This is a genomic window from Caballeronia sp. AZ10_KS36 (genome assembly GCF_023631105.1).
Lineage (GTDB): Bacteria > Pseudomonadota > Gammaproteobacteria > Burkholderiales > Burkholderiaceae > Caballeronia.
Map to the genome: position 1 here is coordinate 1 of NZ_JALQDQ010000035.1, position 57,671 is coordinate 57,671.

Genomic DNA, 57,671 nt, shown 5'->3' on the forward strand with positions numbered 1-57,671 from the left:
GCCGCGCCACGCGCCGCGCCGCCAACGCGCTCGCCGCCGCCGACCGCCGGGCCCGATTGCGGCGGCGGCGCAGTCGATGCCGTCGCGGGATCGATACCCGTGTTGCTCTTCGCCCAGCTGTAGCACGCGCCGTCATCTTTCTGTTGCTGCTGCGCGCTTTGTCCTTTCGACGGATACGCGATCGGCTTGCTTTGCGCAAGGGCATCCATGGCGATCGTTGCGATCATCATCGCAACGATCGCGCGCCAACACATTGCGTTCATATGGACTCCTTCCATCAACGTCTTTCGTCAACCTCAGCGATCCCTCCGTCACGGCTCGTTCACGCGCGTCCACGTCGGGTCCGGATCGAATTCCGTCAGCGGTGGCGCGGACGGGCCGCGGTTCTTCTGATACACCACTCCGTTGTTATTGACAATGAACGTCATGACGCCGCTCTCGCCGTATTGCGCCGGGTACGCCACCATCGCGAAGCCGGCCAGCATGCGCCCATTGATGATGTAGCTGAAAGCCCCGCCCGGCGCGTTCTTGCCTTGGCGCGTGAGAATGCGAAAGTGATAGCCGTGATACGCGTCGCCCGCGTGACGGTCCTTGAAATATGTCGAGCTCGCGGCGATCAGCGGACCGAAGGGACTCTGTTCTTCGCCCCGACTCTCATCCGCTGGCCAGTACAGTCCGTCGCGCTTGCCCGGCGAACTGCCGAGCTTGCGTGCATACTGCAACACGCCGTCCCCCATGCGGTCCTGCGAGGCGTACTCGCGCTGCGCATCGATATAAGCGCGCAGCACCTTGATCGCCTCGCGCTCGTTTGCGCCGATACGGCGGTCCAGCACTTCCTGCTCGCCCTCTTCCGTCGCGAAGCGCCAGACGCCGTTCTCTCTAACGAGCGGAATGGGCATGGGCCACGCATCGTCGCCGATCACGAGAATGCGGCGATCGGGCGACGCCTCTTCGAGCCGGTGAAACGCCTCGAATTCGGCAAGCGCATTGGCGCGCAACTGACGATTCTCGGCCTCGTCGGGCGTGACGACGAGCCGCTTGTGCGCGCTGCCGAAGATACCGATGAGCGCGGCGTCATCGTCCGACTTCAGCGCCTGCGCGAGTGCGCTCACGGCTTCCTCGGGTGTCGCGAAGGTCTGCTGGTCGCTCGCGGCGAGGAGCGTCGCAGGCGCGAGCAACATCGCGACTATCGCAAACGCCATGACGAGACGAGTCAAGCGGCCATCGGTTCGATGAATGTTCATAGGCATCCCCTAGCGACGACCTCCACGGCCGCCGCCGAAGCTGCGGCCCCCGCCTCCTGAGAAGCCGCCGCCTCCGCCGCCACTGAAGCCGCCACCGCCTTGAAAGCTGCGACCGCCCTGGCCGCCTGCCATCGACTGCCGGCTCGCGGCCCCGCGCGCGCTGTTAGCGCGGGCGCTTTGACCCGAACCATAGCCGCTCAATGCATCGCCGCCGCGCGCCTGAAAGTTCGATGCGCCCTGCGCGCGAGGCGTGTTCTGCATGGCGGGTTGCGTGCGTGCAGAAGCGCGCTCCGTGCCGCCGGCCCCGCCGAAACCCGCGCCTGCACCGCTCGCACGCGAAGGCGCGTCGCCCACACGCTGCATCGAGGAACGCCCGCCGCTGCCGGAGACCTGTCCGGGCTTCTTCTCGGAGCGCCATGTGCTCGACTGTTGTGTCGCGCCCGAGCCGGACCGGTTTGCCGCGCGATTGCTCAGGTTGTTCTGCACATCGGCTCGATTAGCGTTTTGTTCGCGGTTGATGTTGATGGTGTTATTGCCGCCGTTATAGTTGGCCTCGTACCGTCCGCCGTTCCACGCCGCGGTGATGGCCGCGCCCCAGATCATGCCCGTGGCGAAGGCCGCGCCGGGCGCATACGGATAGTAGTAAACGGGATAAGGCGCCGGGGCGTACGTATAAACCGGCGTCGGACTGCTCACGACCACCGTGGACGGGTTGTACTGCGGTACATAGATGACCTCGGGATTCGACGGCACGATCTTGATCACCTCCTTTTCGACCACGACCGTCTGCTTGTCGTCGCTCTTCAGGTTGCCGACAGACTGAGTTTGCCGGCGAAAACGCTGCACGGCCTGCAAGACGGCATTCTGATCCGCCACGACCGCTTCGCCGAGCGCGACCGTCCAGTCGAGATCGGTGCTCATCTTATTCACGATCTCGGGGTAGTTGAGCAGCGCCTTCACCGAGTCTTGCCAGCGTTCGTCGACCGGAAGATTGTTGTCCGCCTTTCTGCGTTCGAGAAACCGGTCTGCCTGTACTACCTCGACCGGATACGTCGAAGCCGGAAGAATGATTGCAACAAGGTCGTCGGGATAAAGCGCAATGGGACCGACGAGCTTGTCCAGATCCGCGGGACTCATTGCCGCCGGGGGCGGGACGCTTGCCGCCGGCGCCTGAGCGAGCGTATGCGCGCCACATGCGAGCGCCGACACGACCAGAAGCACGTTGATGAACTTGGGCATTGTTCTCTTACCACCGAAGTGGCCGTCTCTCGCCATCATTCAAAACAGTGAGACAAACTCATTCACCCATGCTTAAGAGACGCTGTCCGTATGAGAATCGCCGGCGGTCGACCGCATACGCTGTTGCATCAACCGCCGGTGTTGAATCGCGTGGCGTCGGACATTCTGAAAAACGAGGTGATCTGCAAGGACATACACGGGCCAAGCAGCGTCGTCATTCGTTCTTTTCGCCGCTTATGGCGCAACGCGCTAGAAGACGCAGCCATGAGCAATAGATGTTAATTGAAAGATATGCGAAGCCTTTAGCGAATTCAAGAACTCGGGCGCGGCCATTCGACGGCATGGATGTCCTGACCAATCGATCTGACTTACCCGCCCAACGCGATGATCGCCATCGTCAGAAGCACGCCCAACGTCACCATAGCGAACCCCGCTTTCAGCGCGCCCCATCCCGCATAGGAGCCCAAAGCAACGCCGCATCCGAAGAGCATCACGAGCGTCAGCGCGCGTGACACGAGCAAGGCAGTGGGAACGTGCCGGATGATGACGAACGGAGCGGCGACCGGGAACGTAGAGAGCACGATGATGATGAAGATGCCCAGCGCGGCAAGAAAATCGTCACGCTCCAGCGCGGGGCGCTCCGGCAGCGCATCGTATCGAGCGATGCGACTGCGAATCGATTCCAGCTCGGCGTCCGAGAAGAATGGCGCGAGAAACGGCGGCAGTCTTGCGCGCAGTTCTCGCACGCCTTCTGCCGCGTCGAGTTCGCGCTTGATCGCAAACGCGAGCGTGCGCCGCCGCCCCCGGTTCACGAGCGTGCGCATCAGATACATGACGGCATCCGCGAGCCCCCACGCGAGATTGCAGCCGAGGGCCGTGTACAGCATCTTGCGGCCCGCATCTTCTCCGCTCGTCGCTGCGGACACCGTCCCGACGAACGTCAGCGCCATGAAGAGCCCGAAGCACAGTTCGGACACGCGGTCGACCGTATCCAGCACGGGCGCTCGTGTGTTGCCACTCGGTTCGACTAGCGGAGCATCGGCGGTGGTGTCCGGCAGCATGAGATGTCACCCCGCCTTGACTTCGTTCACGAGCGGCTCGTTATGCTCGAACGCGGTAATGCTCGCGAGCGTGGTCTCACAGATAGTCGTCAACGCCTCGCGCGTCAAGTACGCCTGATGCCCGGTCACGATCACATTAGGGAACGAGATGAGCCGCTGAATGATGTCGTCCGGAATGATTTCATTGGACAGATCGCGGAAGAACAAGTCCGCCTCCTGCTCATACACGTCGATTGCGAGCCCGCCCAGTTGCCCGCTTTTCAGGGCTTCGATCACGGCCTCGGTGTCGATCAGCGCGCCCCGGCTCGTATTGATGAGCAAGGCGCCACGCTTCGCACGCTTGAGCGTCTCCGCATTGACGATGTGATGCGTTGCGGGAGTCAGCGGACAGTGCAGTGAAATGACATCGGCTTTCTCGCCGATCTCGCCCGGCTGCGCATAGCGCAGGCCCATCGCCTCAAATTCTTTCGACGGATAGGGATCGTAGCCGATCACATTACAGCCGAAGCCGAGCATGATCTTCGCAAAGACGCAGCCTATCTTCCCGGTGCCTACTACGGCCACCGTCTTGCCGCACAGATCGAAGCCGATGAGTCCGTCGAGAGAGAAGTTGGAATCGCGTGTACGGTTATAGGCGCGATGCACTTTTCGATTGATGGCGAGCAACAGCGCGACGGCATGTTCGGCGACTGAGTTGGGCGAGTACGTCACGACGCGAACGACCTTGAGCCCCAGGCGCGCGGCGGCTTCGAGGTCGACGTTATTGAAGCCCGTGCAGCGCAGCGCGAGCAATCCAGTGCCGCCGCTTTTCAGCGCCTCCAGAACGGCGGTGTCCGCTTTGTCATTAACGAAGATGCACACCGCGCCGGATCCCGCAGCCTCTCCGACCGTATCTCGATTCAGCGAGACGTCGAGGTATTTGAGCCTGTGGTGCGCGGATTCGTTCGCCTGATCCAGAAACTCGCGCTCGTAACGCGTCGAACTAAATATCGCCACGTCCATGATTTCATCTCCGATACGATAGCTAGCCGCTGGCCAGCGAGATTGCGATCTGCACGAACAGCACTTTGACGATGGTCATCGACGGGAAGATCATGGCGTACATGACGTCGGGCTGATCCGTGGGCGCGATGCGATTGGCGAACGCGAGAATGGCGGGATTGCCGGTCGCGCCGCACACGACGCCGGCCGAGGTATCGAAGGGCAGCTTGAATAGCCATAAGCACGACGCGGCCGTAACGCCCACGAGCACGAGCAACGTGATCACGCCGTAAAGAAGGAGCAACGGCCCCGCTGTGCCGACGGTCGCCACGAACTTCGGCCCGCACGAAATGCCGACCTGCGCAAGAAAGATCGTGAGCCCGAGGTTGCGCAGAACGAGATTCGCCGATAGCGGCATGACCCACACGAACGGTCCGTTGCGCCTCGCTTTTCCGAGGCACAGCGCGAGCAGCAGCAGCGCAGCGAGACCGAGGCTGAAGCTGCCGAGGCCGGGCACCCGCAACGGAACGGCGCCCAGCAGCAATCCCGCCGCTGCGCCGATTCCGAGGCAGATGAAACTGAGATCCGCCGTGCCCTTGATGGAATCGCCGAAGAATGCACGAATCGTCGCGCGATGCGCGCGATTCACGAGCACGCCTACGCGGTCGCCTGCTTCGAGAATGAGATCGGGCGTCGAGAGTAAATCGGCGTCGCCCCGGCGCACATGCGCAATCGAACAGTTCACGCCGCCGGGAAACCGCAGCTTGCCGAGCGGCATGCCGACCACCGCCGAATTCGATGCGAACACGCGCATATAGTCGATGTCTTCGCGATCGCTCGCGATGCGTCCCGGCTGCGACTCGCCGCATAACGCGGTGGCCTCGTCGAGCAGGCGCCGGTCCGTGGCGGTGACAAGCAGTACGTCGTCGGACTGCACGATGAAATCGTCGGCGGGCAACTGATTATGATGCGCGCGCCGCACTGCGGCAATGGACACGCCGAGCGGCAAGCGGCTGAGGAGTTCCGATAGTCGCAGGCCGAAGAAACTTGCGTTCTTGAGTGCGATCTCCGCTGTTTCGAGTACCTTCGCTGGCGGCTTCGGAATCGATACTTTCAGCAACACGTTAAGCGCATAGAGAAACAGAATGGGGCCGGCCACGCCGAACGGATAGGCGACGCTATAGCCCACTGCGGCATCATTGCTCTTTAGTGATGCAATGGCGACCTGGAGGCTGGCCGTGCTGGTCCCGCTGCCCGCGAACATCCCGAGCGCGTCCGAGAGCGTGATGCCGAACCGAATGAAAGCGCATGAGACGAGGCCCGCCGCGATGACGCCGAGGCAAGCAGCGGCGTTCGCCTTCGCCCCTTCACGGCTAGTCAGCCCTCTGAAGAACTGCGCGCCGTACTGAATGCCGATGCCGTACAGGAACAGCAGCAAGCCGAGCGTGCCCAGCAAGGCCGGCGGTGCCGACTTCGGCGCAAAAGCGCCAACGGCGAGTCCGACGAATAGCACGGCCCCCGAGCCGAGCGCGACGCCCTTGATCGTGATCTCGCCGATAAGATAGCCCAATGCGATCGTGAGAAACAATGCGAAGAGCGACTGGCTTTCGAGAAACGTTCTGACTGCGTCCATGTGGCCTCCTGTGTTTGAATCAGGCAACGCAGCGATACAGAAACATTAAAGGCGGTTTGTTTGAAGCAGTCCAGCGGCGTTTGATAAGCGCCGTCGCGCCGCGCTTCAGTGCGATTCGCGGCCACGACACTCCGTTCCTCAAAGCAGACTATTGATCCACTTACAACAACTCTCTCGCAGATGTCGGAGAGGAAAGCCACACTGTCGGGAAAAGGCGCCTTGAAACGAGCAGTGATTCGCCTACAACTTATTCACGCCTAACAACAAGTCTGCGACGCATAGTTCCGTGCGCCGTGCCGAATGCACTCGCCATGCATTCGGTTCTCTAACCGGGAAGGGAATGAAAGAAGCTGTCGAGAGCATCCGCTCGGTTGTCCTGGCAGGAGTGCTCATCTTCGCATCGCCGGCCGCATCGCTGGCCGCCGGTTCAGAGACGCTTGCTCAGGTCGAAGCGAGAGGCGTTCTCCGATGCGGCGTGAGCGAAGGCATAGCCGGCTTCTCGGTTCAGAATGCGTCCGGGCGATGGACGGGAATGGATGCCGACTTCTGCCGAGCCGTCGCTGCCGCAGTCCTCGGCGATCCTGACAAGGTCGCATTCGTTCCTCTCAGGACGTCCGCGCGCTTTCCCGCACTTCGGACGCGTCGCATCGACCTGCTCGCGCGCAATACGACCTGGACCTTGCTCCGCGAAGGGACGCTCGGCGTACAGTTCGCGGGCGTTCTCTTCTACGATGCTCAAGCGTTCATGGTGTGGACGAAGAGTCCCATACGCGCGGCCTCGTCCCTCAATGGCGCGACGGTATGCGTGCAGCGCGACACCTCGAGCGAGGGCAATCTTTCCACGTATGCTCACGCGAATGCACTGGATCTCAAGCCGCTCGTCGTCACATCGGTGGATGCGCTCGAGCGCGCGTTCCTCGACGGCCAATGCAGCGCCGTCACGGGGGACGCGTCGCTGCTCGGCGCGATACAAGCTCGCGCGCCGGGCGGGGCATCGTCGGTCTTCATTCTTCCCGAACGCATATCGAGGGAGCCGCTCGGCCCCGTCGTGCGAGACGACGATATCGCGTGGCTGACCGTCGTGCGTTGGGTCCTGTTCACGTTGATCATTGCGGAAGAGTTCGGCGTGACCCGCGCCAATTACGAGGAACGAATGCGCGACCCACGCGTGGCGCGCGCTCTGGTTCCCGACCCAGCAGTGACGAATATGCTCGGCATCAAGCCTGGCTGGACAGCGAGAGCGTTAAGCAGTGTCGGGAATTACGGAGAAATGTTCGATCGCAATCTCGGCACCGCAAGCCCTCTGCAGATGAAACGAGGACTCAATGAATCGTGGATGCGCGGCGGCCTGATGTACGCGCCGCCGATGCAATGACGGAAGAATGCACCGTGAGCGACTGGCAGATCTACCTCGTAGTCGGCGTTTTCTCGACGGTCATACTGGTGATCGCCTTCAATATCATCGACATGACAGTTGCTGCGCTTGTTGGCGCGAGCCTACTCATCGCGTTGCGCATTCTCGACGAACAGGACCTGCTCGACACCGCGCGAACCTCGGCCGGCCCTATCAGCTTGCTTTTCGGCGGCATGGTCGTGGCGCGAATACTGGCCACGACCGGGCTCTTCGACGTGATCGGCGACATATACCTGCGGGCGACGGCGGGAAGCGGCAAGCGCTTCCTGTTGCTGCTGATCGTAGTGGTCGCGCCGTTGTGCGCGCTGTTGCCGAACGCGACGACAGTGATCCTTCTCGCACCGATCATCGTTCGCGTGGCCCGCGCATTGGACGTCGACATTGCTTCACCGCTCATTCTCACCGCTATTCTCAGCAATGCGGCCGGACTGCTGACGCTCGTCGGCGACCCGGCCACGTTTCTCGTCGGCAGTTCCATCGGCATGACGTTCGGCGAGTATCTCAGGTACGCGAGTCTCGGCGGCCTGCTGTCCATCCTCACGGTCGTTCCGTTGCTGCCGTTTATCATGCGCGACATATGGGGCGTCGTCAGGCCCGTGCCCAAGCGCGACCGACGTGCAAGACTGCAAAGGCCGGTTTATGCGGCGCTGTCTCTTGTGGTGCTCGCGCTGATGATGCTGCTCTTCATCCTCGGCGAAGAACTGCCGACGCGCATCGTTCCGCCAGCCGTCGCGGTGATCGCGAGCGCGCTTGCGCTTCTCGTGGCCTTTGCGTTCAAGATCGAGCCGACCGATCGCGTGCTGCGTGACGTCGACTGGAAAACGCTCGTGTTTCTCGCGTGCATCTTTTGTCTCGTGCAGGCTATGGTCAAAACGGGCTTGCTACAGGTGATGGCGCTGAAGCTCCATGAGTGGTTCGGGACCAATCTGATGCTCGTTACGCTCGCGATGATTTGCGGCATCGGCCTGCTCTCGTCCTTATTGGCCAACGTGCCGGTTGCCGCAGCTTCTATCGTGATGTTGAAGGCTTATCTCGTGACTGCCGAATTCGTCCCTGAAGCGGCGATGGCGGATCAATTCACACACTGGCCTCAAACAGTGATACCCGTATTCGTCGGCATGATGTATGGGGCGACGCTCGGAGGTAACGCGACGCTGATCGGATCGGCTGCGAATATCGTCGCAGCGGGCGTCTGTGCGAACGAAGGACGTCCGGTCACGTTCGCCCGCTTTCTGCGCTATGGCTTACCGGTTACGCTGCTCCAGCTCGCGGTAACGGCGGCTTACGTCATGATCCTGTCGAAGATATTGCGTTGACTTCGTATAAACGATTCCTGAGTTCACGCTGCCACGCTTAGATTTCTCTCACCATCAATCTTTCGGGCGTTTCAACCACTGCACGGTGTCGGCGTCAGCGAGCATTTCTCTGACGCACTCGACGAGATAGGCCGGCTCGACGGGCTTGCCTATCACGCGCACGCCGGCCGGACGCTCGCCAATCTCGCCACTGAAACCGGACACGATGATCGCCGGCAGATGCGGGGCCGTCTGCCTGAGACGCTCGATGAGCTCTTGTCCGTTCATTCCGGGCATGCGAAAGTCAGTGACCAATGCATCGATCGATTCGCTCTGACTGATGGCGAGCGCAGCGTTGCCATCGTAGGCTGCGGAAACGCGGAACCCGCGCAGCTCGAAGTAGCGCTGAAAGACATACGCGATCGCGACCTCATCATCGACAATCAGTACGTGCCTTGTCCGGTTCTCATCCTTCATGGCGAAAATCATCGGCTGCCTGAGACGGGAGCTTCTTCTCGAGCGAAGCGCGCACGTGCTCGGCCAGATCGCTCACCCGATAGGGCTTCGTGAGCGTTGTGATGGACGCTGCGGACACGTTCGCGGCGGGGAGTTGATCCATATAGCCCGTCGCGAGCAATACGGCGATATCCGGTTGTCGTGCCCTAACTTGCTCTACGAGCTGCAAGCCATTCATTCCTCCGGGCATGATGATGTCAGTGAAAAGCAAGTCGACATCGCCATATCGCTCGATGACTTTCAATGCTTCCTCACCGCTCTGCGCGGACAGCACGCGATAGCCGAGATTCTTCAGATGGCCAAAAGCGAGCTCGCGGACGTCGCGGTTGTCGTCCACGACCAGCACTGTATGTTTGCCGAGAATCGCTTCGGTGCTCCAGTTGAGAGACTTGTCGCCTTTCTGGCTTACATCGCTCTCGGCATGACTGACCACCGGGAAAATCATGCGTATCGTCGTTCCCTCTCCGGGCGTGCTCTCAATCTCGAGCCGGCCGTGCGACTGTTGTACGAATCCATGAACCATTGCGAGGCCGAGACCGGTGCCCGGCCCCTTGGTCGTAAAGAACGGTTCGGTGGCCCGTCTCAGGACGTCCGGCGTCATTCCTTCTCCGTGATCGATCACGCAGATCACGACATAGATTCCGGGTGTCAGGTTATGCGCCTCGATTCGCTCAGCATCATTGATGACCGAGGTGGCAACCGTGACCCTTCCGCCTTTCGGCATGGCGTCCCGAGCATTGATAAGCACATTCAGCAATGCCATTTCCATGTGCGTTGCATCGATGGTGCACGCCGGCAAGCCGGGCTTCAGGTCGAGGTGCAGGTCGATCTTGTCGCCGAGCGTTCGGACCAACATCTCACTGAATTCGACCACCAGCGTATTCAGATTGAGTTGCTTGGGCTCCAGGCGTTGCTTTCGAGCGAAAGTGAGCAGTTGCTGAGTGAGTTTGCCCGCTTTCTCTCCCGCCGACATGGCGCGTGCAATTGCTTCGCGAGTCGCCTGCCTGTCGTCGAGGGACGCTGCAGCCAGTTCCAGATTCCCCGTGATGATCTGCAGAAGGTTATTGAAGTCATGCGCGAGCCCGGCGGTCAACTGCCCGATGGCCTCCATCTTCTGCGCCTGCAGGAAGGACTGCTCCGAGATCCGGCGGCGAGTAATGTCCATCTGGGACGAGAAATAGTAGAGTAACTTCCCCTCCTTATCGAACACGGGTCCGATGAACAACGCGTTCCAGAACGGCTTGCCGCTCGCCTTGTAGTTCAGGACGTCCACTGCGACCGCCCGCTGCTCACGCAGGGCATTACGAATTTCATCCACAGCGCGCGCATCCGTTTCCGCGCCCTGCAGGAACCGACAGTTGCGTCCGAGAACCTGCTCCTCGGTGTACTCGGTCAAGTCGAGAAACGCGCGGTTGGCAAAAACGACAGGGTTGTCCGGTTGATTCGGGTCGGTTACGACCATCGGCATTCGCGTCATTTCGACTGCAGCGAAGAAGATGTTGCTTCGGTCATCCAGTCCAGGCCGGGAGATCTGGCTTGCTTGCCAGTGCTTGAGTCCGGGATTGCCCAAGGGCGAATAAGCGCTGCCTTCGAGTTCGCCGTCTGCGGGCCGGCCGATGCTCTGGCCATTTCCTTGTTCATCGCCGTGCTTGTTCAAGACTTCGTCTTTGTCGCTGCCCTTTGCCATATCTTCTTCGCCAGTGTGTGTGATTTAGGCCCCATCGCAAAGAAGCATCGAGGGGATGCCGGCAACCTTTGCATGGTACCAATTGCTCGATGCAGCTTCGTCCGTTGCTATGACTGCGCCTTCTCGACGCGGTGCAGCCACGCGAGCGAAATAAGCACGATAACGACCGTGATCGCGGCGAACGTGATCGTCGCGGGTGTGATGCCGATGCGTTGCACTGCGACTCCGATGGCTATCACGGGCAGCGATATCGCAACATACAGCACCACGAAAAACGCCGCTGTCACTTCCGCCTTGCGCTCGGCCGGGCTGCGATTCGATAGCTCGCCGAGTGCCGCCCGAAAGCTGATGCCCTGCCCGAGTCCGCAGAGCATCGTCCCGATGACGAATGCGGTGGACGAATGCAGCGATGCGCATAGGCCGAGCAGCGCGAGACCGATCACAAGCGCGACTGAACCTGTACGCTGCCGCCATTTTTGCGGGATGCGCTTCTCGACCGCCTGACCGATGGCCGAGCAGAGAAAGATGAAGAAGACTGCGAGGCCAATCAGCAAGCCGCTGCGGTAACCGAGCACGTTACGCATGAGTTGCGGCGACACGGCGGTAAAGAATCCGACAACGACGAAGCCCGCGAATCCAGACAACGCCGCCGGTACGAATGCAGCACGCACCTCTCGCGGGAGCGCGATGCGCTGCATGTGCAATTTGGGGTGGTCGGCCACGCGCGCGGTTTCGGGCGCGCGGCGTAGCAAGAGCCACGCGGGCACCAGCAAGGCGATATGCGCGAGGTACGAAAAACGCATGGGCCAGGGCGCGAACTCGACGAGCGCCCCGCTGAGGACAGGTCCGAAGCCGAGCCCAAGCATATTGGATGACGTTGCAGCGAGCATGGCCTTCGCACGCGAGTCGGCCGGACTCGCTTCGATCACCGCGACGGTCGCCGTCGACGTGAAGATGCCCGCCGAGATGCCGGAAACGAGACGTCCGAGCAAGAGCATGAGGAGGCCGTCGGCGAAGAGAAAAATCAACGCCGAGACGGCGGACGCCACGAGGCCGGCCATCAGCATGCGCTTGCGGCCGAGTTGATCGGACCAGCTGCCCATCGCCAACAGCGCGCCGAGGACCCCGACCGCATAGGCGGCGAAGATCACCGTAATGGTCGCGGGACTGAAGCCGTAGGTCGTCTGGTAATCGTGATAGATCGCGGTGGGCAGCGTCGTGCCGGCCATGTTGATCATGAACACCAGTGCCAATGCGAGGTAAGCCGGCATGCGGAAGGTATGCCCATTTGTCGAAGGATCCGGGTGCTTTAGCACGCTCCGTGCTCGGCCGACCTTTTCGCAAGAGCGGCAGGTGAATGTTGTCTTTTGAATACCGCATTCGGCTGACGCCTCGTGCCGTGAACGCTGCCGTCGCCGCGTCGCCGGGCCAAAAGAACGCCTTGACAGACACTCTTACGATATATATCTTTAGATATGTTTTACGACATAACGGAGTGAGTCATGAGATCACGTTGCTTTCACGGCAGGCGCGACGATTCGCGCGGCTTCGGTTCCGAATTTCCTTTCGATGCGCTGGAGCGCCTGGACCGCCTTGCGTGGCGCGGCTGGGCCATGATCGGAGGTCATCGGCACGGCGGCGGCGGGCGCTTCGGCGGCGGCTTCGGTGCGGGCGGTTTCGGTGGTGCAGGCGGTTTCGGCGGCGGCGCGGACGACATGGGCGGCATGCCGCGCGGCCGCAAGTTCTCGTCCGAAGACCTGCAACTCTTGCTGCTCGCCATGCTGGCCGAGGCGCCGCGCCACGGTTACGAACTCATCAAGGCGCTGGCGGATCGCTCCAACGGCTTCTATGCACCGAGCCCCGGCATGGTGTATCCCGCGCTGACGTATCTGGAAGAAATCGGCTATGCGACGGTCGAGATGGAAGGCAACCGCAAGCGCTACGCCCTGTCGGATGCGGGCCGTGAATACCTCGCGGCGAATCGCGAGCGCGTCGACTTGATGCTTGCCAAGCTCTTGCATTTTGCACGCAAGATGGACCTCGTACGGCGGGCCTACGCGGGCGAGGAAGTCGACGAGAATGCGGGCGACGGCGGCTGGGTGCCCGAACTCGTCGCCGCACGACGCGCCCTGAAGCGGGCGCTGCTCCTGCGCACCGATGCATCGCCGCAGGAGCAGCGCCGCATCGCCGCGATTCTCGAACGTGCGACAGCCGACATCGAACAAGACAATGCGCCGAAGCAGGCATAAAGGAGCGACAGGATGAGCGATTCACTCGTCGAAGCACAAGAAGGCCGCGCCGAACTGGAAGTCACGCGCGTGCGTCACGCGCTGAAATTCCGCTTGCTCCAGGTCAAGCGAGTTCGGCCGATCAATCCGCATTTTGTATGCATCACACTGACTGGCGAGGCGCTTGCCGACTTCGAAAGCGCCTCTTTCGACGACCACGTGAAGGTTTTCTTTCCGCACCCTGGCGAAAGCATGCCGGTGGTGCCGCAGGCCGGACCGGACGGTCCCGTGTTCGATCCTGCCAAACCGCGGCCCATTGCCCGCGACTTCACGCCTCGGCGCTTCGATCGGGCGGCGCGAGAATTGGATATTGAATTCGCGCTGCACGACGCCGGCCCCGCGACCGCGTGGGCCGCGAAGGCCGCGCCGGGGGACTACCTCGGCATCGGCGGGCCGCGCGGTTCGTTCGTCATTCCGACGCACTTCGACTGGCATCTGCTGGTCGGCGACGAGACCGCGCTTCCCGCCATCGCCCGTCGCCTGGAGGAACTTCCGCCCGGCACGCGCGTGGCGGCGCTGCTAGAAGTCGCCGATCCCTCCGCGCGAATCGAATTCGATACACGCGCCAATCTGTATGTGCAGTGGTGCTACCGCAGCGACGCCGCGTACCCGGGCGGCGACCTCTTGCTCGCGTTGCGCGGAACGTATCTGCCCGACGGCGAAGGTTACGTGTGGGCCGCGGGCGAGGCCGCGCTCATGCGCGCGGTGCGGCAGCTGTTGTGCAATGAGCGAGGCATCGACAAGCGCCGCATTCGCGCGTCCGCCTACTGGAAGCGCGGCGAGCAAGGCGTGCATGGAGCGATCGAAGACTGAATTCGCGCCCCGGTGGCCCGATAAACTAAACTGATGGCTACGCCTCTTTCAGCATAGCCATGGATAACCGGGAACTGCTCAACCTCGCCTATCTGCGCGCCTTCAGGCTCGTGGCACAGACGGGCAGCGCCACGCGGGCGGCAGCCGCCCTCTTTCGCGCGCAATCCGCTGTTACCCGTTCCTTGCAGGAACTGGAAGCAGCAGTCGGCGAGACGCTCTTCGAACGTCGCCCATCAGGCATGTTGCCGACACCTGCGGGTCGCGCCGTTCTTCTGCGTTGCGAACGGATCTTCGCGGAGCTGGAAGCGCTGAGTCAGTGGTGCTCGGCGCGGCAGTCGCGGCGACGCTCGGCCAACGGCAACGCGTTGCCTGCCTTCCTGCTCAACACGCGGCGGCTACAGTTATTCTCGGCATTGGCGCGTCATCGACACATGCCGAGCGCCGCGCAGACGCTCGGCATCAGTCAGCCCGCAGTCAGCAGCGCCATCCGCATCATGGAAACGGGCGCGGGTATACAATTCTTTTATCGCAGCCCGCGCGGCCTGCTGCTCACGAGCGAAGGCGAGACCTTCGTGCTCCACGTGCGTCGCGCGCTCAACGAACTGCGCCACATCCCGGACGATATCGCGGCTTTGCGTGGCACCATTCAAGGCTATGTGACCGTCGGCGCGCTGCCGCTCGGCAGGACGCTGATTCTTCCGGGGGCGATTGCGCGCGTGGCCTCGCAATATCCGGGCGTGCGGATAGCTACCGATGAGAGCGCCTACGAACCGCTCGTGGCCGGCTTGCGAGCGGGCGACATCGACTTCGTCTTGGGCGCGCTCAGGCCGAACGATGCATCGAGCGGATTGACCAACGAGCGCCTGATGTCGGAGGACATGGTGGTCATCGCGCGGCGCGATCATCCGCTGGCTAAAGCCAAGGGTTTGACGTTGAAAGAGTTGAGCGCCGCGCAATGGGTCTTGCCGCGTAGCCACGCGCCCGCACGCGGCATGTTCGAAGCGCAATTCAAGCGGCTCAGGCTCAAACCGCCGATGCCGACGGTCGAGACCGCCGACCTTGCCGTGATCCGTGGCTTGCTCACGCACACCGATATGCTCGCGGTCGTATCGGCGCAGCAGTTGCACTATGAATGCGAGTCGGGGCAACTCGTCGTGCTCGATATCGCGATGCAGAACACACGGCGCGATATCGGGCTTACGTTACGCGCGGGCAGCACGCCTTCTCCGGCAGCCCGCGCGCTGATCGACGCGATTCGCCTGACGGTCGATCAACTCGCGCACTCGGCGGGCGGCGCGAAGCTGACGAAACATCGTGCGTAACGCGGTGATGCTGCCGACCAATTCATCGTACTCTTGAACCTCAATGAGTGATTCCTCGCGCGACATTTCAAGCCATGAATGATTCCACAAGCGCTATCGACGCTGTCCAGTTTGCTCAAGTGACCGGCGGTCGGTATCCGCTATCCATCGAATACCAATGGCTCAACGCGGAGCTCAAAGACGCGCCCATTGCGGTATTTCTGCACGAAGGACTAGGCTCCATTGCGTTATGGAAAGACTGGCCGCACACGCTATGTGATCGCCTCGGTTGCCGCGGACTCGTGTATTCGCGCCCGGGTTATGGACGTTCGACGCCGCGTCGCGCAGACGAGCATTGGGCGGCAGATTTCCTGCATCATCAAGCACAGGTCGTCCTGCCTGCGCTGCTCGATGCGATCGGCATAAACGAAAGCGAGCGCGCACGCATGTGGATGATCGGGCATAGCGACGGCGGGACGATCGCCTTGCTCTATGCAAGCGCGTATCCCGAGTCGTTGGCAGGTGTCGCCGTGCTTGCGCCGCATGTGTTCGTCGAGCCGATGACGGTTCAGGCGATCACGCAGGCACGAAGCGCTTATGAGAGCGGCGTCTTGCGCTCGCGGCTTGAGCCCTACCATCAGAATGTGGATTCCGCCTTCTATGGATGGAATGACGCATGGCTCGATCCTGCGTTCCTTCACTGGGATATCACTGCGACGCTCGAGTCCATCCGCCGGCCGCTGCTCGCCATTCAAGGCTACGACGATGAATACGCGTCCATGCAGCAGATCGACAAGATCAAGGCAGCGGTTGCTCACGCCCATGTCGTCAAGCTGCCGGACTGCCGTCATTCGCCTCACCGCGACGCAGCCGAAGCAGTGAACGAAGCCATTGCCGCCTTCTTCGATGCGCAGCGGACTGCGTGAGTCAATTTTTCCGCCAGAGTCGCGTTAGGGTTTCGTTCGGCTACCGGGCAAGCATTTAGCTAAGTGTCCGATGCAAGCAAACCTCGCTGCGTTTATCGAAGGAGAAATGCCATGCTGCTTACCGATGAAGAACTCGCGCGTCTGGAAACCGTAGCGCCTTTCCTGCAAAGCGAGGCGCGAACGTCCCTCGAATTCGAGGCGGACTACGACATCACGATGGAACTCGCTGAACATTTGCAACCGGGCTTGCGCGTGCGCGCTCCGGGCGCGACGGCGGCCACGGCTGCGGCGGCCGCGCTTGCTGCTCCGCCGTATCCGCTCGACTTGTTCGTCGGACTTCCGCTCAGCGAACTGCGCTCGCTCGCGCATGCCGACGACAGGCGCCGCGAAGACGCCATCGCGCTGTTCGGCGCCACGTTCTCGCCGCGCCTCTTACGCGCCATTGCAAAGATGACGCCCAATGAAATCGACCTCGATGCCGGCGTGCAAAGCGAAGCCGGCACGCTTGCAGTGATGCTCGAAGAGAACGAAGGCGCGTAAGAGCACGCTCCGTATTTACCCGTGAACTCACGCAAGGCGCTCATTGCACGCGCCTTGCGTTGTTATAATCTTATCAACGTAAGACCAGAAACTCACAATCGTCGACGCGTGGAAAGCACTGCAAAACGATGGCCAAGATCGACCGCCTCCGCACGCTCTCGAGCGCATTAGAAAAACAAAACGTGATGCGTCTTCGCGATGCCGCCGCGCTTCTCGGTGTCTCCGAAATGACGGTGCGCAGGGACGTTGCGGCCAACCCCGGGCAGTTCACTTACCTCGGCGGCTATATCGTGAGCGCGGCGGACCTGCCTAATGCAGCGGGCTATACCATCGACGAGGAGAAGGACCACTTCGCGCAAGCGAAAGCCATTGCGTCGAGTCATGCTGCGCGCCTGCTCGCGAACAACGAGACTGTGTTCATCGACTGCGGCACGACGTTGACGACACTGGCGCGGCAGATTCCCGCTGAAATGCATCTGACCGTGGTGTGTTACTCGCTTAACGTAGCGGAGATTCTGCGCCGCAAGCCGAACATACGCATGATTTTGCTCGGCGGCGTGTACGTGCCGTCGTCGGAATCATTCGCCAGCGATGAAAGCGTCGAAACGCTTCGGCGCATGGGAATCAACAAGGCATTCATGTCGGCCGGCGGTGTCGATGAAGTACGCGGCGTGACGTGCTGGAACTTTCATGAAGTCGCCATCAAGCAAGCGGCCATGGCGAGTTCCGTCGAACGGCATCTCGTCGTCGATGCGAGTAAGTTCGGCAAGGTGAAAGCGGTGCGCTTCTCGCAGATCTCAGACTTCGACTCTGTCATCACCGAGGAAGGACAACGGCGCACGGACTCACGCGAATAGCCGAGGCGTAAGTCCCGTAAGTCCAAATGCGCCGCGCGTTGCGCTATTGCCTGCGACCCAATGCGAAGAGCGTTCCTGCGATGAGAATGAATGCGCCGATGATGACCTTCTGCCACGTGCTCGGCACACCCACGAGAATCAGCACGCTATTGATGAGCGTGACGAGGACGACACCGAGCAGCGTTCCTGTCACCGTTCCCGTGCCGCCGGTAATGCGCGCGCCGCCGAGGATCACCGCGGCAATGACATCGAGTTCCGTGCCGACGAGATCGAACGGATTGGCGAGCCGGTTCGTCGATACATGCAGAATGCCCGCCACGCCGGCGAGCAGACCCGTGTAGCCGAACACGAACAAGTGGATCGCGCGCAGGTTATAGCCGAGCCGTTCCGCAATGGCGAGACTGCCGCCCATCGCATAGACACCGCGGCCCATCATCGTTCGATTGAGCAGCCACCATGTGACGATCGCCGCGATCACGAGCGCGAGCACCGACACGGGAAGCACCGCGCGCAAGCCGTCCGCCGTGTGGTAATAGAAAAGCGGCAAGCGGCCGAACACATCCATGCTGTGCGGAATGTTCATGAAGAACTGCGTGCCGACGAAAGTCAGCAACAAGCCGCGAAACAGATATTGCGTGCCGATGGTGACGATCAGCGAAGGCGCTTTCAGCCGATGCACGAGCATGCCGTTGACGACACCGAGCAGCACGCCGCCCAATGCGCCCGTCAACACGATCAGCGCGAACGGACATTCGGGCCACCATGCGAACACCGCCTTGGTGATCGAATACATCGTCAACGCAGCGATGGCGGTGAACGATACGTCGATCCCGCCCGACGCGAGCACGACGAGCGTCCCGAGTGCAAACAGCGACACCGTCGTCGCGGAATGCAGCATGTCGAAGAGCGTCGCGAACTGGAAGAAGCGCGGGTTGAGGCTGCCCACGATCAGACACGTGACCAGAATCAGCCCGACGGTGAACCACTCCGGCTTGCGCATCAATTGCGCGTAGAGGCTGCCCTTGCGCACGCGGGGCGCGACGTTGCTCACGGCTTGCGGCACGGTCTCGCTTGCGGCGCCGCGGATGGATTCGCTCATGCTCATGCTGCCTCAGAAAGTAGCGCGTGATACAGATCGGCCTCGCTCAGACGATCGGCGCGATATTCGCCGGCGACGCGGCCTTTCTTCATCATCAGAATGCGATCGCAGTTTTGCAGCAGTTCGGGCAGATCATCGCTGATGAGAATGATGCCGATGCCCTCTTTCGACAGCCGCTGCATGATGCGGTAAATGATGTCCTTGGAGCCAACATCGACGCCGACTGTCGGGCCATGCAGAATCAGCACGCGTGGATTGATCGCGAGCCAGCGGCCGATCAGCACGCGCTGCTGGTTGCCGCCGGAAAGCGACTGCACCGGCTTGTCGACATCGGGCGTGGCGATTTGGAGATCCTTGACGGTGCGCTCGGCTAGCGCCTGCGCGCGCTTGCGATCGATTTGCCCGATGCGGTCGCGCAAGCTCGCGATCATCGCGGTCACGACGTTATCGCGGATCGGCTTGTCGAGAAACAGCCCTTCGTTCAGGCGGTCTTCCGGCACATAGCCGATGCGTTGCGTTCTTGCATCCGCAGGCGATTGCAGGCGAACGCGCATGCCGTCGAGCGTGACGACGCCGCTGTCCGCCGGTGCCACACCCGCGAGCGCGCGCGCCAGTTCATTGCGGCCGGAGTCCAGCAGTCCCGTCACGCCCAGTATCTCGCCTTCGTGCAAGGCGAACGATACGTCGGCGAACTGACCCTTGCGGCCCAGTTCCTTTACATCCAGCACGACTTTCGATGCACGCGCCTCGCCTTCTTCGCGGTAGCGGTCGGTCGAAAGATGCTTGCCCGTCATGAGCTCGCTGATCTGCGCCTTCGTGTAGTGTTCGATCGGTCCTTGCGCCATCTTCTGACCGTCGCGCAGCACGATGACTTCGCCGCCGATCGCATAGCACTCGTCGAGCTTGTGACTCACGAACAGCACGGCCACGCCTTGCGCGCGCAGTCTCGCAAGCACCGCGATCAGGTTGTCGACCTCTTTCTGCGTGAGCGAGGTCGTGGGCTCGTCCATGATGACGAACTTCGCTTCGCTCGCAATGGCGCGCGCAATGGCCACGAGTTGGCGCGTCGCCAGCGGCAATTGTTCGATCAGGGTCTTCTGGAACTCGGCGTCGCCGGGCAAACCGACGGCTTCGAGCGCGCGTGCGGCGGTCGTCGCGAGCGCGCGCCGGTCGAACGTGCGCGCGAGCTTGCCCGCGTGCTCCGCGAGCTCGGAAGTCAGCGCGACGTTCTCCGCCACGCTCATGTTCGGCAGCAGCGACAAGTCCTGATACACGGTCTCGATGCCGGCGGACAATGCTTCGAGCGGCGAAAGCCGCGCATGACGCGCGCCTTCGATCACGAGCTCGCCTTCGTCCGGCGGCTGCGCGCCCGAGATGATCTTGATGAGCGTGCTCTTGCCACAGCCGTTTTCACCGAGCAGGTGATAAATCTGCCCGCGCTGAAACGCAAGGCTCACGCCACGCAGCGCATAGACGCCGGTAAAGCGCTTATGAATATCGACGACTTCGAGGAGCGGTGTCTCTTGGGTCATGGCGTATGGATTAGGGCGGCGCGCGCGTCGAACGTCGAACGTCGAACGCCGCGCGCCGCTAACATCACATCAGTCGCATCAGAACGGGTATTGCTTGTAGTTCGTCTTGTCCACGTCCACCCAGCCGGTGCCGCGAACGATCACGCCCTTGCCCGGTCCTTTGCTCACGGTGACCTTGTTATAGCCGGTAATGCCGAGGTCCGCGCCGTTCTCCACCGTCTTGCCGTCGACGAGCATTTGCGCCACCTTGTTCATCGCGATGCCGGCGAGCTTCGGGTCCCAGAATGCGATGCCGTTGATTGCGCCGCTTTCGAGGAACTTGCCCGCTTCGGTGGGCAGACCCGTGCCGTACACGCAGATCTTGCCGACCTTGCCGGCCTCTTCCACTGCGCGCCCGATGCCGATTACATCCAGCGACGAAGAGCCCTGAAAGCCGGTCAGGTCCGGATGCTTGCGCAGCACTTCCTTCGCGACCTGATACGCGCGCTCGCCGTCGTTATTCGTTTCCAGCTTCGGCTCGACGAGGTCCATCTTCGGATACTTGGCCTTGGCGTTGCCGATGCCGCCGTCCGCCCATTGCACCTGCGAACGGCTGCCGAGCGAGCCGACCAGCACCGCCCACTTGCCCTGCTGTCCCATGCACTTCGCGAGACGTTCGTTCAGGCCCGCGCCGTATGCGGTGTTGTCGAACGCTTCGATATCGACCATCGTGTTCTTTGCGTTGTCGGCTTCATGCGTGACCACCTTGATGCCGCGATCCATTGCCTTCTTGAGCGCGGGTTCGAGCGTCGGCGGATCGTACGGGACCACTGCAATCGCAGTGACTTTCTTCGCGATCAAGTCCTCGATGATCTTCAATTGCTGCGCGGCGTCGGCGCGGCCGGGTCCTGTCTGATAGACGTTGATGTTCGGGTTCGCCTTGCCGAACTCTTTCACGCCGTCGTCCATGCGATTGAACCAGTTGATGCCGGTCACCTTGACGACCGTGACGATCGTTTCGTTCGTCGCGGCCTGGGCGGCCATGACCGCGCCCGCAGCAAGCGCCATCGCGGTCAGCGCGGTGCCGATAGTCTTGAGCTTCATCGTGTTGTCTCCTTTATGTTTCGAATGTCGTTCGATGGTCTTTTGAAGCAATCACAAGCGAGTGGTCAACGTCCCGTCGATGCTGGCGGCGGTGGAATCTTCGAAGTGGGCCTGGCTCCGCCGATGCCGAAGATCGCGCGCACACGCTCGCCGCCCGCGAAGGCGAGTGAGGCGAGCAGCAGGAAACCCCACGCGCAATCGCCGAAGAACTGGGAGACGCCAAGCAGATTGAAGAGACTCGACAGGAACTGCAGGACCGTTGCCGCGAGAAACACGCAGACAATGCGTCCGTAGCCGCCCGCCGGATTCACGCCGCCCATCACCGCGATCAGGATCGCGATCAGGAGATAAGAGTTGCCGTAGTCCCACTTCGCGCTCGACGTATGCGTCGCGCTGATGAGACCCGCCAGCGATGCGAGCACGCCGCACATGCCGTAAGTCAGAATCAACATGCGCGCGCGCGGAATGCCTGCATAGAAGGCGGCTTTGGGATTGGTGCCCATGAGGTAGAGCCGCAGGCCGAACGGCGTGCGCTTGAGGACCCAGCCGAGCACGAGCACCGCCGCAATGAAGATCCACAGCGAGATGGGCACCTGAAGGAACGTGCCGTTGCCGATGTTCGAGAGCGCATCGACATATTCGACTCGCACCGACGCGCCGTTGCTCAACACGACGGCGATGCCCGTGAAGAGCAACTGCGTGCCGAGCGTGCAGAGAATCGGCGTCAGCCTGAGCTTGGCAATGACCACGCCGTTCAGCAGGCCGCCGATCAAGCCCATCGCGACGACGATGCCTACGAAGACGGCCGTATAAAGCGCGGGTGAATCGTCGGCGGAGACCATGTGCGGCAGAGCCATCGCCGCGACCATGCCCGAGAGGTTCGCGAGCCCGACGCCCGAGAGGTCGATGCCGCCATTGCCCGAGACCATCGACAACATGATGCCGAGCGCGAGCAAGCCGAGTTCGGGCAATTGGCCGCCCATCGACTGAAGATTGTCGATGTCGAGAAACTGGCCGTGCGAAAGCCAAGTCGCGACGATCACCACCAGCAGATTCACGCCGATGAGAAAGTTGAACTGCCGGTCAGCGAGCCACTTCGACGCTTTCATTGCGTCACGCTCCTTTCGCTCAACAACGCATTGATTTCGTCGAGGCGAGGCATCGAGGGCGCGGTGCCTGGCCGCGTGACCGAGATGCTCGCCAACGCGCATCCGAAGCGAACCGCATCGAGCGCGCTGTCGCCGCGCGCGAGCGCCGCCGCAAAGCCGCCGGTGAAGCCATCGCCCGCGCCGGCGGTTTCGACCACGCGTCCGCATTCGAACGCAGGAACCAGCACCGATTCGTTCGCGCTATGCAGAAGCGCGCCCGCTTCGCCCAACGTGATGATCGCTGCGCGCGCGCCTTTGCTCAACAGAACATCCGCCGCGCGACGCGCATCGTCGACGGTCTTCACGGCGATTCCGGTCAATGCCGCCGCCTCGGTCTCGTTCGGCGTGATGTAGTCGCAAAGCGGATAGATATCGTCGTCGAGTGGCAACGCGGGCGCAGGGTTGAAAACGGTCGTCACGCCATGCTTTCGCGCTAGTTCGAGCCCGCGTTTCGCGGCCGGAACCGGCTGCTCCAGTTGCGTGACGAAGACGGCTGCGTTCGCGATGTCGGCTTCGATGGCATCCACGTCATCGGGGCCGAGCGTGCCGGCCGCGCCCGCCGCGACGATGATCGCATTGCCGCCGGTATTCTCGTCCACGTAGATATGCGCGGCGCCGGTCGCGATATCGTCTATCACGCTGGCTCGCGATGTAATGCCTTCGGCCGCCCACGTGGACTGCGCGATCTTGCCGAACGCATCGTTGCCGATGCGCGTGCAGAAGATCACGTCCGCGCCCGCGCGAGCGGCGGCCACGGCCTGATTCGAACCCTTGCCGCCCGGTCCCATCGCGAACGCGGAGCCCGCCACAGTTTCGCCGAGCAAAGGCATGCGCTCTGCACGGAAAGCGAGGTCCGTCACATAGATGCCGAGGATGACGACGCTGCCGCTCATGGCGCGTCCCCTTGCGGCGCATCCGGCGCAAGCTGCACGCCTTTCTTGAAGATGAAGCAGCCGTAACCGCGCGTCTCGCCCGTGCGGATGACGCAGTAAGCATTCTTCGCGCGCTCATAAAACGCGAAGCGTTCGATCGGCGCGAACGCCACTTCGCGGCCTTCCGCGTGATCGACTTCGCGTTGCGCTTCGCGCTGCACGGCGGGCAAGGCGGTCGCGTCGCCGACGACTTCCATGCGGCCTGCGGGATCGTCCACGAACGTATCGAGCGGCATCACCGACAGCACCGCGCGCACGACACGCGGCGCATTCGCGCCGTCGATCCGCAAGAGCTTGCCCAAGACGGTCTGGCGCGCGACCGAATCGCCGGGAAAGTTGGCGTCGCAAACGACGACTTCATCGCCGTGTCCCATCGCGGCCAGCGCGTAAAGAATGTCGGCGTTCAGAAGCGGGTCAATGTTCTTCAGCAAGAGCGTCTCCTCCATGCATGGGCGCGTCCCGTTCCAGGATCTGCGCCGTTGAACCTCAAATTACGAGTTCCGCGGATCAATCTCCATACGGCACCCAGATATTCTTGACTTGCACGGCTTGGCGCAAGAAGGGCAAACCTTCACTCGATGCATCATGCCAGTCGAACAGTCGTCCGTGATCGACAAAGGTTCGCTTCAGATTGCCGACCGATTCGCGCTCCGCCATCGCCGAAAGCGCCGCGCCATTGAAGCACCAGAGCGCATCGACGTCATCGTGCTGGGCCAGCGTTTTGCCAAGCGAGCGCGCATCGCCGGTCACGATGTTGAGCGCGCCGCCCGGCACGTCGGACGTATCCGCGACCTGATAGAAGTCTGTCGCCATGAGCGGGCACGTCATGCTCGGCACCGCCACGACCGTATTGCCCAGCGCGAGCGCGGGCGCGATCAGCGAGACGAAGCCGAGCAACGGCGCTTCGTCCGGACAGATGACGCCGATCACGCCGACCGGCTCGTGCATCGCCAGCGCGACGCCGTGCAGCGGCGGCGCATGCACCGCGCCGTCGAACTTGTCGGCCCACGCTGCGTACGTAAACAAGCGGGCAATCGACGCATCGACTTCGCGCTTCGCATCGCGTTCGCTGGAACCCGCGCGTGTCACGAGTTGGCGCGCGAATTCATCCGCTCGCGCGCTCAGATTCTCCGCGAGGTAATACAACACCTGCGCGCGGTTGTGCGCGCTCGCTGCCGCCCATTTCGTCATGCCGCGCGCCGACGCCACTGCATTGCGAATGTCCTTGCGATTGCCCTCGGCCACTTCGCCGACGATCTCGCCCGCAGGCGAGCGCACGAGCCGCGAGTAACCGCTGTCCGGCCGCGTCTGCTTGCCGCCGATGAAGAGCTTCGCCGTGCGGTCGATCGCGCTGACGTTCGCCGATTCCAGCAGCGAGTCCGGCTCGGCGGGCGGCGCTTGCGTCTCGGTGCGCATCGGCAGCTTGGACCATGCGTGCGGCTTGAGATATTCGTATATGCCCTCGCGTCCGCCTTCCCGCCCGAAACCGGACTCGCGATAGCCGCCGAAGCCCACTGCCGCATCGAACAGATTCGTCGCGTTGATCCATACGACGCCGCATTGCAGGCGCGGCGCGACGTCCAGCGCGCGGCTGATGTTCTCGCTCCAGACGCTGGCGGCGAGGCCATAGCGCGTGTTGTTCGCCAGGGCGACGGCTTCGTCGGGCGTGCGAAAGCTCATCGAGACGAGCACGGGCCCGAAGATTTCCTCTTGCGCGAGCGTCGATGCCGGCGCGACGTTGGTCACCAGCGTCGGCGCGAAAAACGCCCCGCCTTCGGGCAGCACGAGACGCGAGGGCTGATGAATCTCGCATCCTTCGCTTTCGCCTTTCGCCACGAGCGCGCGAATGCGTTCGAGCTGCACGTCATCGACAATGGCGCTCATGTCGACGCCCTTGTCCAGCGACGGCCCGACGCGCAGCGTTTCCATGCGGCGCTTGAGCTTGTCGATGAAGCGTGCTTCGATGCCTTCCTGCACGAGCAGACGCGAACCCGCGCAGCATACCTGACCTTGATTGAACCAGATCGCATCGACGACGCCTTCCACGGCCGAGTCGATATCGGCGTCGTCGAACACGATGAATGGCGACTTGCCGCCCAATTCCAGCGTGAGCGATTTGCCCGAGCCCGCCGTCGTCGCGCGAATCTGACGGCCCACTTCGGTCGATCCGGTGAACGCGATCTTCGCGACGCGCGGATGCTCGACGAGCGCCGCGCCCGTGCGGCCGTCGCCGGTCACGACGTTGAGCACGCCCTTCGGCAAACCCGCGCGGTGCGCGAGTTCCGCGAAGAGCAACGCCGTGAGCGACGTGTATTCCGCGGGCTTGAGCACCACGCAATTGCCGAGCGCAAGCGCGGGCGCGATCTTCCACGCGAGCATCAGCAGCGGAAAATTCCACGGCACGATTTGCCCGATCACGCCGAGCGGCGCCCAGTCCGCGAACTCGCGATCCTGCAATTGCGCCCAGCCCGCGTGATGCAGAAAGTGCCTTGAAACAAGGGGGATATCGATGTCGCGCGATTCGCGAATCGGCTTGCCGTTATCGAGCGATTCGAGGACGGCGAAGAGGCGGCTATGCCTTTGCACCATGCGCGACAGTGCGTACAGGTGCCGCGCGCGGCCCGCGCCGCCGATGCCTTGCCATGCTTCGAGCGCGTCGTGCGCGGCTTGCACGGCGGCATCCACGTCGCCGCTCGACCCTTGCGCGATCGACGCGAGCACGCGGCCCGTCGCCGGCTCGCGCGAATCGAAGCGATGTTCGTCCGCGCCGTCTCGCCATGCGCCGTCGATGAAATGGCCGAAGCGTCCGGCATGTTGATCGAGCCAAGCGCGCACGGCGCGATCGTCTTCCGGTGCGGGTCCGTATTCCATCGAAGAAAAATAGTGGGCTACGCTCATGAGGCTTGTGTCTGTATTGGCTTGGTTCAGGCGACCGGATGGCGGTTGAACGACGAATAGCGTCCGCTCACGTGATGTTCGAGTTGCCGCTCGATATCGGCAAGCAGGCTGGACGCTCCAATGCGGAACAAGTCCGCTTCGAGCCATTCGCGCCCGAGTTCCTCCTTCATGAGAACCTGATAGTTCAGCACCGATTTCGCGGTCGACACGCCGCCCGCCGGCTTGAAGCCGATCGCGATACCCGTGCGCGCCAGATATTCGCGGATCATGCGCACCATCACGAGCGACACGTCGAGCGTCGCATTGACGCCTTCCTTGCCCGTCGAGGTCTTGATGAAATCCGCGCCGGCCATCATGCAGATCATCGAGGCCTTCGCGACGTTGGAGAGCGTGCGTATGTCGCCGGTGCCGAGAATCGCCTTGACGTGCGCGTCGCCGCAAGCCGCGCGAAAGTCGCGCATCTCGTCGTAGAGCGCTTGCCAGTTTCCGGTCAGCACGTACTCGCGCGTGACGACGATGTCGATTTCCTTCGCGCCGTCCGCCACCGATGCTTCGATCTCGCGCAGCTTGAGCGCATGCGGATTCAGGCCGGCGGGAAATCCGGTGGACACGGCCGCGACGGGAATGCCGCTATCGGCGAGCGCTTCCACGGCCGTCTTGACGAAGCGGTGATAGACGCACACGGCGCCTGTCGTGATCGGCTGATCCGACATGCCGAGCGCGTCGAGCAGATCCTCGCGCAGCGGGCGGCGCGCCTTGGCGCAGAGCCGTTGCACGCGCGCGGTGGTGTCGTCGCCGCTTAGCGTCGTGAGGTCGATGCAGGTGATCGCCTTCAAGAGCCACGCCGCCTGCGCGTCTTTCTTGACGGAGCGGCGCAAGCCGAAGCTCGCGGCCCGGCGCGCGACCGCCGACTGATTGACGCGCAGCCCTTCGAGCCATGCGAGGTCGAAAGGGACGCCGGGATTGCGCGCGCGCGTGGCCGGGTGAGCGGTTCCGGGCCACGCGACGATGGACTTCGATGCGGTTTCCAGCATGAGATCGGTAGGCTGTGCGCTTGCGCAACGCACAACAGCTTTTGATAGATTGATCTCAGTCTATCGCATCGTTGTTACGATCGTAACATAGGGAAAGTGCGGAGGGGGTTAGGCCGCCCGCGCTTCGGGCTCGACCGCAGGACCGCTCCGGCCCGCCGGAATCGCGAGTCCCAAGTGTCCGCGCAGCGTCGTCCCCTCGTAAGCGCGACGGAAGATGCCGCGCCGCTGAAGGATCGGCACGACGCCTTCCGTGAACGCTTCGAGACCGTCGGGCAGCACGTCGGGCATCAGATTGAAGCCGTCGGCCGCGCCGTTCTCGAACCAGTGCGTAATGTCGTCGGCCACCTGTTCCGGCGTGCCGACGATCACACGATGCCCGCCGCCGCCCGCCAGCGCGCGCACCAGTTCGCGCACCGTATAGCCGTGCGTGCGCGCCTGCGCGAGCGTCGCGTTGAAGAACGTGTGATTGCCGTTGCCGTCGTTGGGCAGCGGAAGATCGGCGGGCAGGCGGGCATCGAGTTGCAGCGATTCGACGGGCACGCCGAGGGTTCCCGCGAGGCGGTTGAGGCTGTAGCGCCACGGAATCAGATCGACGAGTTCATCGCGACGGCGCAGCGCCTCGCTCTCCGTCGCGCCGATGATCGTGGTCAACCCGGCGAGCACCTTCACGGCGTTCGGGCCGCGTCCATAGCGCGCCGCCCGCTCGTTGAGATCGGCGCGGTAGGCGCGCGATTCGTCGAAAGACTGCGACGCCGAGAACACGGCCTCCGCATGACGCGCGGCGAGTTCCCGTCCATCGCCCGATGCGCCCGCCTGCACCAGCACCGGATGCCCTTGCGCCGAACGCGGCAAGTTGAGCGCGCCCTGCACGCCGAAGAAGCGCCCGCGATGCTGCGCCGGATGCAGCTTGTCCAGATCGACGAAACGCCCGCTCGCCTTGTCCGCCACCAGCGCATCGTCTTCCCAGCTGTTCCAGAGCGATTTCACGAGCGTCGCGAACTCATCGGCGCGGGCATAGCGTTCCGCGTGCTGTGGGACCGCGTCGAGACCGAAGTTCCGCGCGGACGGCAGATCGGCCGTCGTCACGATGTTCCACCCGGCGCGGCCGCCGCTGATCAGATCGAGCGTCGCGAACCTGCGCGCGATGTTGTACGGCTCGTTATAGCTCGTCGAAGCGGTCGCGATCAGTCCGATATGCGTGGTCGCGGCGGCCACGCTCGTGAGCAGCATCGTCGGTTCGAGCGCGGTGATCGGACGCATGTCGAGCTGATCGGAAATCGCGGCGTTGTCCGCCAGAAAGATCGCGTCGAGGCAGGCGCGCTCGGCGGTCTGCGCGAGCCGCACGTAATGATTCACGTCGATGAACGCGCGCGGATCGGCCTTCGCCACGCGCCACGCCGACGGCACGAAGCCCGAATGCAGCGCGTTGATGTTGAGATGCAACTGGCGCGGAAGAGATGCGCTCATGACTGTCACTCCGTTTCGATGATGATGGCCGCGGCGCTCAGAACACGCGCCCTTCGGTCAGGTGCGTGGTCACGCCGTTCAGTTCGTAATCGCCGATCACGCGCGATTTATGCAGCAGCGGGTTGTGGCTGAAGATGGTGCGCAGATTGCGCCAGTGGCGGTCGAAGTTGTGTGCGCGCGACGTGGCCGACGCCCCGCCCGCTTCGAACATGCGTTCCGCCGCATGCAACGCGAGCTTGCTCACGACGAGCTGCGTGCGCGCGGTGACGAGCGCGCCTTCGAGCACGAGCGCATCGGCACGCGCGTCGCCGTCGCGCACCGCGCGCGACGAGCGGTCGAGCGCGCGGGCGTTCTCGCGCACGAGGGCGTCGATTGCGTGACTGTGCGACGACAGATCGCCCACGACCTGTTGAATGAACGCATCCTCGCGCGCGGTCGGCGCGGGGCTATGCAACGCGGGGCGTCCGTGTTGCACCACGTAGCGTTTGGCATCCGCGAGCACGTTGCGCACGATGCCCGCCGCCACCGCCACCAGATGCAGTTGCCGCAGCGCGCCGGCGTGGCGGCCGGCGAGCGTCGTCAGATTGCGCGGCGCGACTTCGTCGGCCTGCACGCGCAACGAATCGAACACGAGGCTGCCGCTTGCCGTCATGCGCTGACCCATGCCGTCCCAGTCGTCGAGCACATGCAGACCTTCGCGCCGAACAGGCACGATCGCGACGACCGGTTCGCCGAGATCATCCTGCACGTTGAGCCGCGCGTAGTCCGCGAAGGCCGTGCCCGTCGCGTAGTACTTGCGCCCGCTCAGGCGATAGTGGTCGCCGTCGCGCGTGAGTTGCGTCGTGATCTCGCCCGGACGCGACGTGCCCGCTTCGGTCGAGGCGCCGCCGAAGATCGCGCCATCCACGATGCGCTCGATCTGCAACGCGTTGAACGGCGTGCGAGGCGAAAGCAGCAACGCTTCGGTCTGATCGAAGTGGATGCGCAGTGCATGCGCCACGTTGCTTTCATGCGCGGCGAGCGTCGAGATGACGTGGAATACGTCTTCGAGCGAGCCGCCGAGACCGCCCCACTCCACCGGCAGGCGCAGCTTGCCTAAGCCGGAGGCCCGAAAGCGCGCGAACGCTTCGAACGGCAACTCGCGGCGCGCCTCGCGGGCCGCGGCTTCTTCGCCGATTTCGCGGGCGAGCGCCGGCAGCGCATCGAGCGCGTCCTGCAATGCGTGATCCGGCTCTGTGCGGATGCGTGCGAGTGTCGACATCTTTCTTCCTTGTTGATGAATCGTGCAGAGAGGTCAGGCCGCGTGCGCGTTCGGGCGGCCTGCGGGAATCGCATCGAGCAGCGCGCGCGTGTACGCGTGCCGCGGCGCGCGCCAGATATCGCGATGGCCGCCGCTCTCGACGATCCTGCCGCCGTGCATCACATGCACGCGGTCGGCGATATAGCGCACCACGGAGAGATCGTGCGAGATGAAGAGATAAGCGAGCCCCAGATCGCGCTTCAGTTCGACGAGCAGATTCAGAATCTGCGCCTGAATGGAAACGTCGAGCGCCGATACCGGTTCGTCGCAGATCAGGAGCGCCGGTTCGAGCACCAGCGCGCGGGCGATGCCGATGCGCTGCCGCTGTCCGCCGGAGAACTCGTGCGGATAGCGAGCGAGCGCGGCGGCTGGCAGACCGACGCGATCGAGCATGGCCAAAGCGCGCGCGCGCCGCGTGTGCGGATCGCCGCCGATGCCGTTCACCGCCATCACGGTATCGAGAATCTCGCCGACGGTGCGGCGCGGATTGAGCGACGCATAGGGGTCCTGAAACACCATCTGCACGCGTCGCCGGAGCGGTCGCAGCGCACGTTCGGCGAGCGGCACGAGGTCGGTGCCTTGCAGACGGATCGAGCCACCGGTGACGGGCGCGAGCCGCAGAATCGCGCGAGAAAGCGTCGACTTGCCGCAACCGGATTCGCCGACGAGGCCGACGGTCTCCCCGGCCGCGATATCGAACGACACGCCGTTCACCGCGCGCAGCGTGCCCTTGCCGTGCCGGTGCGCGTAGTCCACCGTGAGCCGGTCCACCGACAAGAGCGGCGCATCGGCGTGAGGCGTGGCTGCATCGAATGTGCGCGGCGCGAGCGGCGTCACGTGAAACGCGGTGTCGCCGTCCTCGCGGCTGCCGTGGCGAATCTCGGGCAGCGTCCAGTCCCGATAGTGAATCTCACCCGACAGATTCAGCGACGCGCCCAGGAGACCGCGCGTGTAGGCATGAGCCGGCGCGGCGAAAAGCGTCTGGACGCGCGCCTCTTCCACCTTCTGGCCGGCCAGCATCACGGCGACGCGATCCGCGTGCTGCGCGACCACGCCCAGATCGTGCGTGATGAGCAGGAGGGACATCGACAACTCGCGCTTCAGCTCGTCGAGCAATTCGAGAATGCGCGCCTGAATCGTCACGTCGAGCGCGGTGGTCGGCTCGTCGGCGATCAAGAGGCGCGGACGGCACGCCACCGCCATCGCGATCATCACGCGCTGGCGCTGGCCGCCCGAGAGTTCGTGCGGATAGTCGGACACGCGCCGCTGCGGCTCCGGCACATGCACGAGGTCGAGCAATTCGACGGCACGGCGCAGCGCCGCCTGCTTCGAGAGCGATTCGTGTCGATGCAAGGTCTCGGCAATCTGCGCGCCGATGGACAGCACCGGATTGAGCGAGGTCATCGGCTCCTGAAAGATCATCGAGATCTGCGAGCCGCGAATGTCGCGCATCTCGCGCGGCGCGAGCGTCAGCAACTCGCGGCCTGCAAAGCGCACGCTGCCCGTGACGGTGCCCGGCGCCGGCACGAGCCGCATCAGCGCGAGCGCCGTCGCGGACTTGCCGCAGCCCGATTCGCCGACGAGCGCCAGCGTCTCGCCCTGCGCGATGTCGAGATCGACGCCGCGCACCGCCTGATGCGCGCCGAAGTTCACGCGCAGCTCGCGCACTTGCAGCAGATTGACTTCGCTCATGCGCGCTCCCGCAAACGAGGGTTGAGCGCGTCGTTCAGGCCGTCGCCGAGAAGATTCAGCGCGAGCACGGCGATCACGATGGCCGCGCCCGGCAGCGCCGTCAGATACCAGGCGGTGCGCAGCGAATCGCGTCCCGCGCCGATCATGCCGCCCCAGCTGACGACGTTCGGATCGCCCATGCCGAGAAACGAGAGCGACGATTCGATGAGGATCGCGCTCGCGACCATCACGGAGGCCGTGACGATCACTGGCGGCAGCGCGTTCGGCAGGATTTCGCCGAAGATGATGCGCGCATCGGAGAAGCCCTGACTGCGCGCCGCGAGCACGAAGTCGGCCTGACGAAGCGTGCGGAACTCGGCGCGCACGATGCGCGCGACCGTCGGCCACGACGCAATGCCGATGGCGAGCGCGATGACCGTCACGCTCGGCTTGCCGATGGCGACGATGACGATCACCAGCAGAAACGACGGCACCGTCTGAAAGACCTCGGTGACGCGCGCGAGCAGATCGTCGATGACGCCGCCGAAGAAGCCGCCCAGCGCGCCGACGAGCGTGCCGATGACGAGCCCCATGCCGGCCGCCGACGCGCCGATCAGCAGCGACACGCGCGTGCCGTGCGCGATGCCCGCCGCGACATCGCGCCCGAGCGAGTCGGTGCCGAGTTTGTAAAGCGGATCGGCGCCGGGCCACTCGAACGGCGGCGCGACCATGTCGAGCGGATCGCCGGGGAAAAGATGCGGCGCGGCGAGCGCGAGCGACAAGAGTGCGACGAGCAGCACGATGCCCGCGAGCGCCGACGGATTGCGCAGCAACGCGCGCCACACGCCGCGCGTGGCGCGTGGCGCGTCGGCCTGCGCGCGGCGCGCGCCGAACACCGCGCCTGCGAGTTGACGCCGCCACGCGGACCCCGCGGATGCTTGCGCAGTGACGAGTTCGGAAGAGTCGGTTGCCATGCTTGAGCCGAAGAAAGGGAAGGTTTCAGGCGATGCGCGGATCGAGCCACGCCTGCAGCAGATCGATCACGAGATTGGCTGCCATCACGAGCAGCGACGACAGCAGCAGTACGCCCAGCAGCACGCTGAAATCGCGCGCCATGACCGCATCGAGCGCCAGGCGACCGAGGCCCGGCCAGCTGAACACCGTCTCGGTGACGGCCGCGCCGCCGAGCAGCGTGCCGAAGTGGATGCCGACCATCGTCGTGAGCGGCATCAGCGCGTTGCGCAGCACGTGACGCACGCTCACCCGCAACGGATGCAGCCCTTTCGCATGCGCGGTGCGCACGAAGTCCTGACGCTGCACTTCGAGCATCGCGGCGCGCGTGAGACGGGCGTAGATCGCCACGAAAAACGTGCCGAGCGTCGCGGCGGGCAGCAGCGCGTGTTTCGCGACATCGGCGACATACGCGAGGCCGTGCAGATTCGCGCCCACGGTCACGTCGCCGCCGCTCGGCAGCCAGCCGAGTCGCACGGAAAACAAGATGATCGCGACGAGGCCGATCCAGAAGCCCGGCGTCGAATACAGCAGCAACGCGAGCACCGACAGCATGCGGTCGGGCCACTTGCCCGCCCAGTGCGCCATGATCGCGCCGAGCACGACGCCCGCCACGATCGCGAACGCGAGCGCGCTGCCCATCAGGATCAGCGTGTTCGGCAAGCGCGAGAGAATGAGCTGCATCACGGGCGCGTCGTATCGCGGGGAGTAGCCGAGACTGAAATGCGCGAGATGCGACAGGTACGCTGCGAGTTGATGCAGCAGCGGCTGGTCCAGCCCGAACTTCGCTCGCAGCGCGGCGAGCGTCTCCGCCGTCGCGGAGCCGGATTCGCCCGCGAGCACATCGGCGGCGTCGCCCGGCATCAGCTTCAGCAGGAAGAAGTTCAGGACCACGATGGCCAAGACCGTCGGCACCGCCTGCCATGCGGTGCGTCGGGCGATCGCAACGAGGCGCGCGCGTCGGTTCATGCCTTTGCCCTCACGCGCTCAGATACACGTCGGCGAAATTGCCTTCGAGACCCTGCGCCGACACCGTGTGATTGCGCACGCGCCGGTTCGCGAGCGTCACCATGCGCGGCGCGACGAGATTCAGGATCGGCAGGTCGCGGTAGACGATCTGCTGAAACTGCTGAAAGAGCGCGACGCGCTTGCTTTCGTCCGGCTCGGTCGATGCCGATTCGAGCAGCCGGTCCACGTCGGGATTGCTGTAATGCGGCGCATTCGAGAACGGCACGCCGGGCCGTATGTTCTTCGACCAGTAGAGCCGTTGCACGCCCACGCTAGGATCGAAGAGCGTATTCACGCCGATGCTCGTGAAGTCGAACTGGCGGTCGGCATACACGCGCTTGAGGAACGAAGGCAAGTCTTGCGAGCGCACCGTCACGTCGATGCCCACGCGCGCGAGCGCCGATTTCACATAGTCCGCCTGACGCCGGTACATGTCGCCGTAAGGCAGGAAGTCGTGCGTGAGTTGAAAGCGCGGGCCGCCGTTCTTGCGCGGATAACCCGCCGCGTCGAGCAGCTTTTCGGCGGCGGCAGTATCGAATGCATACGGCGCGAGCTTCGCATCGTGGTAGGGCGAGCCCGGCGTGATCGGCGTGGGCGAGATGTCGGCGTATCCGTATGCGATCGTCTTCTGCACGATCTGCGGATTGATTGCATGCGCGATCGCCTGCCGCACGCGCAGGTCCTTGAGAATCGGGTGATCGAGATTGAAGTCGATTTCCGACAGCGGTTCGAGAAAGCGATAGCCGCGCGTCTCCGTCGCGAGTTGCGGCAGTTGCGTGAGACGCGGCAAGTCGGTGAGCGGCACCGGGTTCTCACCACCGAGATCGAGCGCGCCGGTTTCGAACGCGGCCGAGCGCGCGGCGGCATCGGGAATCACTTTCAGAACGAGCGAATCAATGTAGGGCTTGCCCGCGTCCCAGTAATCCGGATTGCGCTCGTAGACGATGTTCGCGCCGCGCGTCCACGACTTGAAGCGAAACGGCCCGGTGCCGATGGGCGCATTGTTGTGCGGATTCGAGAGCGGATCGCCGGATGCGTAGAGGTGCTTCGGCACGATGGGCGACTCGCCCGCCGACAGCGCCTTCAGCAAGTACGGCGCGGGCTTCGCCAGTTCGATGACGGCCGTGCGCGCATCGGGCGTCGAGACCCGCGTGACGTTCGCGAACGTGCTGCGGCCACGCGGATGCACCGACTTCAGCAGGTCGATCGAGAACGCGACGTCCCCTGACGTGAACGGCTGGCCGTCGTGCCACTTGACGTTCTCGCGCAGGGTGAACGTGTACTTGAGCCCGTCGTCGGCCACCTTCCATGCGGTCGCAAGCTGTGGCTTCGGCTTCAGATCGAAGTCATAGGCGAGCAGACCTTCGAGCACCTTGGAACTTGCCACGAGCGCGGGGCCGGTCGTCTGGAAGATCGACACCAGCACCGGCGGCTCGGGATTGATCAGCATGTTGAGCGTGCCGCCGCGCCGCGGAGCCCCGGCGTCTTTGCTCTGTGCGAAAGACAGCGAGGAGAGGCTTGCCGACGCCAGCGCGGCGCCCGTGGAAAGAAGGAAGTGTCGTCGGTTGATGCCTGTCATGCGATGCCGTTCTCGTGCGTTGCATTCGTCGGTTGGATGGGCTCGCGACGAACCGCCGCCTGCGGTACGAATGCTGCACCGCCGCGTGATTCGCGCAAGCCGTCACCATAGAACGGCAATCGCCGAACGCAAACCAAGCGTTCGGCATATGCAAAGCAGGTCGCAAGAGATTAGCGAAGAAGCATGGTGCAGCATGGGTCGAACTCCAGGCCCGCACCGACCAATTGTGAAAATCGATGCGCCACGGTATGCGACGCCTCAATACCGCTATGATCCCGGTCGAATTTGCAACGTCATCCTGACGAAATCTCCACCTAAGTCGTTTCTCATGCCGAAGCTCCTTATTCTGAGCGTCAGCGCCGGCGCAGGACACGTGCGCGCCGCCGAGGCGCTGTGCGCGTATGCGGCGGCCCATCCGGCGGGCGTCGAAGCCGTGCATCTCGACGTGATGGACTACGTGCCCGCGAGCTTCAAGGCGCTCTACGCCGATTTCTATATCAAGCTGGTGTCGCATCAGCCGGCGTTGTGGAGTTATCTCTACCAGAAGACCGATCATGCCTCGCCGCGATCGTTCGGCGAGCGGCTGCGGCGCGCCGTCGAACGCCTGAACTGCCGCGCGTTGCAAGCAGAGATCGAGCGCCATCGAGCCGATGCCATCGTCTGCACGCACTTTCTGCCGGCGGAATTGTTGTCGCGTGAGAGTCGGCGAGGGAATCTGCGCACGCCGGTGTGGGTGCAGGTCACGGACTTCGATCTCCATCGCCTGTGGGTGGTGCCGGGCATGCACGGCTATTTCGCCGCTAACGACGAAGTGGCGTGGCGCATGGCCGCGCGCGGCGTGCCGGCGGCGTCGGTTCATGTGGGCGGCATCCCCATCATGCCCGCGTTCAGCGCGAAGCTGGACCGCGCGGCGTGCGCGTCCGAAGTCGGTCTCGATCCCGAACGGCGCACGCTTCTGATGATGTCCGGCGGCGCAGGCTTGGGCGCGCTCGATACGCTCGCCGCGCGCCTCTTGCGCATGGACGGCGACTTTCAGCTGATCGCCCTTGCCGGCCGCAATGAGTCGATGCTGCGTGCTTTGCATGAACTGAGCGTCAGCTATCCGAGACGGCTTCACGCGTCCGGCTTCACGCCCAGCGTCGAACGGTTGATGGCCTGTTCCGACCTCGTCATCACGAAGCCCGGCGGACTGACCACTTCCGAGTGTCTTGCGATGCATCTGCCGATGATCCTTAACGCGCCGATTCCCGGCCAGGAAGAACGCAACGCCGACTACCTGCTCGAACAGGGCGTCGCGCTGAAGGCCGTCGATGCAGTCGGGCTCGAATATCGCGTTCGTGGCCTCTTGCGCGATCCTTCGCAACTCGACGACATGCGCCGCCGGATCGCGCCGCTCGCGCGGCCGCACGCCGGTCGTTTCGTGCTCGACACGGTGCTGCATGCATTGTCGTCTCCGGCTTCGGAGGCGGCATGAAGGCGTGCCGCTGGTTGCCGGGCGCGCGCACGCTCGCGCTCGTCGCATGGGTCGCGCTGTTGGGCTTCTTCTTCGCCAACGTCGAGATTCAGATCGAAGGCAGCGCGGGCTGGGCCGCGAATCTGCCGACATGGCGCATCGAACACCACTGGCTGCTCGATATCTTCTGGGGCGGCCGCGCGATGACCGGCTATCACGCCTGGGTCTTTCCGTTTATGGCGCTGTGCTTTCACATGCCCGCGATCTTCTTTGCCCGATGGTCGTGGCGCATCGAGGCGCGCATCGTCGCATGCATCATGGTCTTCTGGCTCATCGAAGACTTTCTGTGGTTCGTGCTCAATCCGGCATATGGCCTCGCGCGCTTCGATCCGCTTCATGTGCCCTGGCACAAGCATTGGATAGCGTTCGCGCCGACGGATTACTGGACGATGAGCGCGGCGGCGTGCGTGCTGTTCTTCGTATCGCGACGAGCGGATACGGCTACGGAAGCGACGCGCGATGCGTAAGGTCTTCAACGCGCTGTTCTATGCGGCAGGCGTGACTGTCGTGTCGAGTGTCGTTGCGTCGATGGCGGCAGGCGCCCTCGCACCGACGCCACCGAAGCTGACGCCCGCCGCAAGGCCGCTCAACTGGGCGGAGCCGATGCTGTCCACGCGTATCGAGAACCTGCATCGCATCACGCCTTCGCTGTATCGCAGCGGGCAGATATCGGCGAGCGACTTGCCGCAATTGCACGCGCTCGGCATCCGCAAGATCGTGAGTTTTCGCTCGTTTCATTCGGACGAGGACCTGCTCGCCGGAAGCGGCATCGCGTTGCAGCGCATCCCGATGAATACGTGGGATATCCGCGATGAAGACATGATCGCCGCGCTCAAGGCGCTGCGCGACGTGGATCGCGACGGGCCTGTTCTGATTCATTGTCAGCACGGCGCGGATCGCACGGGACTCGTGTCCGCGCTGTATCGCGTCGTTTATCAAGGATGGAGCAAAGAGGCCGCGGAAGACGAGTTGCTCAATGGCGGGTACGGCTTTCATCCCGTCTGGGGCAATATCAAGCTATACCTCGAACAGGTCGATGTCGAGTGGCTGAGGCAGCAAGTAGGCGCAAAGCCGTTGCGAGGCTGATGTGACGTTATCGAGGCTCGTTCGGTCGGGGGTGCGCATCGGCGTCGCGATACTGGGCTGCTGGATGCTGGCGGCCGTGTGGATTTGCGTGAGCGGCCTCGCCATGCCGCAGGGAAACGCGGATGTGGCGGTCGTGTTCGGCAATGCTCTCAACCGGGACGGGACGCCCGCCTCCATTCTGCGGCCGCGCCTCGAAGCGGCATTGCAATGTCATCGCGCGGGGCAATGTCCGGTGCTCTTCGTGAGCGGCAGTATCGACGGACCCGGTCTCGACGAAGCCCAGGCGATGCGCGCGTGGCTGCGCGAGCGCGGCGTCGCGGACGGCGACATCGTGCTCGACAATCGAGGCGACAACACGCTCGCATCGGCTCGAAACGCGACGGCCTTCATGCGTGAGCGCGGCATGCATCGCGTCATGCTCATCACGCAGTACTACCACCTGCCGCGAGCGCGGCTTGCGTTCGAAAAGTCGGGCGCTCACATCGTGCTGGGCGCCTATCCGCGTCGCTTCCGAGCGATGGATGTGTATTCCAGTTGGCGCGAAGTGCCTGCGTACGCGGTCTATTTCGTTCGCCTCGCGCTCGATCCGGACGCGCAGCCGGTGTCGATTCGGCCGGTGTGGTTCATTCGCGGATTGCTTCGGGATCGCAATCACTGAGGAATCCGAAATGTTCGATGCTCCCGCGCTTCACCGCTTCGCGTTGAGTCTGCGCCAAAGCGTCGTCTTGCTGATCCCCAGCGCCTTGCAGACCGCGTCGCGATCGCCATTGAACGCAGCGAGCGTCGCGCGGATCTGATCCGCTTCGACGGAGCGGCTCATGTCGCGAAGCGACGGATTCGCCATAGCCTCGGCTTGCGCGGGGAATAGCTCGGGCGCGATCACTTGCAGATCGTCGAGCGTCAACGCGACGGGGCGATCGTCGTCGAGCGGCATGTCGGATATCTCGACGGCAATCCGTTCCACGATGTTCTGCAACTCGCGGACATTGCCGGGCCATGCGTGACGCGTCAACGCCTGTTCGAGCGGCGCGACAACACGCGCCGCCGCTTCGCGATTGCGCACGCGCAGCGCCAGTGCCTTGTCGCGCCCCGCCGCCTGCATCAACAGCTCGATGGCCAACGGCAGGATGTCCGACGCGCGCGCGCGCAACGGCGGCAACGCCAGGCTCAGAATATTGATGCGGTAAAAAAGGTCGGCGCGAAACGAGCCGTCCGCGACGCCTTCGACGAGCGTGCGATGCGTCGCCGCGATCACGCGGATATCGACGCGCGTCGGCTCCGTCGATCCGAGACGCATGACCTCTCTCTCTTGCAGCACCCGCAGCAAGCGGCTTTGCAGCGAAGGCGGCATCTCGCCGATTTCGTCGAGAAAGAGCGTTCCGCGATGCGCCGCCTCGATCAGACCCGCCTTGCCGCCCTTGCGCGCGCCCGTGAACGCGCCTTCCTCGTAGCCGAACAGTTCGCTTTCGAGCAGCGCTTCGGGAAAGGCGCCGCAGTTGATCGCGACGAACGGGAAGTCTTTGCGACGGCTCAGGCGATGCAGGCTTTGCGCGACCATCTCCTTGCCCGTGCCGCTCTCGCCGAGAATCAGCACGGTTGCATCGGACTTCGCGTACCGGCGCACGAGCGCCCTCACCCGCTCGATGGCTTCCGACTCGCCGACAACGTCCTCCAGCCGATAGCGCGCGACGAACTCCTGCGCGCCTCGCCGCGATCGGAGGCTTCGGTCGAGCCGCTCGACCGCTCGCGATTCCTGAAACGTGAAGATGGTGCCGTCCGATGCGCCGCCGCTCGCGAGCGGTCCGCGATGAATCGCGTAGCTCACGCCGCGTACCGCGCCGAACACGTCGCCGTCGGATGCCGGCAAGACGCCTTGCAGTTCGGGCGCGACATCCAAGAGCGCCCGGCCGACCACGCGCGATGCATCCAAAATGCCAAGCGCGGCGGCCAGTTGACGATTCATCGCTTCGATGCGCCCTTCGGCATCGACCGCGACGACGCCATCGCGAAGATGCTGCAACAGGTTGTCCAGGCGATTACGGCGGGCGGCCTCGCCGCGCATCGCCTGCGCGACTTCGAGCGCGGTCTCGAACGCCGCGACGACGGACGTGCGTGAATAGAGGAACACGGAGTTCATGCCCGCTTCGGCCGCGAGGTCCGCGACGAGCCCCGGGCCGACTACCACGTCGACGCCGCGGTCGCGCAGGTCCAGTACGAGGCTCTCCGCGTCCTGCGCCGACCGGTACGACTCGCAGATTACCTCGATGCCGTAGGCGGTCAGGAAGCGGCGAATCTCATCGGGCGTGTCGCCGTGCGTGACGAGCGCGACGCTCGCCCCCTCGCGGCGCGCCTTCGTCAGCGCGTGCATCACATCGAAGCCGGTCGGGCTGATGACGACGACCGGCACCGACACCCGGCTCTTGAGATAAGCGCCGTTGGAGCCGCCCGCCACGACGACATCCGGCCGCTCATCGGGCGCGGATTCGATCCTGCGCGCGGCATCTTCGTAGGCGAGCGGCACGACTTCGAGCTCCGCGCGATCCTGGTAAGCGCCCGCGAGATCGATGAACAACGCCCTCAGTCGGCTAATCCCCACCGCCCAGATGCGAGGACGTGACGTGGTTTCGGTTTGCATGGTGTTTTGAATGCCGGGTGGGAGCATGCAGTATGCACGACGATTTCAGTTTTGGAATCGTCGATTCAGGGTGGAAACGGTTCTGCGAGAGTGATTCGGTCTGCCTCTGACGAATCAAGGACTTACGCGCTCTCCGGCGATTGGCAAGTTAGTTGCTTTACGGGCGGACCCCCAGCAGGAGACGAATGTGAATTCTGAATACCAGACGCCAAGCAGCGCAGGAGCGCGGTTCCGCCGCGCCGTCGAGGAAGAATCGCCATTGCAGGTCGTCGGCGCTATCACGGCCTACGCCGCGAAGATGGCAGAAGCGGTCGGCTTCAAGGCGCTCTATTTGTCGGGCGGCGGCGTGGCCGCGAACTCGCTCGGCATGCCGGATCTGGGCATCAGCACGATGGAAGACGTGCTGATCGATGCCCGCCGCATCACCGACGCGTCGTCGCTGCCGCTCCTGGTCGACATCGATACCGGCTGGGGCGGCGCATTCAATATTGCCCGGACCATCCGCTCGTTCATCAAGGCGGGCGTGGCGGCGGTGCATATCGAAGATCAGGTCGGGCAAAAGCGCTGCGGTCATCGGCCGGGCAAGGAAGTCGTGCCGACCGGCGAGATGGTGGATCGCGTGAAGGCCGCGGTCGATGCGCGCACCGACGACGCGTTCGTCATCATGGCGCGCACGGATGCGGCGGCCGCCGAAGGCATCGATGCGGCGATCGAACGCGCGGTGGCGTATGTCGAGGCGGGCGCGGATATGATCTTCCCCGAAGCGATGAAGACGCTCGACGACTACCGCCGCTTCAAGGCGGCCGTGCAAGTGCCGATTCTCGCCAACCTGACCGAATTCGGCTCGACGCCGTTCTTCACCGTCGACGAACTGAAGGAAGCGAATGTCGATATCGCGCTGTACTGCTGCGGCGCGTATCGCGCGATGAACGCCGCCGCGCTCAACTTCTATGAGACCGTGAAGCGCGATGGCACGCAAAAGGCCGCGGTCGAAACCATGCAGACGCGCGCGGACCTGTATAAATACCTGGGCTATCACGCCTACGAAGATAAACTCGACCAGCTCTTTGCTGCGAAGAAATAACCCTTGGGAAGGAGACGACACGATGAGCGAAGCCGATAACAGCACTGCAAACGCAGGCACATTCAAGCCGAAGAAATCCGTCGCGCTGTCGGGCGTGACAGCGGGCAATACCGCTTTGTGCACCGTCGGCAAAACCGGCAACGATCTGCACTATCGCGGCTACGACATTCTGGATGTGGCGACCACGTCCGAATTCGAAGAGATCGCCTATCTGCTCGTGCATGGCAAGCTGCCGAACGTGGCGGAACTGAAGGCGTACAAGACGAAGCTGAAGGCGCTGCGCGGCTTGCCCGCGAACCTGAAGGCCGCGCTCGAATGGATTCCCGCCTCCGCGCATCCGATGGACGTCATGCGCACCGGCGTCTCGGTACTCGGCACCATCTTGCCGGAGAAAGAGGATCACAACATCGCGGGCGCGAGGGACATCGCCGACAAGCTGATGGCCTCGCTCGGCTCGATGCTGCTCTACTGGTATCACTACTCGCACAACGGCAAACGTATCGAAGTCGAAACCGATGACGACTCCATCGGCGGGCACTTTCTGCATCTGCTGCATGGCGTGGAGCCGTCGCAGTCGTGGGTGCAGGCGATGCATGTCTCGCTCAATCTGTATGCCGAACACGAGTTCAACGCGTCGACGTTTACGGGCCGCGTGATCGCGGGCACGGGCTCGGACATGTATTCGGCGATCACTGGCGCAATCGGCGCGCTGCGCGGCCCGAAGCACGGCGGCGCCAATGAAGTCGCATTCGAAATTCAATCGCGCTACGAGACGCCCGACGAAGCGGAAGCCGACATCAAGCGTCGCGTGGAGAACAAGGAAGTCGTGATCGGCTTCGGGCATCCGGTTTATACGATCTCCGATCCGCGCAACAAGGTCATCAAGGAAGTCGCGAAGTCGCTGTCGAAAGAAGCGGGCAACACGAAGCTCTTCGATATCGCGGAACGCCTTGAAACGGTGATGTGGCACGCGAAGAAGATGTTCCCGAATCTCGACTGGTTCAGCGCCGTGTCGTATCACATGATGGGCGTGCCGACTGCGATGTTCACGCCGCTCTTCGTCATCTCGCGTACGTCGGGCTGGAGCGCGCACATCATCGAACAGCGTATCGACAACAAGATCATCCGGCCGAGCGCGAATTACACGGGACCGGAGAACCTCGAATTCGTCCCGCTGGCGAAGCGTTCGTAACCCTTCGCTAAACGCGCCGTCTCAGGCACCGGCGCTCGATTCGATGATGCCTTCACCGAGTCGCGCGCCGGCGGCGCCTACAATAGCCCGAATCTTCGAATGAAGGGTCGCCCTTTCGCATGACCCTTCGAGCGTGGCATGTCAAAGACCATGCAATGACCGAGACACCGCAATGAACAGCGCACACCGCAAACCCCTCCCCGGCTTCTCGCTCGACTACTTCGATGCGCGCGCAGCCGTCGAAGCCCTCGCGCCGGGCGCGTATGACACGCTGCCCTACACATCGCGCGTGCTCGCCGAGAATCTGGTTCGCCGCTGCGACCCCGCGATCCTCGACGCATCGCTGATGCAACTCATCGAAAGAAAGCGCGAACGCGATTTTCCGTGGTTTCCCGCGCGCGTCGTATGTCACGACATTCTCGGGCAGACGGCGCTCGTCGATCTCGCGGGCCTGCGCGATGCCATCGCGGATCAGGGCGGCGATCCCGCGCAAGTGAATCCCGTCGTGCCCGTGCAGTTGATTGTCGATCATTCGCTCGCAGTGGAATGCGGCGGCTTCGATCCGGATGCGTTCGCGAAGAATCGCGCCATCGAAGACCGGCGCAACGAGGATCGCTTCGATTTCATCAACTGGACCAAGAAGGCATTCAAAAACGTTGAAGTGATTCCGCCGGGCAACGGCATCATGCACCAGATCAATCTGGAGCGGATGTCGCCTGTGATTCACGCGGTCGATGGGCTCGCGTATCCGGATACGCTCGTCGGCACCGACAGTCACACGCCTCACGTCGATGCGCTCGGCGTCATTGCTATCGGCGTGGGCGGCCTCGAAGCCGAGAACGTCATGCTCGGCCGCGCGTCGTGGATGCGGCTGCCCGATATCGTCGGCGTGGAGTTGAGCGGCATGCGCCAGCCGGGCATCACGGCCACCGATATCGTGCTCGCGCTCACCGAGTTCCTTCGCAAGGAGAAAGTGGTCGGCGCATATCTGGAGTTCTATGGTGAAGGCGCATCGAGCCTCACGCTCGGCGACCGCGCGACGATCTCGAACATGGCGCCCGAATACGGCGCGACCGCGGCGATGTTCTATATCGACGAGCGGACGATCGAATATCTGCGCCTGACGGGCCGCGACGAGAAGCAAGTGAGTCTCGTCGAGCACTATGCAAAAACCACTGGCCTGTGGGCCGATTCGCTCGCGCATGCGCAATACGAACGCGTGCTGCGCTTCGATCTCTCGACGGTCGTGCGCAACATGGCGGGTCCGTCGAATCCGCATCGACGCTTGCCGGTTTCCGAACTCGCGGCGCGTGGCATCGCGCGTGAATGGGAAAACACGCCCGGGCAGATGCCGGATGGCGCGGTCATCATCGCGGCGATCACGAGTTGCACGAACACGAGCAATCCCCGCAACGTGATTGCCGCGGCGCTGCTCGCGCGCAATGCGAATGCGCAAGGGCTCACGCGCAAGCCGTGGGTGAAGTCATCGCTCGCGCCCGGTTCGAAAGTGGTCGAACTGTATCTGCACAACGCCGGCCTGCTGCCCGAGCTCGAACAACTCGGCTTCGGCATCGTCGCGTTCGCATGCACGACGTGCAACGGCATGTCCGGTGCGCTCGATCCGGCCATTCAACAAGAGATCGTCGATCGCGATCTCTATGCGACAGCCGTGCTCTCCGGCAATCGCAATTTCGACGGACGTATTCATCCGTATGCGAAGCAGGCGTTTCTCGCATCCCCGCCGCTCGTCGTCGCGTATGCGATTGCGGGGACCATACGCGTCGATATCGAACGCGATGCGCTCGGTATCGGCAAGAACGGCCAGCCTGTCTATCTGAAGGACATATGGCCGAGCGATGAAGAGATCGACGATATCGTCAAACAGAGTGTGAAGCCCGAGCAGTTCCGCAAGGTCTACGAGCCGATGTTCGCGCTGAACGCCGCGAGCAATGAATCAATCAGCCCGCTCTACGACTGGCGCCCGCAAAGCACCTATATTCGCCGTCCGCCATATTGGGAAGGCGCGCTCGCAGGCGAACGCACGCTCCAGGGCATGCGCCCGCTCGCGGTGCTCGGCGACAATATCACGACGGACCATCTTTCACCGTCCAATGCGATCCTCGCAACGAGCGCGGCGGGTGAATACCTCACAAAAATGGGCTTGCCCGAAGAGGATTTCAATTCATACGCGACGCATCGCGGCGATCATCTGACCGCGTTGCGCGCGACGTTTGCGAACCCCACGCTCATCAACGAGATGGCTGTCGTGAATGGCGAAGTGAAGAAAGGCTCGCTTGCGCGAATCGAACCTGAAGGCAAGGTCACGCGCATGTGGGAAGCCATCGAAACGTACATGGAGCGCAAGCAGCCGCTCATCATCATTGCGGGTGCGGATTACGGGCAAGGCTCGTCACGCGACTGGGCCGCGAAGGGCGTGAGGCTCGCGGGCGTCGAGGCGATCGTCGCTGAAGGCTTCGAGCGCATCCATCGCACGAATCTGATCGGCATGGGCGTGTTGCCGCTCGAATTCAAGCCGGGCATGAATCGGCAGACGTTCGGCATAGACGGCACCGAGACCTATGACGTGATCGGCGAGCGCACGCCGCGCGCGAATCTCACGCTGGTCATCCATCGCAAGAATGGCGAGCGCGTGGAAGTGCCGGTGACGTGCCGCCTCGATACCGCGGAAGAAGTCTCGATCTACGAAGCCGGCGGCGTGTTGCAACGCTTCGCTCAGGACTTCCTCGAATCGGCGAAGGCAGCGGCCTGATCGCGCACGCTGCATCCAACAAAGGAATCACATGGCATACGCACCTCAGATCAAGATCCCCGCGACCTACATGCGCGGCGGCACCAGCAAGGGCGTTTTCTTTCGCCTGAACGATCTGCCCGAAGCGGCGCGCGTGGCGGGACCCGCGCGCGATGCGCTGCTGTTGCGCGTCATCGGCAGCCCCGACCCGTACGGCAAGCAAATCGACGGCATGGGCGGCGCGACGTCGAGCACGAGCAAGACCGTCATCGTCTCGAAGAGCACCCGGCCCGATCACGATGTCGACTATCTCTTCGGGCAAGTGTCCATCGACAAGCCGTTCGTCGATTGGAGCGGCAACTGCGGCAATCTCTCGGCGGCGGTCGGACCGTTTGCCATCACGAGCGGCCTTATCGATGCCGAGCGCGTGCCGGACAACGGCATCGCGATCGTGCGTATCTGGCAGGCGAACATCGGCAAGACGATCATCGCGCACGTGCCGATAACGAAGGGCGCCGTGCAGGAAACGGGCGACTTCGAACTGGACGGCGTGACGTTTCCGGCCGCGGAAATACAGCTCGAATTCGTCGATCCCGCAGCGGAGGAAGAAGGCGCGCAAGGCGCGATGTTCCCGACAGGCAATATCGTCGACGATCTCGAAGTGCCAGGCATCGGCACCTTCAAGGCGACGATGATCAACGCGGGCATTCCGACCATCTTCGTGAACGCGGAAGACATCGGCTATAAGGGTACCGAGCTACAGGACGCGATCAACGGCGACAATGCGGCGTTGACGCGCTTCGAGACCATTCGGGCATACGGCGCGCTGCGCATGGGCCTTATCAAGAGCCTTGATGAGATCGCCCAACGCCAGCACACGCCCAAGATCGCGTTCGTCGCGCGTCCGGCGGAATACGTCGCGTCGAGCGGCAAGCGCATCGGCGCGGAAGATATCGATGTCCTCGTGCGTGCGTTGTCGATGGGCAAGCTCCATCACGCGATGATGGGCACCGCTGCGGTTGCCATCGGCACGGCCGCCGCGATTCCCGGCACGCTCGTCAATCTCGCGGCGGGCGGCGGCGCGCGTCAGTCCGTGCGCTTCGGTCATCCGTCCGGGACGTTGCGCGTCGGCGCAGAAGCGGTCGAATCGAACGGTGAATGGTCAGTGAAGAAGGCCATCATGAGCCGCAGCGCGCGGGTGCTGTTCGAAGGCTTCGTGCGCGTGCCCAATCCTCGAGATAGCGTCTCTGAGTAGCCGCTTGGGGCGGCGCGCGATGCATCGCAAGGCTCGCTGCGCCGCCGATTCGCTGCTTCCCATGAAGAAGCGCGAGACGCGGTGTTACCGCAGCCCGCCGCTCGCGATGATGCTCTCACCCGTCAGCCAGCGCGCATCGTCCGATGCGAGGAACACGGCGACCGACGCGATATCGTCCGGATTCCCCAGCCGGCCGAGCGGCGTCTGAGCGACGATGCCCGTTTCCATCTCCGAGCCGATGATGCCCGCCGTATGCGTGCCTTCGGTCGCCACCATGCCGGGATTGATCGAGTTCACGCGGATCTTTCTCGGGCCGAGCTCGCGCGCCAGCACGCCCGTGATTGCATCGACGGCGCCTTTGGTGCCGCTATAAACCGCGCTCGCGGGCGGCGTGATACGGCTCACGACCGAGCTTACGTTGATGATGCTCGCGCCTTCGCCCAGATGCTTCGAAGCGGCCTGCGTCACGAGTAGCACGCCCAGCACGTTCACATTGAACTGCTTATGGAAATGCTCTTCGGTGATCTCCTCGATCGGCGAGAACTCATAGATGCCCGAGTTGTTCACGACGATATCGAGGCGGCCATAGGTTTCCACCGCCGCGTTCACGATGCCTTTGGCGTCCGCTGAATTCGACACGTCGCCGCCGACGGCGATCGCCTTGCCGTTAGCCGCGACGATATCGGCCACGACAGCATCTGCGCCATTCCGGCTGCTTGCGTAGTTCACCACCACCGATGCGCCTTCCGCCGCGAGCGCCTTGGCGATGCCAGCGCCGATACCCTTCGATGCACCCGTGACGACGGCCACTTTGCCTGCGAGCTTGCTCATGATCGTTTCCTTGGAATATTGAATACCATGAAGATGGATTCGGCGTTCGGCTTACCGCGTCGAAGCGCCACGTCGCCAATGTAGACATCTCGCGCATGACGATAAAGCGGCCGGAAACGAATTGACTGGCTGGCAATAATGAACAATGCATGCAAAGACCGAAGACATCAGGCGACCGGTCGTGCGGAAGTCCGCCCGCTTCGTTTCGCCGAGGCCTTGCGCCGGCCGCCGCTCGCGGGCGCCGCGAGTTGCGGCGCGGCGAACATATCTACCAGTTGCTCGCGCAGCCAACGGTGCGCGGGCAGCGTTTCGTTGCGCTGATGCCAGAAGAGGCTGATGACGCGATCCGGCGCCTCCAGCGGCGCGCGCACGCTGACCAGTTCGCCGCTTGCCGCCGCCCGCTCGCAAAGATCGCTCGGCAGTACGCCGATGAGATCGCTCGCCCGGATCATGTCGCACGCCACGGTGTAATGGTTCACCGTCGCGACGAGATTGCGCCGCAGTCCGCGCGACGCGAGAAAGGTATCGAACGTGGGCTGCGTCTGGCCCGCGAGGCTGACATCGACATGACGCGCGTTGAGGAAGCGACGCGTCGTCAGTTTGCCCGCTTCGGCGAGCGGATGATCGCGCCGCATGATGCATCCATAATCCACGGTCCACAGCGAACGCGAACGGATATGCGCCGGCGGCAGCGTTTCGTTCACATAGACGCCGATCAGATAGTCCACGCGATTGCCCTCCAGCAGCGCGGGCGCATCGAGCAGGATGTTCGGCACCGTATGAAAACGCACGCCGGGCGCGGTCTTGCCGAAGCGCGTGATGAGTCGCGGCATGACGATGCCCGCGACATAGTCGGACATCGACAGGCTGAAGTTCACGTCGGCGAGCGACGGAAGGAACGTCTGCTCGTCGAGCGCGCCACGGATGCGGCTGAGCGACTCACCGATGGGCCCCCACAAGGCCATCGCGCGTTGAGTCGGCGCGACGCCCGCGCCGTGGCGCACGAATAGCGGATCGCCGAAGGCCTCGCGCAACCGCCCGAGTGCGTTGCTGACGGCCGGCTGCGTGAGCGACAGCTTGGTGGCTGCGCGCGTGACCGCGCCTTCGGTCATCAGTGCTTCGAATACTTTCAGCAGGTTCAGGTCGAGCGTCCGAAAGCTCATAGATCATTCAGCACGTCAATGGACAGGATCACGATTATAAATATGGTTGAAGATGCACGCGCCATAGAATGAGCGGATCGTCGCCTGCCTGGAGAGCCCTGTGTCGAACGTATCCGCGCGCATCGAACGTCTTCCTTTCGGACGCTTTCATTGGCGCCTTCTGATGATGGGCGGCTTCGGCTACGCCTTCGATGCCATGGACGCCGCCGCGGTCGCGTTCGTGCTCCCGGTGCTGCGGCACGACTGGGCGCTGACCAGCGTGCAGACGGGCGTCCTAGGCAGCGGCAACTTCATCGGCTACTTTTTCGGTGCGCTGTTCGCGGGCACGCTCGGCGACCTGATCGGCCGGCGCAAGGTGATGATGTATGCGCTGCTGCTCTACAGCGTCGCGTCCGTCGTCAGCGCGATGACGGATTCGTGGCCCACGTTCCTCGCCTCGCGCATCGTCGCCGGCATGGGGACGGGCGCGGAAAGCGCGATCATCGCGCCGTATCTCGCGGAGTTCGTTGCGAAACGCTATCGCGGCGTCTTCACGGGCGCGCTCGCGGGCTTCTTTTCGTTCGGCTTCGTCGCGGCCGCGCTGCTCGGCTATTTCGTGGTTCCGGCGTTTCCGTCGGGCTGGCGCACCGTGCTCTTCATCACGGCGCTTCCCGTGGTCATGCTGTTGTGGTGGCGCCGCTCGCTGCCCGAGTCGCCGCGCTGGCTCGAAAGCCGCAAGCGTCACGACGAAGCCGACCGCGTGCTCGCCGACATCGAAGCGGATTTCGCGCGGCAAGGCATCGCGCTGCCCGCCGCCGCAGCCGTCGGTCCGACCGGCGGGCCGCCCGCGCCCACCGGCACGCTCGTCGCGAACTTCCGCGCGCTGTGGGCGGGACGGCAGGCACGCATCACCGTCATGACCTGGCTGATGTGGCTCTCGATCACATTCAGCTATTACGCGTTCTTCACGTGGATTCCCGGCCTCCTCGTGCAGCACGGCATGAGCATTACGCGCAGCTTCGGTTATTCGCTCGCGATGTACGTCGCGCAAGTGCCGGGCTACTTCACGGCAGCGTGGTTGAACGAACGCATCGGCCGGCAGGCGACGATCGCCTCGTACATGCTGTGCGGCGGCGCCTGCGCGCTCGGCATGGCGTTCGCGAGCACCAACGGCGAGATCATGCTGGCGGGCATCTGCCTGTCCTTCTTCATGAACGGCACGTATGCCGGCGTCTATGCCTACACGGCTGAAGTCTTTCCGACCGCCGTGCGGACGACCGGCGCGGGCACGGCATCGGCCATCGGCCGGATCGGCGCAATCGTCTCGCCGATTCTCGTCGGCTATCTGTATCCCATCTCCGGTTTCGCGGGCGTGTTCGGCGCGACGACCGTCGTGCTGCTGCTCGGCGCGCTGGCGGTCGTGGTGATGGGCGTGCCGACGCGCGGACGCTCGCTCGAAGACATCGCAGCGGGCGAGGCCGAAGACGTGGCATCCGTCACGCACGCCGCCAAGTATTGAATAGATAGAGTTGTACACAAAACGCCGAATGCAAGTTTTCCCCGGAGACTCACCCGTGCAAAGCATCCTTTTCCAGAACGCCGCCCTGCTCGATCCCGCGCGAGCCGAAGTGCTCGACGCGCATCACGTCCTCGTCGAGAACGGCGTCGTCAAGGAGATATCGGACAAGCCGCTGAAGAGCGCGTCATCGCGCGTCATCGATCTCAAGGGCAAGACGCTGATGCCGGGGCTGATCGACCTTCACGTGCATGTCGTAGCGGTGCAATTGAATCTGTCGCAGCAGGTCCATATGCCCAATGTGCTCGTCACGCTGCGCTCGGTGCCGATCATGCGCGGCATGTTGCGGCGCGGCTTTACCACCGTGCGCGATGCCGGCGGCGCGGGCCACCCGCACAAGCTCGCGGTCGAGAGCGGCCTGGCCGTGGGGCCGCGCCTGTTCGTCGCCGGACGCGCGCTCAGTCAGACCGGCGGCCACGGCGATATGCGCGCCCGTTCCGACTACATGGGCGCGAGCGCGCCGTGTGGATGCTGCGTGCGCGTGGGCGCGCTCGCCCGCGTCGCGGACGGCGTGGACGAGGTGCGCCGCGCGGCGCGCGAGGAATTGCAGATGGGCGCCGATCATCTGAAGATCATGGCGTCGGGCGGCGTGGCTTCGCCGACCGATCCTGTCGGCGCATACGGCTATGCGGAGGACGAAGTGCGCGCCATCGTCGAGGAAGCGCGCGCCCGCAACACCTACGTGATGGCTCACGCGTACACGGCGGATGCCATCGCGCGGGTCGTGCGCTGGGGCGTGCGCACGATCGAGCACGGCAATCTGATCGATGCGCCCACCGCGAAGCTGATGGCCGAACACGGCGCCTACGTGGTGCCGACGCTCGTCACCTACGAAGCGTTGGCGTCGGAAGGCGCGCAGTACGGACTCGGCGAGGAAAGCGTCGCGAAAATCGAGGATGTGCGCGAGGCGGGGCTGCGATCGCTCGAAATCTATCGCGAAGCAGGCGTGAAGATGGGCTTCGGGTCGGACTTGCTCGGACCTTCGCAGCGGCTGCAAAGCGATGAATTTCGCATTCGATCCGACGTGCTCGGCAATGCGGCGGCGCTCGCGGCCGCCACCACGACGGCCGCGGAAGTGCTCGGCCTGCCCGGCAAACTCGGCTGCATCGCGCCGGGCGCGTGGGCCGACATGATCGTGGTGGACGGCGATCCGCTCGAAGACATCTCCTGCTTGCTGGGACAGGGCGAGCGGATACCGCTGGTCATGAAGGGCGGCGAGATTCAGTTCGACGAACTCGAAGCGCGCTGACGCCTCGCGCCCTCGCGCCTACTATTCGGCGCCTTCGTCGTCGACGAGATGAGCGATCTCGTCGACTTCGATACTCCGGCCAAGCCGGTTCTTTACGCCATATCCCCAGGCATGCACGTGCGCGCCCGGCGTCAGATACTCCGACAGCGCCTCGGCCGCATGCGGCGGCATGCGCAGCGACGTGCCGTCGTCCAGTAAGGCGCCGCGCAGTTCGCCTTTCGGACCGTGCAGCGCGAGCAGCACTTCGCCCGACGCTTCCATCTGGCGCATTTCCACTTCGGGCGGATGATGCTTGCCGCCCGAGTCCGGGCCTTCGTCGAGAATAGTGCGGCCCGCCTTCGTCATGACGGCGACGGCCGCGACCATGTCCGCACCGCGCGGCTTGATGCCGCGCACGGTGACGATATCGCCCATCTTCACGTTGCGCGCCAGTTGCTTCGACAGATGCGGCGGAAAATGGACCTGTCGCGAGTCGTCCAGAATGAATCCGTCGAACTCGCCGTGGGGGTTGAGCAGAAATCGCGTGACCGTGCCGCGCGTTTCCGGCAAGCAGTCGGGGTCGATCCAGTGCATCCGTGCTTCTCCTTTCGATAAGGTTCGGTCGATGCTTTGCGTTTTGCATGCAGACGCATGCATGCGGTACGCAGCATGCAAACGCGCATAGCAAGAGTCTCGCCTTACATACGGAAAAGCCGGAGTGCGATGTGTCAGCCGGCGTCTGAGGATTTCACCGACGTCTCTTGCGCGCGCCGCAGCCGCTCGCGGCTGTTCGAGAGGTGCATGCGCATCGCGGCGCGCGCCGCCTCGGGATCGCGCCGCTCGATGGCATCGTAGATATCCTCGTGCTCGCGGTTCACGCGATCGAGGTAACTGCCCGGATCGTTGTGCGCGAGCGCGGCAGAATTCACTCGCGTGCGCGGAATGATCGTATTGCCGAGCTGACTCAGAATGCTGTGGAAGTAGCGGTTGCCCGTTGCCTTCGCCAGTTCTAGATGGAATGCGACATCCGCTGCAACGGCGTTTTCCGTGCCGGAAGCGATGTGCCGTTCGAACTCATCCAGCGCGCGACGCATCTGCGCCAGGTTCTCGTCTGTGCGACGCATCGCCGCCAGCCCCGCTGCCTCCGCTTCGAGACTGATGCGCAGTTCGAGAATCGCCATGACGTCGCGAATGGTCAGGTCGCCGGCGGCTTCGATCTGAAACCGGTCATGGTCGCCCGCCTCCAGCACGAAGGTACCGATGCCGTGCCGTGTCTGCACGAGCCGCGCCGCCTGCAGCCGCGAAATCGACTCGCGCACGACGGTGCGGCTCACGCCGAGCTGCGCCATGATTTCGGATTCAGTGGGCAGCTTGTCGCCGGGCTGAAGCGTCCCGCTACGAATCCGCTCGGACAGTTCGGCGACGACCTCCTCGGTCAGATTGCGGGAACGGCGAAGCGCGCCGGGCGCGAGTGCAGGAGACATGAGTGAACCGGTCGTAGAAAGGCCAATGGCCCATTATAGGGCGCAGACCCGCTTGTACGATGACTAATGCACGGCGGCCATGCGGCGTCTGCCGCAGCGCCTGTATGCAGAATGCAATCGTTACGACAGTAATGGACGCCTGAAACTACGCATTGAAACGCCGAAAGTTGCGGCGTAGAGTTCATGTAATGCATGAAGTGAACTCCACGTGGTCCGCTGACAGGACCGCACATCTTTTGTTCGCTTCCTCTCGAGGCTCGTGAATCCATGTCCGCATCCGTTGGATTTGCCATCTTCCGCGCACGCGCGAGCTTTCGAAAGACGCGGATCGCGACTACCGGGGCGCATTGCATTCAAGATGCAGGCGCGGACTAACACGCTCGCATTTCGATGCGGGGTGGCCCGGGGTTGCCGGTAGTCGGCGTCGCCTTCCTTTTACTGTGGCGGGCGATGCATCAGCAATACAGGACGGCAAGGAGACGAGCAATGATGCGTGAAGTAACCGGGGCGTTCTGCGGCCCGCGCAAGCTGGACGAAGCACTGGAGGACCTGCGTGCCGAAGGCATTGCGGGCGACCGGATCCGCGTGGCCTGCGTCGAGCCTCTCGCGGAAATCCAGATGTCGATCGCGCTCAGCGCCAGCTCGCCCACGCAATGGATCACTGCGGAACATGCCGGTTATGCGCCGTATTTCGACGACGACATGATCGACGCCGAATCGCCGCGCGCCGGTATTCTTCCGGACTTCCGTGATCGCGATGCGGCCGTCCACGCTGAAAGCCTCGGCACGGTGACGCGAGTCATCGTGAGTATTCGCGACGACGACGAGATGCGTGCCGTTTGCGACATCTTCTCCCGTCTCGGCACCGACGATATCGACGCCGAAAGCGCGGCGGTCTGACTTGCCGCGCTCGGCGCGGCGGCTACTGCGGCGTCGTATCGGCAGGCTTCGCCTTCTTCTTGTGCTTGAAATGGAAGCCGCCCTTGTGCGTGCTTCCGGGTGCGGAGGTATTGTCTCCGCCTACCGTCGGCCCGGCGGTCGCCGCCCCGTGCGCGTTGCCGCCGCCCGAGCCGCCGTTGCCATTGCCGCCGGCCTGCGCCATCGCGCTGCCCGAGGCCAGCGCCATGCTGGCCGTTAACGCGATCAGCCCTGCCAGTCTGCTCGTTCTCATCTCGTTTGCTCCGTTTGTCGAGGTTGATTGTCACGCGTGTGCTTCTGCCGATTCTTTGCATTCTTTATGCGGCACGCAGCACACAGTATGCAATTCGCGATAGAAGACTGAGCCGGTGGCGAACTGAAATTCACTCGCCGACGAGCCGCCTTCCGAACCGCCGACAGACCTACAGCAGGTTTCGTGCTCGTTCCCCTCTCACGCATTCAAAGCATGCTTCTGATTAACGCCCTTTGAACCGCTGACTTTCTGTTTGATTACAGACAGCGCCTTCGCAACGATGAAGACATCGCTCATCGAAGGCACCGTGCGCCATCGCACGGACGTACACCCCGCTCAATCCGTTAAATACGATCAAACGACCTCGATGGCGAGTGCGAGGGCTCAGCGGATCGGATGTAATTCACTGAGCGAATACACCGCCGCCCGTACGCCCCGGTTTGAATAACGTAAATGGCGTTCGTTGAGGGGAATGCCCTTGAGCGCCTAACTGGCCGGTCGCATCGTTGGCCAGGTACAAGGGACCAGACATAATGAAAACTGAATTGCGCCGCATCCTTTCCGAAACCGCACGCCTCGACGTGCCCATCGATACCCTTTCCGACAGCGACGATCTCTATGCCGCCGGCCTTTCGTCGCTTGCCACGGTTCACGTGATGCTTGCGATCGAAGATGAGTTCGGCGTCGAGATCCCTGACCACATGCTTACGCGCCGGCTCTTTTCTAGCGTGGATTCGCTTGCGGCCGCCGTGGAGGAACTTCGTCGTCAGCAGGCGGCAGCATGAACGCCGCCGCGCAGGAAGCCGAAGCGTCGCAATTGGCCGAACTCGATCGCAGCGCAGGCGCCCGTAGCGAGACTGAGTTGCTCGAAGCTGCGCGTCGCGTCGCCGCGATTGCAGCAACGCATGCGAGCGCCGTCGACAAAGAAGCGCGCTTTCCCGCAGAGGCCGTCGCCGCGATGCGTGACGAACGGCTTTTCTCCCCCATGGTTCCCGTGATTCATGGTGGCGACGGCCTCTCGCTTTCGGGCGTCGCTCGCCTGTGCGAAACGCTCGCGCAAGGCTGCGCGTCCGCCGCCATGATCTATGCGATGCATCAGAGCCAGGTTATCTGCATCGTCGATCACGGCGCGAATGTGCAATGGCAGCGCGATTTCCTGACGCGCATGGTCAACGAGCAATTGCTGCTCGCTTCCGCGACTTCCGAAGAGACCATCGGCGGCAATATGCGCACAAGCGCGTGCGCGGTCGATCTCGTCGATGGCGCGTTCACGATTGAGAAGCTCGCGCCGACGATCTCGTATGGCAAGTACGCCGACTGCATTCTGGTCACGGCACGCCGCCACCCCGACGCCCCGCCCTCCGATCAGGTACTGATCGTCGCGCCGCGCGAGACGTGTACGCTCGAACAGCGCGGCACATGGGACACGCTCGGTATGCGCGGCACATGCAGCGAGGGCCATCGCCTCGTCGCACGCGGGACCGCGGAGCAGATTCTGCCGGTACCGTTTTCGAAGATCGCCGACGAAAGCATGCTGCCCGTATCGCATACGCTGTGGTCGTCGGTATGGATCGGCATTGCATCGGATGCCGTGAATCGCGCGCATCAATTCTTTCGCAATCAGGCGCGTAGCAAGCCGGGCGCATTGCCGCCCTCGGCGTCGCGGCTCGCACAAGCGGTCACGCTTGTTCGCATGATGCAGGCGCGCTTGCGTGAATCGCTCGCGGCGGTAGAAGCGTCGCAGCGCCAACGCGTGATACGGCAGGCAAACCATGCAGACGACATCGATGCGCCGCTCACCGCATCCATCGGTCTTGCATCGGACCTCAACATGCTCAAGCTCTCGATTTCACAATCGGCTGTGCATGTGGTGCAAGAGACGCTGATGATCTGTGGAATGGCAGGCTATAAAAACGACACGCCTTTCAGCGTGGGGCGGCATTTGCGCGACCTGCATTCCGCTCCGCTCATGATCAGCAACGACCGCATTGAATTGAACACGGCGAATTTGCTGCTCGCGCAGCGCGCCGCAACCGGGGATCTGTAACCATGAACATGCCGACGGAACAAGCTGCGCTCGTGCCGGCTGAAGCAACCGCGCAATCACAATCGAACGCGACGCAAACACACTACGACAAGTCGGACGTCACGTTGCGGGACCGCCTGATCGAGGCGGGCATTCTCATCGATACGGGCGAAGACGGACTCTATGGCCGCAGTGCGATTTTCGAAGATATCGTCGAACGACTGAATCAGGCCATTACGTTGCTGGGCGCTGACCAGCACGCGGAAGTGCTGCGTTTTCCGCCCGCGATGCGTCGCCGCGACTTCGAAGATAGTGAGTACCTGAAGAGTTTCCCGAATCTCGCCGGTACGATTCATTCTTTCCAGGGCAGCGATCGCGGGCATCATCGCCTGCTGGAAGCGCTCGAAAAGATCGTTCATATCGGCGAAGAGGAAGAACGCTCCGACGAATGGATGGACCAGCAGAAGCCCACGCGCCTCGTGCTCACTCCGGCCGCGTGCTATCCGATCTATCCGCTCGTGGCCAAACGCGGAAACCTCGCAAAGGACGGCGCGACATTCGACGCATTCTCCTACTGCTTCCGTCATGAGCCGTCCATCGATCCGGGCCGGATGCAGATGTTCCGCATGCGTGAATACATTCGCGTAGGCAGTCCGGAACAGGTCATGGCATTCCGCCAGAAATGGATCGAACGCGGCTCGCTGCTCGTGAATCTCTTGCAATTGCCATTCGAAATCGATCTCGCCAACGATCCCTTCTTCGGGCGCGGCGGCAAGATCGTTGCGGATAGCCAGCGCGCGCAGCAGTTGAAGTTCGAATTGCTCGTTCCGGTCGCGACACCCGACCGTCCTACCGCATGCCTGTCGTTCAACTATCACATGGAACACTTCGGCGAGTTGTGGAACATTCGCCAGGCAGATGACGCCGTCGCGCATACGGCATGCGTTGGCTTCGGGATGGAGCGCACGACGCTGGCCCTGTTCCGCCATCACGGGCTCGATGTCAAGGCGTGGCCTGCGGCCGTGCGTGAGTTGCTTTCGGGCGATGCAGCGCCGATCATCGCCAATGGCCTGGCTAACATGGGTCAAGAGGCATGAACGCGCGCTCGCCTGCAGAAGCGTTGACTGGCGCGGACGACGAAG

General features: G+C 63.3%; 51 protein-coding genes and 1 pseudogene (1 of these 52 running past the window's edge). 23 read left to right on the plus strand and 29 right to left on the minus strand.

What is annotated here, in order from left to right; translation table 11 throughout:
• The 6 genes and pseudogenes from NCR35_RS20630 to NCR35_RS20655 form a co-directional block, all read right to left on the minus strand.
• Window positions 1-227, minus strand: a pseudogene (locus tag NCR35_RS20630) (hypothetical protein); the annotation flags it as partial.
• 84 nt (window positions 228-311) lie between these two features.
• Window positions 312-1,244, minus strand: coding sequence for a DUF2950 domain-containing protein (locus NCR35_RS20635; RefSeq protein ID WP_250535780.1), 933 nt, complete (start codon window positions 1,242-1,244; stop codon window positions 312-314).
• A gap of 9 nt (window positions 1,245-1,253) precedes the next feature.
• On the minus strand, window positions 1,254-2,483 hold the full coding sequence (locus NCR35_RS20640; RefSeq protein ID WP_250535781.1) for a DUF3300 domain-containing protein: 1,230 nt from the start codon (window positions 2,481-2,483) through the stop codon (window positions 1,254-1,256).
• 368 nt (window positions 2,484-2,851) lie between these two features.
• Entirely contained in the window at window positions 2,852-3,544 is a 693-nt protein-coding gene (locus NCR35_RS20645; RefSeq protein ID WP_250535782.1) for a hypothetical protein, read from the minus strand.
• A gap of 6 nt (window positions 3,545-3,550) precedes the next feature.
• Entirely contained in the window at window positions 3,551-4,546 is a 996-nt protein-coding gene (locus NCR35_RS20650; RefSeq protein WP_250535783.1) for a 2-hydroxyacid dehydrogenase, read from the minus strand.
• 22 nt (window positions 4,547-4,568) lie between these two features.
• Complete coding sequence (locus NCR35_RS20655; protein ID WP_250535784.1) at window positions 4,569-6,158, minus strand: aspartate-alanine antiporter-like transporter; 1,590 nt, start codon at window positions 6,156-6,158, stop codon at window positions 4,569-4,571.
• Between the two features lie 340 nt (window positions 6,159-6,498).
• On the opposite strand from NCR35_RS20655, the gene NCR35_RS20660 reads away from it, so the two are divergent.
• A complete protein-coding gene (locus NCR35_RS20660) occupies window positions 6,499-7,533 on the plus strand; it encodes an amino acid ABC transporter substrate-binding protein (RefSeq protein ID WP_250535785.1) in 1,035 nt (344 codons plus the stop codon).
• 14 nt (window positions 7,534-7,547) lie between these two features.
• On the plus strand, window positions 7,548-8,888 hold the full coding sequence (locus tag NCR35_RS20665; protein ID WP_250535786.1) for an ArsB/NhaD family transporter: 1,341 nt from the start codon (window positions 7,548-7,550) through the stop codon (window positions 8,886-8,888).
• 54 nt (window positions 8,889-8,942) lie between these two features.
• Here NCR35_RS20665 and NCR35_RS20670 read toward each other — a convergent pair whose 3' ends face one another.
• From NCR35_RS20670 to NCR35_RS20680, 3 genes are all read right to left on the minus strand, one after another.
• A complete protein-coding gene (locus tag NCR35_RS20670) occupies window positions 8,943-9,344 on the minus strand; it encodes a response regulator (protein WP_250535787.1) in 402 nt (133 codons plus the stop codon).
• Complete coding sequence (locus NCR35_RS20675) at window positions 9,334-11,070, minus strand: histidine kinase famiy protein (RefSeq protein WP_250535788.1); 1,737 nt, start codon at window positions 11,068-11,070, stop codon at window positions 9,334-9,336. The genes NCR35_RS20670 and NCR35_RS20675 overlap by 11 nt, the downstream gene beginning before the upstream one ends.
• A 107-nt stretch (window positions 11,071-11,177) precedes the next feature.
• The gene (locus NCR35_RS20680) at window positions 11,178-12,386 is read right to left on the minus strand and encodes an MFS transporter (protein WP_350029220.1); all 1,209 of its coding nucleotides are present in this window, start codon (window positions 12,384-12,386) and stop codon (window positions 11,178-11,180) included.
• A 186-nt stretch (window positions 12,387-12,572) separates the two neighbouring features.
• Between NCR35_RS20680 and NCR35_RS20685 the strand changes: the two genes are divergently transcribed.
• The 6 genes from NCR35_RS20685 (at window position 12,573) to NCR35_RS20710 (ending at window position 17,795) form a co-directional block, all read left to right on the plus strand.
• Complete coding sequence (locus tag NCR35_RS20685) at window positions 12,573-13,319, plus strand: PadR family transcriptional regulator (RefSeq protein ID WP_502801706.1); 747 nt, start codon at window positions 12,573-12,575, stop codon at window positions 13,317-13,319.
• 12 nt (window positions 13,320-13,331) lie between these two features.
• Entirely contained in the window at window positions 13,332-14,171 is an 840-nt protein-coding gene (locus NCR35_RS20690; protein ID WP_250535790.1) for a siderophore-interacting protein, read from the plus strand.
• Between the two features lie 59 nt (window positions 14,172-14,230).
• Window positions 14,231-15,493: a LysR family transcriptional regulator gene (locus NCR35_RS20695; protein ID WP_250535791.1), complete on the plus strand. Its 1,263-nt coding sequence runs from the start codon at window positions 14,231-14,233 to the stop codon at window positions 15,491-15,493.
• Window positions 15,494-15,567: 74 nt separating this feature from the next.
• Entirely contained in the window at window positions 15,568-16,398 is an 831-nt protein-coding gene (locus NCR35_RS20700) for an alpha/beta fold hydrolase (protein ID WP_250535792.1), read from the plus strand.
• A 111-nt stretch (window positions 16,399-16,509) separates the two neighbouring features.
• On the plus strand, window positions 16,510-16,938 hold the full coding sequence (locus tag NCR35_RS20705; protein WP_206470871.1) for a hypothetical protein: 429 nt from the start codon (window positions 16,510-16,512) through the stop codon (window positions 16,936-16,938).
• A 128-nt stretch (window positions 16,939-17,066) separates the two neighbouring features.
• Window positions 17,067-17,795, plus strand: coding sequence for a DeoR/GlpR family DNA-binding transcription regulator (locus tag NCR35_RS20710; RefSeq protein ID WP_250535793.1), 729 nt, complete (start codon window positions 17,067-17,069; stop codon window positions 17,793-17,795).
• A 43-nt stretch (window positions 17,796-17,838) separates the two neighbouring features.
• Here NCR35_RS20710 and NCR35_RS20715 read toward each other — a convergent pair whose 3' ends face one another.
• The 14 genes from NCR35_RS20715 to NCR35_RS20785 all read right to left on the minus strand — a co-directional run bounded on the left by NCR35_RS20715 (window position 17,839) and on the right by NCR35_RS20785 (window position 35,557).
• Window positions 17,839-18,900 carry an ABC transporter permease gene (locus NCR35_RS20715; protein WP_371747498.1) on the minus strand — a complete coding sequence of 354 codons (1,062 nt, stop codon included), beginning with the start codon at window positions 18,898-18,900 and terminating at the stop codon, window positions 17,839-17,841.
• A complete protein-coding gene (locus NCR35_RS20720) occupies window positions 18,897-20,426 on the minus strand; it encodes a sugar ABC transporter ATP-binding protein (protein ID WP_244850935.1) in 1,530 nt (509 codons plus the stop codon). Before NCR35_RS20720 ends, NCR35_RS20715 begins: the two co-directional genes overlap by 4 nt.
• A gap of 78 nt (window positions 20,427-20,504) precedes the next feature.
• Window positions 20,505-21,509, minus strand: a complete 1,005-nt coding sequence (locus tag NCR35_RS20725) for an autoinducer 2 ABC transporter substrate-binding protein (protein ID WP_250535794.1) — start codon at window positions 21,507-21,509, stop codon at window positions 20,505-20,507.
• Window positions 21,510-21,574: 65 nt separating this feature from the next.
• A complete protein-coding gene (locus NCR35_RS20730; protein ID WP_250535795.1) occupies window positions 21,575-22,618 on the minus strand; it encodes an ABC transporter permease in 1,044 nt (347 codons plus the stop codon).
• Window positions 22,615-23,550: a ribokinase gene (rbsK, locus tag NCR35_RS20735; protein WP_250535796.1), complete on the minus strand. Its 936-nt coding sequence runs from the start codon at window positions 23,548-23,550 to the stop codon at window positions 22,615-22,617. Before rbsK ends, NCR35_RS20730 begins: the two co-directional genes overlap by 4 nt.
• A complete protein-coding gene (locus NCR35_RS20740; RefSeq protein WP_250535797.1) occupies window positions 23,547-24,020 on the minus strand; it encodes an RbsD/FucU family protein in 474 nt (157 codons plus the stop codon). The genes rbsK and NCR35_RS20740 overlap by 4 nt, the downstream gene beginning before the upstream one ends.
• A 76-nt stretch (window positions 24,021-24,096) precedes the next feature.
• Complete coding sequence (locus NCR35_RS20745) at window positions 24,097-26,487, minus strand: aldehyde dehydrogenase family protein (protein WP_250535798.1); 2,391 nt, start codon at window positions 26,485-26,487, stop codon at window positions 24,097-24,099.
• 26 nt (window positions 26,488-26,513) lie between these two features.
• Window positions 26,514-27,521: a deoxyribose-phosphate aldolase gene (gene deoC / locus NCR35_RS20750; RefSeq protein ID WP_250535799.1), complete on the minus strand. Its 1,008-nt coding sequence runs from the start codon at window positions 27,519-27,521 to the stop codon at window positions 26,514-26,516.
• Window positions 27,522-27,629: 108 nt separating this feature from the next.
• Complete coding sequence (locus NCR35_RS20755; RefSeq protein WP_250535800.1) at window positions 27,630-28,988, minus strand: LLM class flavin-dependent oxidoreductase; 1,359 nt, start codon at window positions 28,986-28,988, stop codon at window positions 27,630-27,632.
• 37 nt (window positions 28,989-29,025) lie between these two features.
• Window positions 29,026-30,249, minus strand: coding sequence for an acyl-CoA dehydrogenase family protein (locus tag NCR35_RS20760; protein WP_250535801.1), 1,224 nt, complete (start codon window positions 30,247-30,249; stop codon window positions 29,026-29,028).
• 33 nt (window positions 30,250-30,282) lie between these two features.
• Window positions 30,283-31,980: an ABC transporter ATP-binding protein gene (locus NCR35_RS20765; RefSeq protein ID WP_250536024.1), complete on the minus strand. Its 1,698-nt coding sequence runs from the start codon at window positions 31,978-31,980 to the stop codon at window positions 30,283-30,285.
• Window positions 31,977-32,933 (minus strand): ABC transporter permease, encoded by a 957-nt coding sequence (locus NCR35_RS20770; protein WP_284503179.1) that lies wholly within the window; start codon window positions 32,931-32,933, stop codon window positions 31,977-31,979. Before NCR35_RS20770 ends, NCR35_RS20765 begins: the two co-directional genes overlap by 4 nt.
• Window positions 32,934-32,958: 25 nt before the next feature.
• Entirely contained in the window at window positions 32,959-33,939 is a 981-nt protein-coding gene (locus tag NCR35_RS20780) for an ABC transporter permease (protein WP_250535802.1), read from the minus strand.
• Between the two features lie 10 nt (window positions 33,940-33,949).
• On the minus strand, window positions 33,950-35,557 hold the full coding sequence (locus tag NCR35_RS20785) for an ABC transporter substrate-binding protein (RefSeq protein ID WP_250535803.1): 1,608 nt from the start codon (window positions 35,555-35,557) through the stop codon (window positions 33,950-33,952).
• A gap of 328 nt (window positions 35,558-35,885) precedes the next feature.
• Here NCR35_RS20785 and NCR35_RS20790 point away from each other — a divergent pair, with 328 nt between their 5' ends.
• Genes NCR35_RS20790 through NCR35_RS20805 form a run of 4 tightly spaced genes read left to right on the plus strand, consistent with a single transcriptional unit; the run spans window position 35,886 to window position 38,814 of the window.
• Window positions 35,886-37,031 (plus strand): MGDG synthase family glycosyltransferase, encoded by a 1,146-nt coding sequence (locus NCR35_RS20790; protein ID WP_250535804.1) that lies wholly within the window; start codon window positions 35,886-35,888, stop codon window positions 37,029-37,031.
• Window positions 37,028-37,537 (plus strand): hypothetical protein, encoded by a 510-nt coding sequence (locus tag NCR35_RS20795; protein ID WP_250535805.1) that lies wholly within the window; start codon window positions 37,028-37,030, stop codon window positions 37,535-37,537. The genes NCR35_RS20790 and NCR35_RS20795 overlap by 4 nt, the downstream gene beginning before the upstream one ends.
• Window positions 37,530-38,156 carry a dual specificity protein phosphatase family protein gene (locus NCR35_RS20800; protein WP_250535806.1) on the plus strand — a complete coding sequence of 209 codons (627 nt, stop codon included), beginning with the start codon at window positions 37,530-37,532 and terminating at the stop codon, window positions 38,154-38,156. The genes NCR35_RS20795 and NCR35_RS20800 overlap by 8 nt, the downstream gene beginning before the upstream one ends.
• 1 nt (window position 38,157) lies before the next feature.
• Window positions 38,158-38,814, plus strand: coding sequence for a YdcF family protein (locus tag NCR35_RS20805; RefSeq protein WP_250535808.1), 657 nt, complete (start codon window positions 38,158-38,160; stop codon window positions 38,812-38,814).
• Between the two features lie 30 nt (window positions 38,815-38,844).
• On the opposite strand, the gene prpR is transcribed toward NCR35_RS20805, so the two are convergent.
• The gene (gene prpR, locus NCR35_RS20810) at window positions 38,845-40,791 is read right to left on the minus strand and encodes a propionate catabolism operon regulatory protein PrpR (RefSeq protein WP_250535809.1); all 1,947 of its coding nucleotides are present in this window, start codon (window positions 40,789-40,791) and stop codon (window positions 38,845-38,847) included.
• A gap of 187 nt (window positions 40,792-40,978) precedes the next feature.
• Here prpR and prpB point away from each other — a divergent pair, with 187 nt between their 5' ends.
• The 4 genes from prpB to prpF all read left to right on the plus strand — a co-directional run bounded on the left by prpB (window position 40,979) and on the right by prpF (window position 47,071).
• The gene (prpB, locus tag NCR35_RS20815) at window positions 40,979-41,875 is read left to right on the plus strand and encodes a methylisocitrate lyase (RefSeq protein WP_250535810.1); all 897 of its coding nucleotides are present in this window, start codon (window positions 40,979-40,981) and stop codon (window positions 41,873-41,875) included.
• Between the two features lie 22 nt (window positions 41,876-41,897).
• Window positions 41,898-43,067: a bifunctional 2-methylcitrate synthase/citrate synthase gene (gene prpC / locus NCR35_RS20820; protein ID WP_250535811.1), complete on the plus strand. Its 1,170-nt coding sequence runs from the start codon at window positions 41,898-41,900 to the stop codon at window positions 43,065-43,067.
• 172 nt (window positions 43,068-43,239) lie between these two features.
• Complete coding sequence (acnD, locus tag NCR35_RS20825; protein ID WP_250535812.1) at window positions 43,240-45,837, plus strand: Fe/S-dependent 2-methylisocitrate dehydratase AcnD; 2,598 nt, start codon at window positions 43,240-43,242, stop codon at window positions 45,835-45,837.
• Between the two features lie 31 nt (window positions 45,838-45,868).
• Window positions 45,869-47,071: a 2-methylaconitate cis-trans isomerase PrpF gene (gene prpF / locus NCR35_RS20830; RefSeq protein WP_250535813.1), complete on the plus strand. Its 1,203-nt coding sequence runs from the start codon at window positions 45,869-45,871 to the stop codon at window positions 47,069-47,071.
• 84 nt (window positions 47,072-47,155) lie between these two features.
• Here the strand turns inward: prpF and NCR35_RS20835 are convergent, their stop codons facing one another.
• Window positions 47,156-47,902, minus strand: coding sequence for a glucose 1-dehydrogenase (locus tag NCR35_RS20835; protein WP_250535814.1), 747 nt, complete (start codon window positions 47,900-47,902; stop codon window positions 47,156-47,158).
• Window positions 47,903-48,069: 167 nt separating this feature from the next.
• Complete coding sequence (locus NCR35_RS20840) at window positions 48,070-49,065, minus strand: LysR family transcriptional regulator (RefSeq protein ID WP_250535815.1); 996 nt, start codon at window positions 49,063-49,065, stop codon at window positions 48,070-48,072.
• 100 nt (window positions 49,066-49,165) lie between these two features.
• Between NCR35_RS20840 and NCR35_RS20845 the strand changes: the two genes are divergently transcribed.
• Together NCR35_RS20845 and NCR35_RS20850 are read left to right on the plus strand one after the other, a co-directional pair.
• Complete coding sequence (locus NCR35_RS20845; protein ID WP_250535816.1) at window positions 49,166-50,563, plus strand: MFS transporter; 1,398 nt, start codon at window positions 49,166-49,168, stop codon at window positions 50,561-50,563.
• A gap of 55 nt (window positions 50,564-50,618) precedes the next feature.
• Window positions 50,619-51,869: a metal-dependent hydrolase family protein gene (locus tag NCR35_RS20850; RefSeq protein ID WP_250535817.1), complete on the plus strand. Its 1,251-nt coding sequence runs from the start codon at window positions 50,619-50,621 to the stop codon at window positions 51,867-51,869.
• A gap of 21 nt (window positions 51,870-51,890) precedes the next feature.
• Here NCR35_RS20850 and NCR35_RS20855 read toward each other — a convergent pair whose 3' ends face one another.
• Together NCR35_RS20855 and NCR35_RS20860 are read right to left on the minus strand one after the other, a co-directional pair.
• Window positions 51,891-52,442 carry a hypothetical protein gene (locus NCR35_RS20855; RefSeq protein ID WP_250535818.1) on the minus strand — a complete coding sequence of 184 codons (552 nt, stop codon included), beginning with the start codon at window positions 52,440-52,442 and terminating at the stop codon, window positions 51,891-51,893.
• A gap of 134 nt (window positions 52,443-52,576) precedes the next feature.
• Window positions 52,577-53,332: a FadR/GntR family transcriptional regulator gene (locus NCR35_RS20860; protein ID WP_250535819.1), complete on the minus strand. Its 756-nt coding sequence runs from the start codon at window positions 53,330-53,332 to the stop codon at window positions 52,577-52,579.
• 450 nt (window positions 53,333-53,782) lie between these two features.
• Here NCR35_RS20860 and NCR35_RS20865 point away from each other — a divergent pair, with 450 nt between their 5' ends.
• Window positions 53,783-54,232, plus strand: coding sequence for a hypothetical protein (locus tag NCR35_RS20865; RefSeq protein ID WP_250535820.1), 450 nt, complete (start codon window positions 53,783-53,785; stop codon window positions 54,230-54,232).
• Between the two features lie 22 nt (window positions 54,233-54,254).
• Here the strand turns inward: NCR35_RS20865 and NCR35_RS20870 are convergent, their stop codons facing one another.
• Window positions 54,255-54,503: a hypothetical protein gene (locus NCR35_RS20870; protein ID WP_250535821.1), complete on the minus strand. Its 249-nt coding sequence runs from the start codon at window positions 54,501-54,503 to the stop codon at window positions 54,255-54,257.
• A 533-nt stretch (window positions 54,504-55,036) separates the two neighbouring features.
• On the opposite strand from NCR35_RS20870, the gene NCR35_RS20875 reads away from it, so the two are divergent.
• The 4 genes in view from NCR35_RS20875 to NCR35_RS20890 are tightly spaced (at most 2 nt apart) and all read left to right on the plus strand, a layout consistent with a single transcriptional unit that may run on beyond the window.
• Window positions 55,037-55,288 (plus strand): acyl carrier protein, encoded by a 252-nt coding sequence (locus NCR35_RS20875; RefSeq protein ID WP_250535822.1) that lies wholly within the window; start codon window positions 55,037-55,039, stop codon window positions 55,286-55,288.
• Window positions 55,285-56,550 carry an acyl-CoA dehydrogenase family protein gene (locus NCR35_RS20880; RefSeq protein WP_250535823.1) on the plus strand — a complete coding sequence of 422 codons (1,266 nt, stop codon included), beginning with the start codon at window positions 55,285-55,287 and terminating at the stop codon, window positions 56,548-56,550. Before NCR35_RS20875 ends, NCR35_RS20880 begins: the two co-directional genes overlap by 4 nt.
• Window positions 56,551-56,552: 2 nt before the next feature.
• Complete coding sequence (locus NCR35_RS20885; RefSeq protein WP_250535824.1) at window positions 56,553-57,626, plus strand: amino acid--[acyl-carrier-protein] ligase; 1,074 nt, start codon at window positions 56,553-56,555, stop codon at window positions 57,624-57,626.
• On the plus strand, window positions 57,623-57,671 hold the start of the coding sequence (locus tag NCR35_RS20890) for a DUF1839 family protein (RefSeq protein WP_250535825.1). 950 nt of this gene lie beyond the right edge of the window; 49 of the gene's 999 nt are visible here — the first part of the coding sequence; its start codon is at window positions 57,623-57,625; its stop codon lies beyond the right edge, outside the window. Before NCR35_RS20885 ends, NCR35_RS20890 begins: the two co-directional genes overlap by 4 nt.

Bases quoted from the DNA above. Each gene is read 5' to 3' on its own strand.
- NCR35_RS20635 (WP_250535780.1), bottom strand. From the start codon at position 1,244: ATGAACATTCATCGAACCGATGGCCGCTTGACTCGTCTCGTCATGGCG.
- NCR35_RS20640 (WP_250535781.1), bottom strand. From the start codon at position 2,483: ATGCCCAAGTTCATCAACGTGCTTCTGGTCGTGTCGGCGCTCGCATGT.
- NCR35_RS20645 (WP_250535782.1), bottom strand. From the start codon at position 3,544: ATGCTGCCGGACACCACCGCCGATGCTCCGCTAGTCGAACCGAGTGGC.
- NCR35_RS20650 (WP_250535783.1), bottom strand. From the start codon at position 4,546: ATGGACGTGGCGATATTTAGTTCGACGCGTTACGAGCGCGAGTTTCTG.
- NCR35_RS20655 (WP_250535784.1), bottom strand. From the start codon at position 6,158: ATGGACGCAGTCAGAACGTTTCTCGAAAGCCAGTCGCTCTTCGCATTG.
- NCR35_RS20660 (WP_250535785.1), top strand. From the start codon at position 6,499: ATGAAAGAAGCTGTCGAGAGCATCCGCTCGGTTGTCCTGGCAGGAGTG.
- NCR35_RS20670 (WP_250535787.1), bottom strand. From the start codon at position 9,344: ATGAAGGATGAGAACCGGACAAGGCACGTACTGATTGTCGATGATGAG.
- NCR35_RS20675 (WP_250535788.1), bottom strand. From the start codon at position 11,070: ATGGCAAAGGGCAGCGACAAAGACGAAGTCTTGAACAAGCACGGCGAT.
- NCR35_RS20685 (WP_502801706.1), top strand. From the start codon at position 12,573: ATGAGATCACGTTGCTTTCACGGCAGGCGCGACGATTCGCGCGGCTTC.
- NCR35_RS20690 (WP_250535790.1), top strand. From the start codon at position 13,332: ATGAGCGATTCACTCGTCGAAGCACAAGAAGGCCGCGCCGAACTGGAA.
- NCR35_RS20695 (WP_250535791.1), top strand. From the start codon at position 14,231: ATGGATAACCGGGAACTGCTCAACCTCGCCTATCTGCGCGCCTTCAGG.
- NCR35_RS20700 (WP_250535792.1), top strand. From the start codon at position 15,568: ATGAATGATTCCACAAGCGCTATCGACGCTGTCCAGTTTGCTCAAGTG.
- NCR35_RS20705 (WP_206470871.1), top strand. From the start codon at position 16,510: ATGCTGCTTACCGATGAAGAACTCGCGCGTCTGGAAACCGTAGCGCCT.
- NCR35_RS20710 (WP_250535793.1), top strand. From the start codon at position 17,067: ATGGCCAAGATCGACCGCCTCCGCACGCTCTCGAGCGCATTAGAAAAA.
- NCR35_RS20715 (WP_371747498.1), bottom strand. From the start codon at position 18,900: ATGAGCATGAGCGAATCCATCCGCGGCGCCGCAAGCGAGACCGTGCCG.
- NCR35_RS20720 (WP_244850935.1), bottom strand. From the start codon at position 20,426: ATGACCCAAGAGACACCGCTCCTCGAAGTCGTCGATATTCATAAGCGC.
- NCR35_RS20725 (WP_250535794.1), bottom strand. From the start codon at position 21,509: ATGAAGCTCAAGACTATCGGCACCGCGCTGACCGCGATGGCGCTTGCT.
- NCR35_RS20730 (WP_250535795.1), bottom strand. From the start codon at position 22,618: ATGAAAGCGTCGAAGTGGCTCGCTGACCGGCAGTTCAACTTTCTCATC.
- rbsK (WP_250535796.1), bottom strand. From the start codon at position 23,550: ATGAGCGGCAGCGTCGTCATCCTCGGCATCTATGTGACGGACCTCGCT.
- NCR35_RS20745 (WP_250535798.1), bottom strand. From the start codon at position 26,487: ATGAGCGTAGCCCACTATTTTTCTTCGATGGAATACGGACCCGCACCG.
- deoC (WP_250535799.1), bottom strand. From the start codon at position 27,521: ATGCTGGAAACCGCATCGAAGTCCATCGTCGCGTGGCCCGGAACCGCT.
- NCR35_RS20755 (WP_250535800.1), bottom strand. From the start codon at position 28,988: ATGAGCGCATCTCTTCCGCGCCAGTTGCATCTCAACATCAACGCGCTG.
- NCR35_RS20760 (WP_250535801.1), bottom strand. From the start codon at position 30,249: ATGTCGACACTCGCACGCATCCGCACAGAGCCGGATCACGCATTGCAG.
- NCR35_RS20765 (WP_250536024.1), bottom strand. From the start codon at position 31,980: ATGAGCGAAGTCAATCTGCTGCAAGTGCGCGAGCTGCGCGTGAACTTC.
- NCR35_RS20770 (WP_284503179.1), bottom strand. From the start codon at position 32,933: ATGGCAACCGACTCTTCCGAACTCGTCACTGCGCAAGCATCCGCGGGG.
- NCR35_RS20780 (WP_250535802.1), bottom strand. From the start codon at position 33,939: ATGAACCGACGCGCGCGCCTCGTTGCGATCGCCCGACGCACCGCATGG.
- NCR35_RS20785 (WP_250535803.1), bottom strand. From the start codon at position 35,557: ATGACAGGCATCAACCGACGACACTTCCTTCTTTCCACGGGCGCCGCG.
- NCR35_RS20790 (WP_250535804.1), top strand. From the start codon at position 35,886: ATGCCGAAGCTCCTTATTCTGAGCGTCAGCGCCGGCGCAGGACACGTG.
- NCR35_RS20795 (WP_250535805.1), top strand. From the start codon at position 37,028: ATGAAGGCGTGCCGCTGGTTGCCGGGCGCGCGCACGCTCGCGCTCGTC.
- NCR35_RS20800 (WP_250535806.1), top strand. From the start codon at position 37,530: ATGCGTAAGGTCTTCAACGCGCTGTTCTATGCGGCAGGCGTGACTGTC.
- prpR (WP_250535809.1), bottom strand. From the start codon at position 40,791: ATGCAAACCGAAACCACGTCACGTCCTCGCATCTGGGCGGTGGGGATT.
- prpC (WP_250535811.1), top strand. From the start codon at position 41,898: ATGAGCGAAGCCGATAACAGCACTGCAAACGCAGGCACATTCAAGCCG.
- acnD (WP_250535812.1), top strand. From the start codon at position 43,240: ATGAACAGCGCACACCGCAAACCCCTCCCCGGCTTCTCGCTCGACTAC.
- prpF (WP_250535813.1), top strand. From the start codon at position 45,869: ATGGCATACGCACCTCAGATCAAGATCCCCGCGACCTACATGCGCGGC.
- NCR35_RS20835 (WP_250535814.1), bottom strand. From the start codon at position 47,902: ATGAGCAAGCTCGCAGGCAAAGTGGCCGTCGTCACGGGTGCATCGAAG.
- NCR35_RS20840 (WP_250535815.1), bottom strand. From the start codon at position 49,065: ATGAGCTTTCGGACGCTCGACCTGAACCTGCTGAAAGTATTCGAAGCA.
- NCR35_RS20855 (WP_250535818.1), bottom strand. From the start codon at position 52,442: ATGCACTGGATCGACCCCGACTGCTTGCCGGAAACGCGCGGCACGGTC.
- NCR35_RS20860 (WP_250535819.1), bottom strand. From the start codon at position 53,332: ATGTCTCCTGCACTCGCGCCCGGCGCGCTTCGCCGTTCCCGCAATCTG.
- NCR35_RS20865 (WP_250535820.1), top strand. From the start codon at position 53,783: ATGCATCAGCAATACAGGACGGCAAGGAGACGAGCAATGATGCGTGAA.
- NCR35_RS20870 (WP_250535821.1), bottom strand. From the start codon at position 54,503: ATGAGAACGAGCAGACTGGCAGGGCTGATCGCGTTAACGGCCAGCATG.
- NCR35_RS20875 (WP_250535822.1), top strand. From the start codon at position 55,037: ATGAAAACTGAATTGCGCCGCATCCTTTCCGAAACCGCACGCCTCGAC.
- NCR35_RS20880 (WP_250535823.1), top strand. From the start codon at position 55,285: ATGAACGCCGCCGCGCAGGAAGCCGAAGCGTCGCAATTGGCCGAACTC.
- NCR35_RS20885 (WP_250535824.1), top strand. From the start codon at position 56,553: ATGAACATGCCGACGGAACAAGCTGCGCTCGTGCCGGCTGAAGCAACC.